Origin of the sequence: Shinella sp. G-2, from assembly GCF_050172695.1 — a bacterium.
GTDB lineage: Bacteria > Pseudomonadota > Alphaproteobacteria > Rhizobiales > Rhizobiaceae > Shinella.
Genome location: NZ_JBBEYH010000016.1, coordinates 57,672 through 105,400 on the forward strand (window position 1 = coordinate 57,672; position 47,729 = coordinate 105,400).

45 protein-coding genes and 1 pseudogene (1 of these 46 only partly in view) are annotated in these 47,729 nt (G+C 64.5%); 25 read left to right on the top strand and 21 right to left on the bottom strand.

Features of this window, described 5'->3' with window-relative positions:
• Positions 1-808 carry the 5' portion of a GGDEF domain-containing protein gene (locus tag V8U06_RS20355; RefSeq protein WP_427142245.1) on the bottom strand. It extends 137 nt beyond the left edge of the window, so the window shows 808 of its 945 coding nt (coding positions 1-808); its start codon is at positions 806-808; its stop codon lies beyond the left edge, outside the window.
• A gap of 185 nt (positions 809-993) precedes the next feature.
• Here V8U06_RS20355 and V8U06_RS20360 point away from each other — a divergent pair, with 185 nt between their 5' ends.
• The 7 genes from V8U06_RS20360 to V8U06_RS20390 are packed head-to-tail and all read left to right on the top strand — an operon-like array spanning position 994 to position 9,615.
• On the top strand, positions 994-3,153 hold the full coding sequence (locus tag V8U06_RS20360; RefSeq protein ID WP_427142246.1) for a 4Fe-4S binding protein: 2,160 nt from the start codon (positions 994-996) through the stop codon (positions 3,151-3,153).
• A 17-nt stretch (positions 3,154-3,170) separates the two neighbouring features.
• Positions 3,171-5,099 (top strand): TAT-dependent nitrous-oxide reductase, encoded by a 1,929-nt coding sequence (gene nosZ / locus V8U06_RS20365; protein WP_427142247.1) that lies wholly within the window; start codon positions 3,171-3,173, stop codon positions 5,097-5,099.
• Between the two features lie 3 nt (positions 5,100-5,102).
• A complete protein-coding gene (locus tag V8U06_RS20370) occupies positions 5,103-6,431 on the top strand; it encodes a nitrous oxide reductase family maturation protein NosD (RefSeq protein WP_427142248.1) in 1,329 nt (442 codons plus the stop codon).
• The gene (locus tag V8U06_RS20375) at positions 6,397-7,296 is read left to right on the top strand and encodes an ABC transporter ATP-binding protein (RefSeq protein ID WP_427142249.1); all 900 of its coding nucleotides are present in this window, start codon (positions 6,397-6,399) and stop codon (positions 7,294-7,296) included. The genes V8U06_RS20370 and V8U06_RS20375 overlap by 35 nt, the downstream gene beginning before the upstream one ends.
• Positions 7,293-8,114 carry an ABC transporter permease gene (locus V8U06_RS20380; RefSeq protein WP_427142250.1) on the top strand — a complete coding sequence of 274 codons (822 nt, stop codon included), beginning with the start codon at positions 7,293-7,295 and terminating at the stop codon, positions 8,112-8,114. The genes V8U06_RS20375 and V8U06_RS20380 overlap by 4 nt, the downstream gene beginning before the upstream one ends.
• Positions 8,111-8,689 carry a nitrous oxide reductase accessory protein NosL gene (locus tag V8U06_RS20385; protein ID WP_427142251.1) on the top strand — a complete coding sequence of 193 codons (579 nt, stop codon included), beginning with the start codon at positions 8,111-8,113 and terminating at the stop codon, positions 8,687-8,689. Before V8U06_RS20380 ends, V8U06_RS20385 begins: the two co-directional genes overlap by 4 nt.
• Before the next feature lie 2 nt (positions 8,690-8,691).
• Positions 8,692-9,615 (top strand): FAD:protein FMN transferase, encoded by a 924-nt coding sequence (locus tag V8U06_RS20390; protein WP_427142252.1) that lies wholly within the window; start codon positions 8,692-8,694, stop codon positions 9,613-9,615.
• A 10-nt stretch (positions 9,616-9,625) separates the two neighbouring features.
• Here the strand turns inward: V8U06_RS20390 and V8U06_RS20395 are convergent, their stop codons facing one another.
• A complete protein-coding gene (locus tag V8U06_RS20395; protein ID WP_427142253.1) occupies positions 9,626-10,585 on the bottom strand; it encodes a GlxA family transcriptional regulator in 960 nt (319 codons plus the stop codon).
• 94 nt (positions 10,586-10,679) lie between these two features.
• Between V8U06_RS20395 and V8U06_RS20400 the strand changes: the two genes are divergently transcribed.
• On the top strand, positions 10,680-10,994 hold the full coding sequence (locus V8U06_RS20400) for a DUF1272 domain-containing protein (protein WP_427142254.1): 315 nt from the start codon (positions 10,680-10,682) through the stop codon (positions 10,992-10,994).
• Positions 10,995-11,008: 14 nt separating this feature from the next.
• Here the strand turns inward: V8U06_RS20400 and V8U06_RS20405 are convergent, their stop codons facing one another.
• The 7 genes from V8U06_RS20405 to V8U06_RS20435 form a co-directional block, all read right to left on the bottom strand.
• Positions 11,009-11,170 (bottom strand): hypothetical protein, encoded by a 162-nt coding sequence (locus V8U06_RS20405; RefSeq protein WP_427142255.1) that lies wholly within the window; start codon positions 11,168-11,170, stop codon positions 11,009-11,011.
• 82 nt (positions 11,171-11,252) lie between these two features.
• A complete protein-coding gene (locus V8U06_RS20410) occupies positions 11,253-12,017 on the bottom strand; it encodes a DUF1236 domain-containing protein (protein ID WP_427142256.1) in 765 nt (254 codons plus the stop codon).
• Between the two features lie 265 nt (positions 12,018-12,282).
• The gene (locus V8U06_RS20415) at positions 12,283-12,924 is read right to left on the bottom strand and encodes a LuxR C-terminal-related transcriptional regulator (protein ID WP_427142257.1); all 642 of its coding nucleotides are present in this window, start codon (positions 12,922-12,924) and stop codon (positions 12,283-12,285) included.
• 101 nt (positions 12,925-13,025) lie between these two features.
• Complete coding sequence (locus V8U06_RS20420; protein WP_427142258.1) at positions 13,026-13,433, bottom strand: DUF1236 domain-containing protein; 408 nt, start codon at positions 13,431-13,433, stop codon at positions 13,026-13,028.
• 112 nt (positions 13,434-13,545) lie between these two features.
• Positions 13,546-14,199, bottom strand: coding sequence for an amino acid ABC transporter permease (locus V8U06_RS20425; protein WP_427142259.1), 654 nt, complete (start codon positions 14,197-14,199; stop codon positions 13,546-13,548).
• Positions 14,196-14,840, bottom strand: a complete 645-nt coding sequence (locus V8U06_RS20430) for an ABC transporter permease subunit (protein WP_427142260.1) — start codon at positions 14,838-14,840, stop codon at positions 14,196-14,198. The genes V8U06_RS20425 and V8U06_RS20430 overlap by 4 nt, the downstream gene beginning before the upstream one ends.
• Positions 14,841-14,864: 24 nt before the next feature.
• Positions 14,865-15,668 (bottom strand): substrate-binding periplasmic protein, encoded by an 804-nt coding sequence (locus V8U06_RS20435; protein WP_427142261.1) that lies wholly within the window; start codon positions 15,666-15,668, stop codon positions 14,865-14,867.
• A 393-nt stretch (positions 15,669-16,061) separates the two neighbouring features.
• Between V8U06_RS20435 and zwf the strand changes: the two genes are divergently transcribed.
• Complete coding sequence (gene zwf / locus V8U06_RS20440; RefSeq protein WP_226922639.1) at positions 16,062-17,507, top strand: glucose-6-phosphate dehydrogenase; 1,446 nt, start codon at positions 16,062-16,064, stop codon at positions 17,505-17,507.
• A 76-nt stretch (positions 17,508-17,583) separates the two neighbouring features.
• The gene (locus tag V8U06_RS20445) at positions 17,584-18,252 is read left to right on the top strand and encodes a DUF2161 domain-containing phosphodiesterase (RefSeq protein ID WP_427142262.1); all 669 of its coding nucleotides are present in this window, start codon (positions 17,584-17,586) and stop codon (positions 18,250-18,252) included.
• A 7-nt stretch (positions 18,253-18,259) separates the two neighbouring features.
• On the opposite strand, the gene V8U06_RS20450 is transcribed toward V8U06_RS20445, so the two are convergent.
• From V8U06_RS20450 to V8U06_RS20495, 10 genes are all read right to left on the bottom strand, one after another.
• Positions 18,260-19,048 carry a MurR/RpiR family transcriptional regulator gene (locus tag V8U06_RS20450; RefSeq protein ID WP_427142263.1) on the bottom strand — a complete coding sequence of 263 codons (789 nt, stop codon included), beginning with the start codon at positions 19,046-19,048 and terminating at the stop codon, positions 18,260-18,262.
• 230 nt (positions 19,049-19,278) lie between these two features.
• Positions 19,279-20,268, bottom strand: a complete 990-nt coding sequence (locus V8U06_RS20455) for a dehydrogenase (RefSeq protein ID WP_427142264.1) — start codon at positions 20,266-20,268, stop codon at positions 19,279-19,281.
• Positions 20,269-20,278: 10 nt separating this feature from the next.
• Positions 20,279-21,352: an ABC transporter ATP-binding protein gene (locus V8U06_RS20460; RefSeq protein WP_427142265.1), complete on the bottom strand. Its 1,074-nt coding sequence runs from the start codon at positions 21,350-21,352 to the stop codon at positions 20,279-20,281.
• 10 nt (positions 21,353-21,362) lie between these two features.
• Positions 21,363-22,187, bottom strand: coding sequence for a carbohydrate ABC transporter permease (locus tag V8U06_RS20465; protein ID WP_050746644.1), 825 nt, complete (start codon positions 22,185-22,187; stop codon positions 21,363-21,365).
• A gap of 4 nt (positions 22,188-22,191) precedes the next feature.
• Positions 22,192-23,082, bottom strand: coding sequence for a carbohydrate ABC transporter permease (locus V8U06_RS20470; RefSeq protein WP_427142266.1), 891 nt, complete (start codon positions 23,080-23,082; stop codon positions 22,192-22,194).
• Positions 23,083-23,147: 65 nt separating this feature from the next.
• Positions 23,148-24,557, bottom strand: a complete 1,410-nt coding sequence (locus V8U06_RS20475) for an extracellular solute-binding protein (RefSeq protein ID WP_427142267.1) — start codon at positions 24,555-24,557, stop codon at positions 23,148-23,150.
• Between the two features lie 83 nt (positions 24,558-24,640).
• Complete coding sequence (locus tag V8U06_RS20480; protein WP_226922296.1) at positions 24,641-25,156, bottom strand: VOC family protein; 516 nt, start codon at positions 25,154-25,156, stop codon at positions 24,641-24,643.
• A gap of 71 nt (positions 25,157-25,227) precedes the next feature.
• On the bottom strand, positions 25,228-26,859 hold the full coding sequence (locus V8U06_RS20485; protein WP_427142268.1) for a GMC family oxidoreductase: 1,632 nt from the start codon (positions 26,857-26,859) through the stop codon (positions 25,228-25,230).
• Positions 26,860-26,953: 94 nt separating this feature from the next.
• Positions 26,954-27,961, bottom strand: coding sequence for a LacI family DNA-binding transcriptional regulator (locus V8U06_RS20490; protein WP_427142269.1), 1,008 nt, complete (start codon positions 27,959-27,961; stop codon positions 26,954-26,956).
• A 24-nt stretch (positions 27,962-27,985) separates the two neighbouring features.
• The gene (locus V8U06_RS20495) at positions 27,986-28,639 is read right to left on the bottom strand and encodes a TetR family transcriptional regulator (RefSeq protein WP_050746649.1); all 654 of its coding nucleotides are present in this window, start codon (positions 28,637-28,639) and stop codon (positions 27,986-27,988) included.
• Between the two features lie 274 nt (positions 28,640-28,913).
• Here V8U06_RS20495 and V8U06_RS20500 point away from each other — a divergent pair, with 274 nt between their 5' ends.
• The 7 genes from V8U06_RS20500 (at position 28,914) to V8U06_RS20530 (ending at position 37,690) form a co-directional block, all read left to right on the top strand.
• Positions 28,914-30,029: a sugar ABC transporter substrate-binding protein gene (locus tag V8U06_RS20500; RefSeq protein WP_427142270.1), complete on the top strand. Its 1,116-nt coding sequence runs from the start codon at positions 28,914-28,916 to the stop codon at positions 30,027-30,029.
• 70 nt (positions 30,030-30,099) lie between these two features.
• Positions 30,100-31,065: an ABC transporter permease gene (locus tag V8U06_RS20505; protein WP_226922292.1), complete on the top strand. Its 966-nt coding sequence runs from the start codon at positions 30,100-30,102 to the stop codon at positions 31,063-31,065.
• An 8-nt stretch (positions 31,066-31,073) separates the two neighbouring features.
• Positions 31,074-32,579, top strand: a complete 1,506-nt coding sequence (locus V8U06_RS20510) for a sugar ABC transporter ATP-binding protein (RefSeq protein ID WP_427142271.1) — start codon at positions 31,074-31,076, stop codon at positions 32,577-32,579.
• Positions 32,580-32,588: 9 nt separating this feature from the next.
• On the top strand, positions 32,589-33,530 hold the full coding sequence (locus tag V8U06_RS20515; RefSeq protein WP_427142272.1) for an ABC transporter permease: 942 nt from the start codon (positions 32,589-32,591) through the stop codon (positions 33,528-33,530).
• Positions 33,531-33,539: 9 nt separating this feature from the next.
• Positions 33,540-34,574 (top strand): zinc-dependent alcohol dehydrogenase, encoded by a 1,035-nt coding sequence (locus V8U06_RS20520; protein ID WP_427142273.1) that lies wholly within the window; start codon positions 33,540-33,542, stop codon positions 34,572-34,574.
• Between the two features lie 24 nt (positions 34,575-34,598).
• Positions 34,599-36,095 carry an aldehyde dehydrogenase family protein gene (locus V8U06_RS20525; RefSeq protein ID WP_427142274.1) on the top strand — a complete coding sequence of 499 codons (1,497 nt, stop codon included), beginning with the start codon at positions 34,599-34,601 and terminating at the stop codon, positions 36,093-36,095.
• Entirely contained in the window at positions 36,095-37,690 is a 1,596-nt protein-coding gene (locus V8U06_RS20530; RefSeq protein WP_427142275.1) for a GMC family oxidoreductase, read from the top strand. The genes V8U06_RS20525 and V8U06_RS20530 overlap by 1 nt, the downstream gene beginning before the upstream one ends.
• A gap of 52 nt (positions 37,691-37,742) precedes the next feature.
• Here the strand turns inward: V8U06_RS20530 and V8U06_RS20535 are convergent, their stop codons facing one another.
• On the bottom strand, positions 37,743-38,561 hold the full coding sequence (locus tag V8U06_RS20535) for an aldo/keto reductase (protein ID WP_427142276.1): 819 nt from the start codon (positions 38,559-38,561) through the stop codon (positions 37,743-37,745).
• 138 nt (positions 38,562-38,699) lie between these two features.
• On the opposite strand from V8U06_RS20535, the gene V8U06_RS20540 reads away from it, so the two are divergent.
• Genes V8U06_RS20540 through V8U06_RS20550 form a run of 3 tightly spaced genes read left to right on the top strand, consistent with a single transcriptional unit; the run spans position 38,700 to position 42,339 of the window.
• Positions 38,700-40,271: an acyl CoA:acetate/3-ketoacid CoA transferase gene (locus V8U06_RS20540; protein WP_427142277.1), complete on the top strand. Its 1,572-nt coding sequence runs from the start codon at positions 38,700-38,702 to the stop codon at positions 40,269-40,271.
• Positions 40,268-41,041 carry an enoyl-CoA hydratase/isomerase family protein gene (locus V8U06_RS20545; protein ID WP_427142278.1) on the top strand — a complete coding sequence of 258 codons (774 nt, stop codon included), beginning with the start codon at positions 40,268-40,270 and terminating at the stop codon, positions 41,039-41,041. The genes V8U06_RS20540 and V8U06_RS20545 overlap by 4 nt, the downstream gene beginning before the upstream one ends.
• A gap of 38 nt (positions 41,042-41,079) precedes the next feature.
• Positions 41,080-42,339 carry a glycerate kinase type-2 family protein gene (locus V8U06_RS20550; protein WP_427142279.1) on the top strand — a complete coding sequence of 420 codons (1,260 nt, stop codon included), beginning with the start codon at positions 41,080-41,082 and terminating at the stop codon, positions 42,337-42,339.
• Positions 42,340-42,478: 139 nt separating this feature from the next.
• On the opposite strand, the gene V8U06_RS20555 is transcribed toward V8U06_RS20550, so the two are convergent.
• On the bottom strand, positions 42,479-43,495 hold the full coding sequence (locus V8U06_RS20555) for an aldo/keto reductase (protein ID WP_427142280.1): 1,017 nt from the start codon (positions 43,493-43,495) through the stop codon (positions 42,479-42,481).
• A gap of 156 nt (positions 43,496-43,651) precedes the next feature.
• On the opposite strand from V8U06_RS20555, the gene V8U06_RS20560 reads away from it, so the two are divergent.
• The 5 genes and pseudogenes from V8U06_RS20560 to V8U06_RS20580 all read left to right on the top strand — a co-directional run.
• Positions 43,652-44,794, top strand: a complete 1,143-nt coding sequence (locus tag V8U06_RS20560) for an acyl-CoA dehydrogenase family protein (RefSeq protein WP_226922282.1) — start codon at positions 43,652-43,654, stop codon at positions 44,792-44,794.
• Entirely contained in the window at positions 44,791-45,570 is a 780-nt protein-coding gene (locus V8U06_RS20565; protein WP_427142281.1) for a 3-ketoacyl-ACP reductase, read from the top strand. The genes V8U06_RS20560 and V8U06_RS20565 overlap by 4 nt, the downstream gene beginning before the upstream one ends.
• Positions 45,571-45,581: 11 nt before the next feature.
• Positions 45,582-46,730: a dihydrodipicolinate synthase family protein gene (locus V8U06_RS20570; protein WP_427142282.1), complete on the top strand. Its 1,149-nt coding sequence runs from the start codon at positions 45,582-45,584 to the stop codon at positions 46,728-46,730.
• A gap of 2 nt (positions 46,731-46,732) precedes the next feature.
• Complete coding sequence (locus V8U06_RS20575; protein WP_427142283.1) at positions 46,733-47,590, top strand: sugar phosphate isomerase/epimerase family protein; 858 nt, start codon at positions 46,733-46,735, stop codon at positions 47,588-47,590.
• Positions 47,591-47,609: 19 nt separating this feature from the next.
• Positions 47,610-47,729 (top strand): annotated as a pseudogene (locus V8U06_RS20580) (electron transfer flavoprotein subunit beta/FixA family protein); the annotation flags it as partial.

The following is a 47,729-nucleotide window of genomic DNA, read 5'->3' on the forward strand; positions in this document are numbered from 1 at the left end:
CGGCGGAGAAGGTATAGTGGAAACCGGTCTGGTCGGGCAGGGGGCTGGACTGGCGCACCGCAAGCAGCATGCGCTGCACGATGCTTTCCGCCCCCTCCATGGGGGTGTTCGGCAGGATGAGCAGGAACTCCTCGCCGCCGACGCGGCCGAAAATATCCGTCTTGCGCACATGGCGCTGCAGCGTGATGGCGAAGTCCTTCAGGATGGCGTCGCCGACACCGTGGCCGAAGCGGTCGTTGATGTATTTGAAATTGTCGATGTCGAGGACGGCGAGACATCCGGCGTGCTGATCCGTCGCGCCCGCGCCGCAGACGAGTTCGGCGAGCTTGCCCATGACGTATCGGCGGCTGGGAAGACCGGTCAGCTCATCGGTCTGCGAGGCCTTGATCGCTAAGTCGCGGTCCTGCCGGAGCGCGCGTTCGTCGGTGCGGATGGAACTGATGTCGCTTGCCACGCAGAGCATCCAGCCGTCCGCCTGCATCGTCTCCGTCATCCAGAGCCAGCGGCCGTCGTGAAGGTCCGTCTCGAAGGCACGAAAACCGGTCTTGCCGCGCCGGGCCTGCGTCGAGCGCAGCCAGGTCTCGAAATCCGCGGTCTCGATGACGGTGCCGCGCCGGGCGTGATAGTTGCGTCGCATGAGATCGGACCAGAGCGGCTCTTCATCCCCGCCGATGAACCAGGCGGCGCGAAACGCTCCATTGGCGAAACGCAGGCGATCCTCCGGGTCGTAGACCGCAATCAGGTTGCCGGCATTTTCCATAAGCTGCGCCAGTTGCAGCATCGTTTCCGTGGCGGCCAAGGGCTTCATGTCCTCAGGTGATTCTCACGGAAACCTTAGGGAGCACTGATAAACAAAGCGTTAGACCGGTTGTGCCGGGAAGGAGAAGCTGTGTTGCGCGCGGCCGCGTTAATCGCGGCTGTTTGATCGAGCTCAAAGACCGCCTGACGTGAACGTTCCAAAGCTGCGGCAATGATTTGCCGGAACGTTCTGGAATGAAACTTCTTCGCCTCGTCCTTTTCCTCTGTGCCAGCCTGTGTTTTGCGGCTTCCGCCAGCGCGCGCTCGGTGCTGCAGGAATACCTGCCGGCCATGACCGCGTCGGATATCGTGCCGGGGGCGGACGGTTTCGGGCCGGTGCGCGCGGATATCGCGGTGGCGCCGGTGCTGAAGGGCGGGGAGACGGTGGCCTTCGCCTTCATGACCTCGGACTTCGTGGGAACGACCGGCTATTCCGGCAAGCCGATCCACACGGTCGTGGCCGTCGGGACGGATGGCAAGATCATCGGCGTGAAGCTGGTGAAACATTCGGAGCCCATCGTGCTCATCGGCATTCCCGAGGCGAAGGTGAAGGCTCTGGTGGCCGGCTATGCCGGGCTCGATCTCGTTGCCGAGGCCAAATCCGGCGGCACGGCGCATGAGGTGGACATCATCTCCGGTGCGACCGTGACGGTGATGGTGATCGACGATTCCATCGTCCGCTCGGGGCTGAAGGTCGCGCGTGCGCTCGGCCTTGGCGGACTGGCCCCGGAAGCGGAAAGCGCGGGTCCCCGTTTCGAGATCGACCCTGCCGCCGCCGCGCCGGCCGACTGGGTCGAGGCCGAAGGGGACGGAACCCTGCGCCGGCTGTCGCTGGACGTCGGACAGGTCAACGCCGCGTTCGCCGCGCATCCCGATGTCCGCGCCCGCGACCGTGCGATTGCCGAGGCGCCGCAGACCACGTTCATCGACATGCAGGCGGCGCTGGTATCCGTGCCCGCCATCGGCAAGGCGCTGCTCGGCCCGGCCGAAGAGGTCAACCTCAAGGGCTGGCTGAAGGAGGGCGAGAACGCCATCGCCGTGGTGGGGCGCGGCCTCTATTCCTTCAAGGGCTCGGGCTATGTGCGCGGCGGTATCTTCGACCGGATCGTGCTGATCCAGGACGACGTCTCCGTGCGCTTCCGTGACCGCGACCATCGTCGCCTCGGCGGCATCGCGCTCGCCGGCGCGCCGGAATTTTCCGAGATGGACCTGTTCCGCATTCCCGCCAATCTCGGTTTCGATCCGGCAAAGCCGTTCCGCATCCAGCTCCTGGCGCAGCGCGAGGTCGGGCCGATCGAAAAGGTCTTCCACACCTTCGATCTCGGCTACCAGCTGCCGCAGAAATATCTCCGGGCCATTGCCCCGCCCGCAAAGGACGTCGCCGTCGTCTCGCCGCAGGAAGAAGGCTCGGCGCAGGCCGATCTGTGGAAGCGCATCTGGCGCGACTCCAAGCTCAAGATCGCGGTGCTCGGTGCCATGCTGGTGGTGCTGACGGGCGTGTTCTTCTTCCAGACCTATGCGGTGCGGAATGCGAAGGGCTTCTACATCTTCCGCATCGCCTTCCTGACGGTGACGCTGGTCTTCCTCGGCTGGTATGCCAATGCGCAGCTTTCCGTCGTCAATCTGATGGCGCTGTTCGGCAGCCTCGTCGGCGGGTTCAGCTGGCAGGCCTTCCTGCTCGACCCGTTGACCTTCATTCTCTGGTTCGCCGTCGCCGCCGCGCTGCTGTTCTGGGGACGGGGCGCCTATTGCGGCTGGCTCTGCCCCTTCGGTGCCCTGCAGGAACTGACCAACCAGATCGCGCGCAAGCTGCGCATTCCGCAATGGACCTTGCCCTGGGGTCTGCACGAGCGGCTCTGGCCGGTGAAATACATGATTTTCCTCGGTCTCTTCGGCGTGTCGCTGATGAGCGTCGAGCAGGCCGAACATCTGGCCGAGATCGAGCCGTTCAAGACCGCCATCATCCTGAAGTTCATCCGCGCCTGGCCCTTCGTCGCCTATGCCGTCGCGCTGCTCGTCGCCGGGCTTTTCGTCGAGCGGTTCTACTGCCGCTATCTCTGCCCGCTCGGTGCGGCGTTGGCGATCCCCGCGCGCATGCGCATGTTCGACTGGCTGAAGCGCTACCACGAATGCGGAAACCCCTGCCAGACCTGCGCCAACCAGTGTCCGGTACAGGCGATCCACAAGACGGGCGAGATCAACCCGAACGAGTGCATCAACTGCCTGCACTGCCAGGTGCTCTACCAGTCCGAAACCGTCTGCCCCGTGGTGATCAAGAAGATGAAGTCGCGCGCCAAGCTCGCGGCGAGCCCCGGGGGCGCACCGATCCACCAGCAACCCACAGCAAAAGCCTAGGCAAAGAGGAGCCGATCATGGAATCGAAGGAAAACAAGGGGCTGAGCCGCCGCGCGCTCTTCAGCGCCACCGCGGGCAGCGCGGTTCTCGCCGGCGCGATGGGGCCGGCGGCGCTGGGTCTCGGGGCCGCCGGCCTTGCCACCCCCGCCCGCGCCGCCGCCGGAGCCGACGGCTCCGTCGCCCCCGGCAAGCTCGACGACTATTACGGCTTCTGGTCTTCCGGCCAGAGCGGCGAGATGCGCATTCTCGGCATCCCCTCGATGCGCGAACTGATGCGCGTGCCGGTGTTCAACCGCTGCTCGGCCACGGGCTGGGGCCAGACGAATGAATCGATCCGCATCCACCAGCGCACGATGACGGAGAAGACAAAGAAGCAGCTCGCCGCCAACGGCAAGCATATCCACGACAATGGCGACCTGCACCACGTCCATATGTCCTTCACCGAGGGCAAGTATGACGGCCGCTATCTCTTCATGAACGACAAGGCCAATACGCGCGTCGCGCGCGTGCGCTGCGACGTGATGAAGCCCGACGCCATCCTGGAGATCCCGAACGCCAAGGGTATCCATGGCCTGCGTCCGCAGAAGTGGCCGCGCTCCAACTACGTCTTCTGCAACGGCGAGGACGAAGCGCCGCTGGTCAATGACGGCTCGACCATGAAGGACGTCTCGACCTATGTGAACGTCTTCACGGCCGTCGATGCCGACAAGTGGGAAGTCGCCTGGCAGGTCAAGGTCTCGGGCAATCTCGACAACTGCGATGCCGACTACGAGGGCAAGTGGGCGTTTTCGACTTGCTACAATTCCGAAATGGGCATGGTGCTGGAGGAGATGACGAAGTCCGAGATGGACCATGTCGTCGTCTTCAACATCGCCGAGATCGAGAAGGCCATCGCGGCGGGCAAGTACGAAGAGGTCAACGGCGTCAAGGTCGTGGACGGCCGCAAGGAGGCCAAGTCCCTCTTCACCCGCTACATCCCCATCGCCAACAACCCGCACGGCTGCAACATGGCGCCGGATAAGAAGCACCTTTGCGTCGCCGGCAAGCTCTCGCCGACCGTCACCGTGCTCGACGTCACCAAGTTCGACGCGATCTTCTATGACAATGCAGAGCCGCGCAGCGCCGTGGTGGCGGAGCCGGAACTCGGCCTCGGGCCGCTGCACACCGCCTTCGACGGCCGCGGTAATGCCTATACCTCGCTCTTCCTCGACAGCCAGGTGGTGAAGTGGAACATCGACGAGGCCATCCGCGCCTATGCCGGCGAGAAGATCAATCCGATCAAGGACAAGCTCGACGTGCAGTACCAGCCCGGCCACCTCAAGACGGTGATGGGCGAGACGCTGGATGCCTCCAACGACTGGCTGGTGTGCCTGTGCAAGTTCTCCAAGGACCGCTTCCTCAATGTCGGCCCGCTGAAGCCGGAGAACGACCAGCTCATCGACATCTCCGGCGACAAGATGGTGCTGGTGCATGACGGCCCGAACTTCGCCGAGCCGCATGACGCCATCGCCGTCGCGCCATCAATCCTGCCGAACATCAGGTCGGTCTGGGACCGCAAGGATCCGCTCTGGGCCGAAACGCGCAAGCAGGCCGAGGCCGACGGCGTCGATATCGACGAATGGACCGACGCCGTCATCCGCGACGGCAACAAGGTGCGCGTCTACATGACCTCAGTCGCGCCGAGCTTCAGCCAGACGGACTTCACGGTCAAGGAAGGCGACGAAGTCACTGTTATCGTCACCAATCTCGACGAGATCGACGACCTGACGCACGGCTTCACCATGGGCAACCATGGCGTTGCCATGGAGATCGGGCCGCAGCAGACGAGTTCCGTCACCTTCGTCGCGGCGAATGCGGGTGTCTACTGGTACTATTGCCAGTGGTTCTGCCATGCCCTGCACATGGAAATGCGCGGCCGCATGTTCGTGGAACCGAAGGGCGCCTGAGGAATGCGCCTGCCCGTCCTCCTGATCGGCCTCCTTCTCGCGTCGCCGCTTGCCGCGGCGGAGCGTGCGGTCGTGCCGGGCGCGGGCAGCCTCGAATCGGCCATCGCCGGGGCAGCACCCGGCGATGTGCTTGTCCTGAGCGACGGGGCCTATGCCGGCCCCGTCACCGTCGACCGGCCTCTCACCATCAGGGGGCCGCGCGGCGCCGTGATCGACGGGCAGGGGCACGGCAGCGTCATGACGATCGCAGCGCCCGACGTGACCCTTGCCGGCTTCACCGTCACCGGCTCGGGCCGGGTGAACCAGGACCTCGACGCCGGCGTAAAGATTCTGGAGGGGGCCGACCGCGCCCGCATCGAAAAGCTGCTCGTCACCGGCAACATGCATGGCATCGACGTGCATGGCGGCCGCAACGCTGCCGTCATCGGCAACGAGATCGTCGGCACCGACGGCCTGCGCATGAACGAGCGCGGCAACGGCATCTATGTCTGGAACAGCCCCGGCACGCTGCTGGAGAACAACCTCATCCGCTACGGCCGCGACGGCATCTTCTCCAATGCCAGCGCCGACAGCATCTATCGCGGCAACGTGATGCGCGACCTGCGTTTCGCCGTGCACTTCATGTACACGCGCAACACCGAGGTCTCCGGCAACATCTCCATCGGCAATCACCTCGGCTTCGCCATCATGTTCTCCAACAAGGCGAAGATCCTGAACAATCTCAGCCTCGGAGACCGCGAGCACGGGCTAATGCTGAACTATGCCAACAATGCCGACGTCACGGGCAATCTGGTGCGCGGGGGCACGCGGAAATGCCTCTTCATCTACAATGCCCACAAGAACCTCATCTGGGACAACCGTTTCGAGGGGTGCGGCATCGGCATCCATTTCACCGCCGGCTCGGAGAAGAACGTGCTTACCGGCAACGCCTTCATCGCCAACCGCGAGCAGGTGAAATATGTCGGCACCCGCAACATGGAATGGAGCCATGAAGGCAGGGGCAATTTCTGGTCCGACCATCCGGCCTTCGATCTCAACGGCGACGGCGTCGCCGACAGTTTCTACCGCCCCAACGACCTGATGGATCAGATCCTCTGGTCGCAGCCGGCCGCGAGCCTCCTCATCGGCTCGCCCGCCGTGCAGCTCGTGCGCTGGAGCCAGCGGGACTTTCCCGCAACGCTCCCCGGCGGCGTGCGCGACAGCGCGCCGCTGATGCGCCCTCTCACCATATCCGTCCCGCCCGACATCCTTGGCTACGAAGCCGAGGCCGCCGGCCGCTGGGCCGAGGGAAATGACGATGACACCGACCCTGACAATTTCGCGGCTCACTAAGCGCTTCGGCGACGTCGAGGCGCTGAAGGCCGTCTGCCTGACGCTGGAGGCGGGAAAGCGCGCGGCCCTGCTCGGCCATAACGGCGCGGGCAAGTCGACGCTGATGAAGATCGTGCTCGGTCTCATCCCTTTCGATGGCGGCGCGGTCTCGGTCTGCGGCGCGGCGCCGGGCTCGTCCGCGGCCCGGGCGCAGGTGGCCTATCTTCCCGAGAACGTCGCCTTCCATCCGGCCCTGACGGGAGAAGAGCAGCTTCGCCACTACCTTGCCCTGCGCGGCGAAAATCCCCGCGAGGCTCCGGCGCTTCTGGCCCGCGTCGGCCTTGCCCATGCCGGGCGGCGGCGGATCGGCACCTATTCCAAGGGCATGCGTCAGCGCGTCGGCCTTGCCCAGACGCTGATCGGCCGCCCGCGCCTGCTCGTGCTGGACGAACCGACCTCCGGTCTCGATCCGGTGTCGCGGCGCGATTTCTACGATCTGCTCGACGGTCTTTCCGCCGAGGGCACGGCGATCCTGCTCTCTTCCCACGTGCTCACCGAGGTGGAGGCCCGCACCGACAGCATCCTCATCCTGTCGGGCGGCGATCTCGTGGCGGAAGGCACGCTCGCCGATCTGCGCGCCCGCGCGGCGCTCCCCGTCGCCCTGCTGGTCCGCCCCGCACCCGGCCATGCGCCGTCGCTGTCGGCGGCCTTTCCCGAGGCGCTCCCCGGGCCGGACGGGCTCTTCCGCCTTTCCTGCGCGCAGGCGCAGAAGCTGCCATTGCTCGCCCGCCTGTCGGCGCTCGGGCATGCGGTCGCCGATCTCGACGTGATCCCGCCGAGCCTCGAGGACATCTACAGCCATTTCAGCCGGAGGGACGGGCAATGAGCCGCATCCTCGCCACGGCGCTCTGCGAATTCCGCATCGCCTTCCGCAATCGCTGGGTCTCGATCGCCACCGGCATGATGGTGCTGTTCGCCCTGGTCCTTGCCGCCGCCGGCGCGGCCCCGACGGGCGATGTCGGCGTCGACCGGCTCTCGATCACGGTCGCCTCGCTGACCTCGCTCGCCGTCTATCTGGTGCCGCTGCTGGCGCTGCTGATGAGCTTCGATGCCGTCGCGGGCGAGGTGGAGCGCGGCACGCTGCCGCTGCTGCTGACCTATCCCGTCTCGCGTCTCGAGATCCTGCTCGGCAAGCTTGCGGCCCAGCTTGCCATCCTCGCTCTCGCGGTCACGCTCGGCTATGGCGCGGCGGCGCTGGTGGCCGTCTGGTCCGATCCGGCGGCGATTGCTGGGCTCGGTGCGCTCTGGCGGCTGATCTGGTCCTCGGTGCTGCTGGGGGCGACCTTCCTCGGAGCGGGGTATGCCCTTTCCGCGCTGGCGCGACGTCCTTCCGGGGCGGCGGGCCTTGCCATCGCCCTCTGGCTGGTGGCGGTGGTGCTCTACGATCTCGCGCTCCTTGCGCTGATCGTTACCGATGGGGGCGGCGCCTTCACCACCCAGGCCCTGCCGGTGGCCTTGCTCGCCAATCCTGCCGACGCCTTCCGCGTCTTCAACCTCTCCGCCGCCGAGGCCGTCGCGGCCGCCGGCGGCATCGGCGGGGCTGCGGGCGCAATCCCGCTCTGGCAATCGGCTGCCTCGCTTCTTTTCTGGCCGCTCGTCGCCATTGCTCTTGCTGCCGGCGCTTTCCGGAAGGTGACGCCATGAGGAACCGCCTTCGTCCCGTTCTGTTCGTCGCAATGCTCACGCTGCTTGCCGCCTGCAAGGAAGAGGTGGCGCAAGACACGGCGCCGCAGGACATGACGCCGGAAACCCTCGGCCACTATTGCCAGATGAACCTTCTGGAACACCCCGGCCCCAAGGCGCAGGTCTTCCTCGAGGGCAATCCCGCGCCGCTGTTCTTCAGCCAGGTGCGCGATGCCATCGCCTATATGCGCGGCCCCGAGCAGGTCGCGCCGATCCTCGCCGTCTATGTCAATGACATGGGGCAGACGGGCGCCACCTGGGACAAGCCCGGCGACGGCAACTGGATTCCCGCCGATGCAGCCTTCTACGTCGTCGGCTCCGCCCGCGCGGGCGGTATGGGGGCGCCGGAAACCGTACCGTTCTCCAGCCGCGAGCGCGCCGAGGCCTTCACGCGGACCGAAGGCGGCCGTGTGCTGGCGCTCGCCGACGTGACGGATGACATGGTTCTGACGCCGGTGGATGCCGGCGCGGAACAAGGGGACGACACGGATTTCGATGGCCGCCTGCGCGCCCTTCCCAACAAAGCCGGAGGTTGACAATGTCCATAACCCGCCGCCGCCTGATCACCATATCCGCCGCTCTGGCCGTGCTGCCCGCCATGGCGCGTGCCACGACGGGGACCAGCCGCCAATGGACGGGACAGGCGCTCGGCGCACGCGCCTCGATCCGGCTCGATCATCCCGATGGCGAGGCCATCGCGGCCCGTGTCATGGCGGAGATCAACCGGTTGGAAGACATCCTGAGCCTCTATCGGCCGCAGAGCGCGCTGTCGCGACTGAACCGCGAGGGTCGTCTTGCCGCCCCGCCCTTCGAACTTCTGGACTGCCTGTCGCTCGCCGGCGCTGTGCATCATGCGAGTGCCGGGCGGTTCGACCCGACCATACAGCCGCTCTGGGCGCTCTGGGCCGAGGCCGCCGCCGGCGGTAGACGGCCCGATGCGGCGGCCATCGAAGCGGTGCGGCGGAAGGTCGGCTGGCGCGGGGTCGAGCTCGACGCCGCGGCGATCACGCTGCGGCCCGGCATGGCGCTGACGCTGAACGGGATCGGTCAAGGCTATGTCGCCGATCGGGTCGCCGCGCTGCTGGAGGCCGAGGGACTGACGGATATCCTCATCGATACCGGCGAACTGCGCGCCCTCGGCGGCAAACCGGGAGGCGGCGAATGGCCGGTGCGGCTGGAGACGGGCCAACGCCTCGCCCTGCGCCAGCGCGCGCTCGCCACTTCCGCGCTTCTTGGGACGACCTTCGACCGGACCGGAAAGGACGGCCATATCCTCGATCCGGCAACCGGAAGGCCCGGCCGGTCGAACTGGCGGGCGATCTCGATCTCGGCGCCCTCCGCCGCCATCGCCGACGCGCTGGCGACGGCTGCCTGCCTGATGCCGGAGAGGCAAGCGATCCTTGCCATGACGGAGCGCTTCGAGGGGGCCCGTCTCGAAGCCGGTACGGCTCCGGCGCCCTGAACAGGGAGCTCTACCAGGCGCCGAAACGGGCGGCATACTCGGACGGCGCTATGCCTTTCCGGCGCTGGAAGGCCCGGCGCATGCGCTCGGCATTGCCGAAGCCGAAGAGGACGGGCGCTTCGGCGATGGAGGCCTCCGCCCGCTCGATGGCGTCGCAGGCCGCGTCGACGCGCATGTCCTCGACGAACTGCGCCGGGCTTGCCCCCAGCACCTGCGTGAAGAGACGCGAGAAATTGCGTTCGCTCATGTGCGCCATGGCGGCGAGACGGGGGACGGAGAGGTCCGTCGCAAGGTTGGCGCGAATTTCCGTCACCAGAGCATCGAACCGGCCGCCCGCGGATTTCACCTGCTGGCGGAGTGCGGCGCTGAACTGGCGCTGCCCGCCGGTCCGCTTGACATAGAGCACCAGTGAGCGAGCAAGGCGCAGAGCCTCCGTTCGACCGAGATCCTGCTCGACCATGGCTAGCGCCATGTCGATGCCGGCGGTGACGCCGGCGGAGGTCCAGACGCCGCGATCCTCCTCGAAGATTGAATCCGCCCGCACATCGATTGCCGGAAACGCGTCCTGAAGCCGGGCGCAATCCTCCCAATGCGTCGTTGCCCGCCGGCCGGCGAGGTGTCCGCCGCGGGCGAGGATGAAGGCGCCGAGGCAGATCGAGCCGAGGCGCCGGCATCGTCCGGCCTGGTTCGCGATGAAATCCAGCAACCCGTCCGAATTCGCGGGCTCCAGCGCGCTCTGTCCGCCGGAAACGAGCAGCGTGTCCGGCGCTTCCGTCGCGCAACGCTCTGTCGGAAGGGTTTCGAGCGCAACGCCCGTGTCGGTGATGACAGGGCCGCCCTTTTCGGAAAGGAGCAGGATCGAATAGGCCGGCGCGCCGGATGGCAGGCGCGCATCGTTGAAGACCTGCAAAGGTCCCGTGACGTCGAGCAGCTTGGTTCGGTCGAACAGGATGAGGGCGATGGTTCGCATGACATCGGTCTTGGCATAAAACGAGGGCATATTGTCATTTATGCCATTCCGTTTGCATGGCAACAGGGGAGCATCCTCTAACCCGGAGCCGAGAATGCTGGACCTACGCCCGAACTGCGAACTGTGCGACCGCGACCTGCCGCCGGAAACGACGGAGGCGCGCATCTGCAGCTATGAATGCACCTATTGCGCAAGCTGCGTGGAAACGATCCTGGAAAACGTCTGCCCCACCTGCGGCGGCGGATTTGCGCCTCGCCCGATCCGCCCGAAGAAGGCCTGGCGTTCCGGAAAGCAACTCGGGCTCGGCTTCGATCCCGCAAGCGAGGTGCGTCGCCATTCGTCCTTTACCACGGAGGATATCCGGGCGCATGTCGCAAGGATCAGGCATCTTGCGCCCGAGGAGCGCTAGGACCGATCCCGCCATCATTCGGACGGGAAATAGACGGCCGGTTGCGGCGGCGGGATCTGCGTGTTGAGGGCAACGAGATAGGCGGTCATGGCGACCATGAGGACCGCGATGACGCCGAGGGGGAAACCGACGCTGAAGCCGGGGTCCTCCTGCTGGGAAAAGCGATGTTTTGACACGTTTCTCTCCATTGTGGCTGAAAGCGACGGGGTGGCGGCAGCCGGACCGGAAAGCCGGCCCTGCTGCCTCCGATGGGAAACGTCATGCCGTGATCACGTAGACGATCTTCAGGCTTGCCGGTTCGATGATCAGGATCCGGCCATCCGCCAGCAGGATGTACTTGTAGGCGCGATAGGCCGGCACGATCTCGATGATGCGCGGCGGCAGCGGGCGCAGCTCGACGGTCCGCGGCACGATGGTGCCGATGTTCACGTCGATATCGATATCGACCGGTTTGGCATCGCCCTCCACGATGACATTGTGGATCTCCGTACGCTGCTCGGTGGTGATGTCGATGCTCGCGGTCGTTTCGGTCGAAGGCGCGGATGCGGTGTTTTCATCCGTCTCGCCCGATGTCGAGGCACCGGCGGTCGACTGGCCGTCTGCCTGATCTTCGGTGTTCGACTGAGCGCTGCCCCTGGTTCCGCCATTCTCGTCCGTCTGGCCTGCGCCGCCTTCCGCCGTCGTCTGGTTCGACGTGTCGGTGGTCGTGCCCTCGGTCGACTGAGCGGCATCCTTGTTGGTGGTGTCGGTTGTGGGCGTCTGAGTGGTTTGGGTTCCCGTCTCGCCGGTTACGGAGCCGCTGCCCGACTGAGCGGTGCTTCCGCCGGCCGCGCCGCCGTCCGGGGTCTGCGCCGCGCCGGCATCGGTGTCCGCGCCGCCTTCGGTCTGGGCCGAACCCTCGCTTTGGCCCTGGCCCTGCGGAAGAAGCAGCGGGTCGGCCTGCTGGGCGAGGACAGGACCGGCAAGGGCCGTCGTGCCGCTGAGGAAGAGGGTGGCGAGGGTTCTTCTGATAGAGGTCTTCATGGGGGTTCTCCATTGTTGCATTTCGGTCGGGCGCTTGCGTTAGCCGGGGCTTCTGCAATGCCGCGCCGAACCCACAACGACGCCCTGGAGACGCTGTTCCTGGCCGCCGGTCTTCTGGCTCTCCACGGGCGACCAAGGTCTTCTTCTGCGCTGGACCAAGGTCTGAAAGGCAAGCCTGACGTCATTGCCGCGGGCATGGAGCCCGGCGCAACCCGGCACGTCTTGGCGTTCTGGAGGAGGATGAGACTCGTGGACCGTGCGCGGTCTAGAGAAGGTGACTGGCATCCCGCAGGACCATGGCGGCTTCCGTGCGGTTGCTGACTTTCAGCTTCGCGAAGATACGCGTCATGTGATGCTTGACTGTCTTTTCATGGAGGTCCAGCTCCCGGCCGACAAGCTTGTTGCTGAGGCCGGCGGCGACGAGGCGCAAGACCTCCCGCTCGCGTCCGGTAAGATCACCAAGCCGAGGCCTTGCATCGTCGGTGCCATGCAGAAGGCTGGTGACCATACGGGCCGAAAGCACCGGGGAAAGATACATTTCCCCGGCATGGATGAGCCGCAGCACATCGGCAAGCGTGCGCGCGCCCACGCCCTTGAGGACGTAACCTTTCGCGCCGCATTTGAGGGCTGTCGCGACATCCGTGTTGGATTCGGAAACGGTGAGCATGACGATTTTCTGGGCCGGACGCCGTTTCATGATACTCGCCACGGCATCGAGCCCGCCGCCGGGCATCGAAATGTCGAGCAACATGACATCCGGCTCCGCACGTTCGGCGAGCAGCACGGCGTCGTCCCGGCAATTGCCTTCGCCAACGAGGGAGAAGCCGCCGATCTCGCCAAGACAGCTGGCAACGCCCTCCCGAAAGATCGGGTGGTCGTCCACGATGGCGATGCGAATGCCGGTCATGCCATTTTCTCCCTGCAGGCGTTTCGGCTGGAAACGGAAAACGGCAGGGTTGGTTCCGGAATGGCCGCCTGCCTTCCGGGATGGAAGGCAGGCGGCTCGCGTCAGTTCAGAACCTGCACCACCGTGTAGGTGCCCGGGTCGACGATGACCCGCTGCTGATTGACGACGGCATAGGCATAGGCAGGGTCTTCGGGCACCGGCGTCAGCACGACCGTCTTCGGCAGGGGCTTGCCGACTTCCACGACGCCCTGGATGATCACGGGATTGGCCGGGATCGGCTGCTGCTGCACATAGGTCACGACCTTGCGCGGCGGCGGATCCACAGCGGCGCCGGCGATGACACCGACGGCACCGCCGACGACTGCGCCGACAGGGCCCCCGACGATGGCGCCCGTCACGGCGCCGCCCGCGCCACCCACGACCGCGCCGTCATTGTCGTCATCGGCGAAGGCGGGGCCGGAAAAGAGAGCCGTTGCAAGGGCTGCGGACACGATGATTTTCGTAATCATGTTTTCACTCCTTTGTTCAGACAGGAGTGGAAGGCCGGATCCCAAGGGAAGTTCCTGCGCCGGACTTTTGCTTGTCCGGCGCCAGACTTAAGTCGGCGCGTGGCGCATCCGTTCAGCGCCGGCGAAGGTTTTGCCGCGACTCGTAGAGATATTGCGCGCCGATGATGACGGCGGCGATCACGAGATAGAAGACGGAGACGAGCAGCAGCACCTCGATGGCCTTGTAGGTCTCCGAGATGATGACGGTCGAGGCGGCCGTCAGTTCATCGATGGCGACGAGGCTGGCGAGCGAGCTGCCCTTGACCATCTGGATGGCATTGGAAAAGAGCGCCGGTGCCGCGAGGCGGTAGGCCTGCGGGATCATCACCTTCCAGTAGATCGCAAAGGGCTTCAGCCCCAGAGCCTTGGCGGCATCAGACTGTCCCGTCGGAATGCTTTCGAAGCCCGAGCGCAGGAATTCCAGATTGTAGGCGGTCGACGCGAAGATGAGGCCGATGAGGGCGGACGGCACCGGCTCGAGATAGATGCCGAGCTTCGGCAGGCCGTAGTAGAGCGCGAAGAGAAGGGCGAGCACCGGCGCGGCGCGGGCAAAGAAGCTGTAGCCGACGATGACGCGGCGAAACGCGCCGCCGGGACGCTGTATGTAGATGGCGAGCGGCAGCGCCAGCAGGTTCGATACGAGGATGACGACGACCGAGATGAACAGCGTCATCCACAGCCCGTCGAACAGCATGCGCTGATAGGTGGGGTCGAGCAGGATCGTCATCGCGCCACCGCCTGTTTCGGCTTGCGCTCGTTGAAGACGAGCAGTGGCGTGACGATGAGAATGTAGAGGCCGACGGCGATGGACAGGAAGGTGAAGGGCGCGTTGGTCGCCGCGATACCCTGCTTGGTGACGTAGAGGATTTCGCTCACCGAGACGGCCGAGGCGATGGACATGCGCTTGACCGTGCCGATGGCATAGGTGATCCAGCCCTTGCGGGCGAGCGGCAGGACCTGCGGCACCAGCACCCGCAGGAACACGATGCGCCGCGGCAGGCCGAGCGCGATGCCGGCCTCGTACTGGCCGAAGGGAATGACCTTCAATGCGCCCTTGAACACCTGATAATCGAAGGCGATACCGACAAGAGTGAAGGCGAGAATGGTGGAGCCGACCGGGCCTAAGTCGACGCCGAGCTGGGGGCCGCCGAAGAAAAAGAGGAAGAGGACCACGAGTTCCGGCACGGAGCGGAAGAAGGCGCTGAAAGCCTCGATGGCCTGGCGCGGGAAGGATTTCTCGCGCCCGTAATGGACGAAGGACAACAGCAGGCCGAAGGCCGCCGACAGGGTGAAGACGACGGCCGAGAGCCCGATGGTCAGCGCCGCCGCGGTGAACAGCCGCGGCAGCCATGCAAGTGCGATGTCCATTGTCCCTTGCCCCGTGCGGAGCCCTTATTCGGCCTTCGACCAGTCGATGGACGCGCCGAACCACTTGTCGGCGAGGCCCTGCAGGGTGCCGTCCTTGCGCCAGGCGGCGAACTTGGCGTCGATGGCGTCGGCCAGCGGCTTGTTCTTGCCGTTGACGGCAACGCTCTGCGTGATGGTCGACAGCAGGTCGTCGAGGGTGACGGCGCCGGTCAGCTTGCCCGACTTTGCGAGATATTTCGGACCGAGGAAGTCGTGTGCCGCGAAATCGATGCGGCGGTTTTCAAGGTCGAGGAAGAGTTCGGTCGCGCCGGGATATTCGCGCGCCTCGGTGACGCAGTCGGCCGGCAGCTTCTCCTTGGCGACCTTCTGGAATGCGCCGCCGCGGACCGCGCCCATGGTCTTGCCGCAGACGTCCTTCCAGCTGGCGATGTCCGTATCGGTTTCGCGGCGGGTGATGGCCGCGCCGTTGACGATGTAGGGCGACAGCACGAAGAAGTCCGTGGAGGCGAGGCGCTCGGGCGTGCGGGTCACGCCGGACGCGATGAGGTCGAAGCGGCCTGCGGTCAGGCCGGGCAGAAGGCCGGCGAAATCGAGCTTCTCGAACTGGGCGGTGAGACCGAGTTCCTTGGCGACGAGGTTGACCACGTCGATGTCGAAGCCTTCAAGTTCACCCGCTGCATTGGTCATGCTGAAGGGCGGCGCCGAACCGGATGTGCCGACGGTGAGGGTATCGGCGGTCACGAGGGCGGACTTGTACTCCTGCGCATTGGCCACGCTCACGGCGAAAAACGCGGCGACGGCCAGCAGGGCTCTCAGCACAATAGCCATGGTTTCTCCTTTAGGGGATGCTTGAAGACGGACGGCTGGTTTATATCGCAAACCGCCGGGGCCACCAAGGACGGCAGCCGACGCGGCTAGGATATGTTCTGGAGAATCTGTTTTCTCAAGAACAGCCATTTTCAATGTCAGCGGTTTTTTGGAATGGAACCGCGCTTTTGGCATGGCCGCCCTCGAGGCGCTGACGGACATGGTCCCGCCCCTTGATCCCCCACGCAATCCATGCCCTATTTACCGCGTGAATCGGGCTGAGGATTTGCCGCGATGGCTTCGGATACGAAGACGACTGTCTCGCGACGGCGCAAGGCCGTCGCGGCCGGGGGCTCCTCCCAGGCGCAAGGTGCAACGGAAGATTTCGGGACGGGTGTTTTGCGCAAGAATTCCATGCGGGTCGGTCCCGGCTATCCACAGGTCGTCGTGCTCGTCGGTGCCACGGGCGATCTTTCCCGGCGCAAGCTGCTGCCGGGCCTCTTCCATCTCATCAAGGCCGGGTTCATCCCGGGCTGCCGCATCATCGGCGTCTCGCTCGACGAGCTCGACGCGGACGGTTTCCGCGCGATCGCCCGCGAATCCCTCGACACGTTCCTGACCCGCAAGTTCACCGAGGCCGAGTGGGAAGCGTTCTCCGCATCGCTCGACTATGTCTCGCTGTCCGCCGGTGCGGGCATGTTGAAGGCGGCGGTCGACCGGGCCGAGACGGCTTTGGGGCCGGAAACGCGGCGCGTGCATTATCTCTCCGTGCCGCCCAAGGCCGCATTGCCGGCCGTGCAGCTCCTCGCCGAAGCCGGGCTGGTGGAGCGGTGCCGCATCATTATGGAAAAGCCGTTCGGCACCGACCTTGCCAGCGCCGTGGAACTGAACCGCAAGCTGCACGAGGTGTTCGACGAGAAGCAGATTTTCCGCATCGACCACTTCCTCGGCAAGGAGCCGGCGCAGAACATTCTCGCCTTCCGCTTCGCCAACGGCCTGTTCGAGCCGATCTGGAACCGGAATTTCATCGACCATGTGCAGATCGACGTGCCGGAGACGCTGGGCCTTTCCACCCGCGCCGCCTTCTACGAGACGACCGGCGCCTATCGCGACATGGTGGTGACCCATCTCTTCCAGATTCTCGCCTTCATGGCGATGGAGCCGCCCACGGCGCTGGAGCCGGCGCCGATCTCGGAGGAGAAGAACAAGGTGTTCCGCTCCATGCTGCCGATCGAGCCGCGCGACGTGGTGCGCGGCCAGTATATCGGCTACCGCAAGGAGCCGGGGGTCGATCCGGAGAGCGACACCGATACGTTCATCGCCCTCAAATGCGCCATCGACAATTGGCGCTGGGCCGGCGTGCCCTTCTTCCTGCGCACGGGCAAGCGCCTCGCCGAAGGACAGCGCATCATCTCCATCGCCTTCCGCGAGCCACCGAAATCGATGTTCCCGCCCGGCTCGGGCGTCGGCGCGCAGGGGCCGGACCATCTCACCTTCGACCTTGCCGATGCGTCCAAGGTCTCGCTGTCCTTCTATGGCAAGCGTCCCGGTCCTGGTTTCCGGCTCGACAAGCTCTCGCTGCAGTTCGCCATGAGCGAAACCGGGCTGATCGGCGAGGTGCTGGAGGCCTATGAACGCCTGATCCTCGACGCGATGCGCGGCGACCATACGCTGTTCACCACGGCCGAGGGCATCGAGCGGCTCTGGGAAATCTCCCAGCCCCTTCTCGACAACCCGCCGCCCGTGCGCCTCTACGACCAGGGGGGCTGGGGGCCGAAGTCGATCCATCAACTCATCGCCCCGCATGCCTGGCGCCTGCCGTTCGAACGGGCCTGGCGGGATTCGGCAAAGGGCGAGTGACGGCATCCGCCTGCGGTGTTCCGCGGGGACGGATCGGGTTAGGGTGCGGAACGATTCGCCGCTTCCCCCGGAGACCATGGAAACCTCGCTCTACCTGCCCGTCAAAGGCTTCCTCGAAAAGGCCGGCTACGCCGTCAAGGGCGAGGTCGGCGGCTGCGATCTCGTCGGGCTCAGCGAAGACGATCCGCCGGTCGTCGTGATCTGCGAGCTGAAGCTGAGCTTCAATCTGGAACTCATCCTCCAGGCCGTCGACCGGGCCGCGGTTTCGGACGAGGTCTGGATCGCCGCGCGCGTCTCGGCCAAGGGCAGGGGACGGGAATCCGACAAGCGCTACCGCGATCTCTGCCGCAGGCTCGGCATCGGCATGCTCGGCGTTTCCGACGCGGGCGATGTGAGCGTCATCGTCGCTTCCGTCACGCCCATGCCGCGCACCAACCCGAAACGGCGCTCGCGGCTGGTGCGCGAGCACCGTAGGCGCGTCGGCGATCCTTCCCTTGGCGGCAGCACGCGTGCCCCGCTGATGACGGCCTATCGCCAGCAGGCGCTCGGCTGTGCGGCGGCGCTGGCGGAGGGGCCGTTGCGGGTGCGCGAGATACGCGCCGGCGTTCCGGAGGCCGGGAACATCCTGCTTTCCAATGTCTATGGCTGGTTCGAGCGGCTCGACCGCGGCGTCTACGGCCTCACGGATGCCGGCCGCGAAGCGTTGCAGCGGTGGCCGCAGCCGGAGCGGCAGGCCGCCGAATAAACCGCCGTCAGGCGGTGCTTTCCTCGCCTCGCCGCGCAAGCAGGGCGAAGAGCACGTCGAGCATCACATACATCGGCGCGCGGCCGGTCGGCACGATGAGCGGCTGGCTGGAGGCGCGGTAGGCGTTGAGGTTGATGTTCTCGTCGGCGAGCGAGGCGACGACGGAACCGCCGGGGGCGATGGAGAGAATGCGCGCCCCGGCCTTCTTGGCGATTTCCATGTTGGAGATGAGATAGCTCGTGCGGCCCGAAAAGGAGAGCACGAAGAGAACGTCCTCGCGCGTGAGGCGCGGGGCGGAGACCATCTGCAGGGTCGGATCGGCATAGGCCACGCTTGCCATGCCGAGCGAGGCGAGGCGATGCTGCGCCTCGCTGGCCAGGAAACCCGAACCGCCATAGCCGTAGACATCGATGCGGCGGGCGGTCGCGAGCATGTCGACGGCGCGGCGCAGACCCTCGAGATCGAGGTCGTGCCGGGCTTCGCGCAGGGATTCGACGGCGCGGTTGAAAATGTCGTCGACGAGGCCGGTGAACGGGTCGCCGCCATTTTCCGCCGGGCTTGCCGGCGCCTGGCGCACGGCCAGTTGCTGGGCGAGCTTCAGGCGGAAATCCGGAAAGCCGTCGCAATCGAGCCGCCGGCAGAAGCGGATGATGGAGGGCTCGCTGACCTTGGCGATCCGCGCCGCATCCGTGATCGACCAGGTGATGGCCGTACTCGGCGTGTCGAGGATCGCTTCGGCGATCCTGCGTTCGGCAGGCGTGAATTGCGACAGGGATTGCCTGATCAGATCGAGCATGGACCCCTTCGTTCCGGCATTTGCGGTTCTCGTATGAAGACTACACCATCCCGTCGGCCATCTGCTTCGGCGGGCAGGACGATTGATAGTCAAAACCGGCCGGCGCCACAACGAGCCTTTTGATCGAACCCACCATATCCTCGCGCGGTTCGACGGTGCGACTCTCGATGTCCCGGGCGTGGACGATCGAGCCGTCGTCGTCGAGGCCACGTCAAGAGTCGGCCTTCTCGTTACGTCCATTCCAAGACGATGAACGGTTCAGGAATGTCGCGTTGCATGATGGCGGCATAGAGCATTTCGGGCGCTTCGGGCCGCGTGCGACGGAGCAGGCCATCGAGCGGTATTCTGTCTTGGGCGAGCCAGGTCAAAGCGCGGGAGAAGCCGCTGAAAATCGAATGCGACGCATTGTTGTAGCCTTCCAGCAGTTCCTCCCACAGGAAACTCCTGCCGTGCATGGGCAATTCCCATTCCCAGCCCGAACGAAGCGTGACGTGCTTGAAGAACACGGCGTTGGTAATGTCATGCGCCGTGAGGTCGGTGTGCTTCCGCCATGGTACGCCGACAAGGACGACCTCCCCCATGCGGCGGACCATGTTGCAGCCTTCCAGCACCGCGCCCTCATGACCTGAACAATCGACGACAAGCGCCACCCGACCCTGGATATCCGGATCGCCGAGGGGCATCTGTGCACGGGTGTCGGCGATGCCGCTCTGTTCGAGTTGCCTGCGCCGCAGCGCGTCGGGATCCACGACCGTAACGAGGTAACCGCCGATCCGGAACAGGTGAGCGGCGAGGAAGCCGACAGGACCTGCGCCCGTGATGACGACGCGATCGCCCGGTCGAGCCCTGGTTGTCATCAAGGTCGTCATGGAAACGCCCATCAGGCGCGCGATGACCGCGGTGTCGGGCGCCATGCCCTCCGGCAGGAGAAGCGTGTTCTCGGCGGCATGGGTCTGCGTCGATCGATGATAGCCCATGGCAAAGCGCCGCTCGCCCGGCTTCACGCCCGTGACGCCCTCGCCGATCTCCTCGACTTCGAAGACAGCGGCATAACCGGGTCGGACGGGGAACGTATCGCCATTGGCCCAGCCGATCTCCGTGCCCTGGCTGATCAGCGTGCAGAGCGTTCGCCCCCGGATCTCGCCGGGCTGCAGCGGGAGATCGTCATAGGATTGCATTTTGAAGGTCTGGCGGCCGGGAATGATGATTTCTGATGGCATATCGAGACTTTCAGGAAAGGAGCGTAGCGCCGGTCGCCGCATCGAAGAGATGCAGGCCGGCCGTGTTGAAGGCGATGTGAACCGACGCGTCATTTGCCGGGCGGTTCGCCGCGGGGACCTGCGCGATCAGTTCGTGAGGACCGACCCGCAGGTCGAGGAGCGCGTCGTCGCCGAGATATTCGGTCACCTCGACGGTGGCGCGCAGGGCGCCGGGTGCATCCGCAGACACCAAAGTGACATCCGATGGGCGGATGCCGATCAGCACGGCCTGACCCTCCGTCGTGCGGCAGGTGAAACGGTCTGGCAGGGGGAGGGTGAAGGCCTCGGCTTGCAGCTTTCCGCCCATCTGGCGCGCCGGCACGAGATTCATGGCCGGGCTGCCGATGAAGGTCGCGACGAAGGTGTTGGCGGGCCGGGTGTAAACGTCTTCCGGACTGCCGACCTGTTCGACATGGCCATCCCGCATGATGACGATCTTGTCGGCCAGCGTCATGGCTTCAACCTGGTCGTGGGTAACGTAGAGCACGGTGGTGCCAAGCCGCTTGTGCAGCTTGCCGATCTCCCATCGCACCTGGGTGCGCAGCTTTGCGTCGAGGTTGGACAGGGGTTCGTCGAACAGGAAGACGTCGGGGGTCCGGACCATGGCGCGGCCCATCGCGACGCGCTGACGCTGGCCGCCCGACAGCGCCGAGGGTTTGCGCGCCAGCAGCGCGTCGAGGCCGAGGATGGCGGCGGTCTCGCGAACGCGGCGGTCGACTTCGCCAGGCGCAAGCTTCAATGGACGCAGGGCGAATTCCATGTTCTGCCGAACGGTCATGTGCGGGTAGAGCGCGTAGTTCTGAAAGACCATGGCGATGCCGCGATCTTTCGGAGCCACGTCGTTGACGACGCGGCCGCCGATCGAGAGCTTTCCGCCGGAGACGTCTTCCAGCCCGGCCACCATGCGCAGGGTCGTGGTTTTCCCGCAGCCGGAGGGGCCGAGAAGCACGACGAACTCTCCATTTTCGATCGTCAGGTCGATGCCGTGCACGACCTCGAACGCGCCGTAGCGCTTGACCACTTTTTCCAGTGCGATGGACGACATGCGTCTCTCCTTACTTGACTGAGCCCATCGTCAGGCCGCGCACCAGCCAACGCTGGCAGGTCAGCACGAAGACGACGCCGGGGATGAGGATGATGAAGGAACCGGCCATGATGCGGCCCCACTGGACCGCGTCGGACGACCAGAAGGACATGACGGCAACGGTCGCGGTCTGCGCCTTCGAGCCTGTCAGCATCAGGGCGAACAGGAACTCGTTCCAGGAGAAGATGAAGCAGAACACCGCCGAGACCGCGAGACCGGGCGCCGCGAGCGGCAGCGTGACCCGCCAGAAGGTTTCGAGGATGCCGTAGCCGTCGACCATGGCCGCTTCCTCCAGGGCCGAGGGGACCTCGTCGAAGAAGCCCTTCATCAGCCAGACGACCAGCGGGATGTTGGCGGTGGAATAGACGATGATCAGGGCGAGCGGCGTATCGAGCAGGCCGGCGGTCTTGAAGATGATGTAGTAGGGGACGACCACCGTGATCGGCGGGAACATGCGCAGCGACAGGATCCAGAAGGCGACGTCGTTCATGCGTCTATGCCGGATGCGGCTGATCGCGTAGGCGGCGAGCGATCCGAAGACGAGGCTGATGGCCGTCGAACCGAGGGCGACGATCAGGCTGTTGCCGATGAACTTCAGGAAGGGCCGCGCCGTGAAGAGCACGTGATAGTGCTCCCAGGTCGGGGTGAAGAAGAATGCCGGCGGTTTCTGGAACATGATCGGTGCGGGTTTCACCGATGAGGACGCAACGAGATAGATCGGCGTCAGAAAGACGATCAGCACCACGGCGAGAAGCAGATAGACGAGAATGGCCTGACGGGTAGAGGGCTTGTTCATGGGACTACTCCGTCGCCGCGCGGTCGCGGTTCAGCGACTTGAAGAAGAAGGTGACGAGGATGGTGATGATGGCGAGCGACACGAAGGAGGCGGCCGCGCCCATGCCCATGCGCCAGAAGGTGAAGGACTCGCGGTAGATGAACATGGAGAGCACTTCGGTGGAATCGCCCGGGCCCCCCTTCGTGAGCACGAAGATGACGTCGTAGATCTTGAAGGCGTCGATCGCGCGCAGGAACATCAGGCTGACCAGCACCGGCTTCAACTGCGGCAGCGTCACCCGCCAGAAGACGTCCCAGCGCGAATTGCCGTCGATCAGAGCAGCCTCGTAGGGCTCCGGCGACAGCGAATGCAATGCAGCCGCCGTCCCCATCATGATGAAGGGCGTCCATTGCCAGATATCGGCGATCGCGATCGCCCAGAGCGCCCAGTTGGTGGTGGTGATCCAGCCGACGCCGGACAGGCCAACGAGGCCGAGGAAATAATTGAGGTAGCCGAGTTCGGGGAAGTAGAGGAACAGCCAGACAAGCCCCACGATGACGGGCGAGATCATCATCGGGATCAGAAGGAGGGTCCGCGCAAGACCCATTCCGGGCAGCCGCTGGGTGACGAGAAGCGCAATGCCGACGCCGAGCACAAGCTGGATGGAGAGCGTCATCAGCATCAGTTTCAGGGTCGTGGCGAGCGCATGCAGGAACGGGCCGGAGGACAGAATCTCGGCATAGTTCGCCCAACCGACGAAGATGCGCGGAATGAAGGGCTTGGCGAGGTCGTAGTTACGGAACGACAGCCACCCCGCATAGAGCATCGGATAGATCGTCGTGAGGAAAAGGACGGCGACGACGGGCAGCAGGAAAAGAAGGAAGATGCGCCTGTTGCGCGTTGCTTGATAGGCCATGTCGGAACTCCGGCGGTGAGGGGCGCCGCCCCAGGGAGGCAGGGGCGGCGCGGCGAACGTGCGCGTCAGTCGGCAAGGACTTTCGCGGGCACGTCGTCGATCCAGCGCAGAAGCGTTTCCTTCGGGAACATCTTCAGACGGGAGTTGACCGCGTTGCAGGCCGTGGTCAGGGCTTCCTCGGCGGTCGCGGTTTCGCCCGCCATGAACTTGTTCAGTTCGACACCGAAGGTTTCTTCGACATCCTGGTAGAACGGATGGAAGATCCGGCGCTTGGCGTTGACCTGGCTGTCGAGCAGAACCTTGTAGTAGGGGTACTTCTGCTGCAGTTCGGGGTCGGAGAGGATTGCCTTGCGGAACTGGCTGACGCCGTTGCCTTCATTGGCGAAACGCCGCATGAGCTCTTCACTCGTCGACCACTTGATGAAGGCCCAGGCGGCTTCCTTTTCCTTGTCCGAAACCTTGGCGTTGATCGCGAAGGAGAGCGCACCGGTATAGGTCGGTTCGGCCTTGCCGCCATCGGTCGGGTTGGCCGCGAAGCCGGCCTTGCCGATTTCCGCCAGCTTGGCTTCGGCGGGATTGGTCAAACGCACCGAGCGGACCGACCAGTAGGCGGCCTGTGCCGCCTCGCCGCGCTCCATGTAACCGGACTGGATATCCCACATTAGGCCGAGATAGTCCGGCGGATTGAAGGGGATCAGCGATTTCATATATTCGGCCGCCTTGATGTGCGGTTCACCCGTCATGGCGCAGAGGCCGGTCGCGGGATCCCAGTAGTCGCCGCCGAACGAACGCATGAACGGAAAGTAGTCATGCGTGATGGCGCCCTGCACGCGGCTGTAGGACTGGCTGACGCCATAGAGGTCGTTTTCCAGCGGCTTGCCACCGGCAGTCGCGCCCTTCTTGCGGGTGAAGAATTCGGCGATGTCCCGGTACTGGTCCCAGGTCGTCGGGGCTGCGAGGTCGTAGCCGTATTTTGCCTTGAACGCCGCCTGCTCCTCGGCGTTTTCGAAGAGGTCGGCCCGGTACTGGTTGAGCCAGGTCATGCCGGAGGCCGGGAAGGCGAGAAGCTGGCCCTGCCAGGTATTTTCCTGCAACTGGATGGGGATGATGTCGTCGAGCTTTATTTCAGCGGCGTCGCGCTTGGCGAAATCCGTCAGGTCGACAAGCGCGCCGGCCTCGCCGAGCATGCCGACCCAGGGGCTGTCGACCCACAGGAGCTGATAGGAGGGCGAGTCGGAACTCGACTCGATGATGATCTTGTCGACAAGACCCGGATAGGGGAGCATGTCGATCTGTACCTTCGCGCCGGTGAGCGCTTCGAATTCCCCGACGATCGGGGCGAGGCGCGTGACGGACGTGTCGCCGATACCCAGCATCTTGAGTTCGACGCCTTCGAACGGCTTTTCGGCCATGGCCGAGCCGGCGGCCCCTATGCAAAGGGCCGTGGCGTAGGCGAGAGTTCGTATGGTTCTCATTCTTTCCTCCTCCGGAATCCCGCTGTTGAAACGTTTCACCAAATTGTAAAACGGCATGCGGTGCGGGGCCGCACGCGGCTGGATCAGTTGATTGCGGGCGACCACTGTGCCGGGCCGCCGGCGCGCTCGGCGCCCAGCGGTCCGTCCATGCTGACGATTTCGAGGAACTGCCCCCAGGGTGCCTTCAGGTAGCACCAGGTCAGTCCCTCCATCGGGCCGCCATCGACATAGGTCGGCCCATCCAGCACCTCGACATTTTCAGCGCGAAGCCGATCGGCGGCGGCGATGCAGTCGTCGACCTGGAAGGCGAGATGGTAGCCGCCGGGCTGGCTGTTGCGCTTCAGCGGCGCATCGGGTTCGGCATCGCCGGAATAACGGAAGATTTCCAGATTGGTGCCATTGCCGACGCGCAGTACCCGGATATCCTCGATGCGTGTATTGCCCGCCACGCCGAGGCGTCGCTGCATATACGCGTCATCGACGTCGACGAGGCCGGTCGACAGGCATTCCACCGCACCGAACAGCTTCGTGAAGAATGCCACGGCTTCATCGAGATCGGGCACCGTGAAGCCCACATGCTGCATTCCGTAGACTTTCATGAATTCCTCCCATTCCTTTAAAAAATTGGCCGTCGAAAAATCAGGCCGTCGAAAAGTCGGCCATTGAAAAGTCAGGCCATTGTCCGTTGCGGCATTGCCTCTTCCTTCAGGTTGGCCGCGGGCAAGGGTGGTCGGCCGCGAATGAGGTCGCTGGCCTTTTCACCGATCATGATCGTCGGCGCATTGGTGTTGGATGAATTGATGCGCGGCATGATCGATGCGTCGCAGACCCTGAGCCCGCTTATGCCGTGCACGCGCAATTGCGGATCGACCACCGCCATGTCATCCGTTCCCATGCGGCAGGTGCCGACGGGGTGATGGTCGGTCTTGGCCATGCGGCACGCGTAGTCGAAGAGCGCTTCCCTGTCCTTCACCCCTTCTCCCGGCAGGACCTCATGGCGCAGATACGGGCGCAATGCGGGCTGGCGCAGAATGTCGCGTGCCATCTCCAGGCCACGCAGCGACATCTCCCGGTCGTATGGATCCGACCAGTAGTTCGGATCGATCAGAGGTGCGGCGGCAGGATCGGCCGAAGCAAGCCGCACGGTCCCGCGCGAGCGGGGACGCATGAGGGCGGAGTTGAGGGTTATCCCCCAGCCGTTGATGGTGGCGATGCCCTTTTCGATGCCCGAGCCTTGGCCGAGGTGAAACTGCATGTCCGGCCATGCGGCATTCTCATCGGCGTACCAGAAGCCGCCGGTCTCGAAGAGCGAGGAGGCGACCGGCCCGGACTTCAGGGCGAGATATTGCAGGCCGGCGGCGATCATCCGGTCAGGCCGCAGGACGCCGTCGTAGGAGTGTGGCCCGGTGCATTCGGCGAGTACGCAGATGTCGATGTGGTCCTGCAGATTTTCGCCGACGCCCGGCAGATGGTGCCCTACCTCGACGCCGACATTTCGCAGATGATCGGCCGGCCCGATGCCCGAAAGCATCAGGAGACGCGGCGAACCGATGGCCCCTGCCGTGAGGATCACTTCCCGGCGCGCGTGACGAACCGTCCCGTCCATCATCTCGACGCCGATCGCCCGGCCTCCGGCAAGGATGATCCGGCGCACCTGGGCGTCCGTCTCGACCGCGAGATTTCGGCGCGGCTCGGCGTCACGAAGATAGGTTCCTGCCACGGAAGACCGGCGGACGTCCCGTTGCGTCAATTGATAGAAGCCGACCCCGGCCTGATCGCGCCCGTTGAAATCGGGGTTGTAGGGCATGCCCCATTGCTGCCCGGCACGCACGAAGGCCTCGCAGACCGGCAGCGTGGCGCGCGGCATCGACACGCCGAGCGGACCTTCCGTGCCGTGAAAGGCGTCGGCAAACCGCTCGTTCCCTTCGGCGCGCTTGAAATAGGGAAGGACCTCGCGATAGCCCCAGCCGGCGCAGCCGTGTTCCTCGGCCCAGCCGTCATAGTCCCGACGGTTCCCGCGGGTGTAGATCTGGGCATTGATGCTTGAACCGCCGCCGATCACCTTTGCCTGGGTGAACCAGAGCACGCGATCCTGCAGATGCTTCTGCGGCACGGTGGACCAGCCCCAGCTGGCAATGCCTTTCGTCATCTTGGCAAAGCCCGCCGGCCAGTGGAACAGAACCGACCGGTCGCGCCCGCCAGCCTCCAGCAGGAGAGCCGTCGTGTCCGCATCTTCCGTCAGCCGGGCGGCAATGACGCAGCCCGCCGATCCGCCGCCGACGATAATGTAATCTGTCTCCATCGTTCGCTTCCTAGTATGTAACTAGTCCGTTACTTGAAACGATTAACCAAACGCGGCGCGCAGTCAAGGGGCTTCATGCAGGCGAACTGCAGATTCAGGGCGAGATGACGGAGTTGCGACGGACGAGCGACGGGTCGAGCCTGTGCCGCGGCTCGGCTTCGCCGTGCCTCGGGGCCTTGCGAAGCGCGATTTCGGCGGAGGTGCGGCCGATGAGTGCCGGCCGGATGTCGACTGTCGTCAGTTCGGGTTCCAGGATGCGGCCTTGCGGGATGTTGTCGAAGCCGACGATGGAGATGTCGCGCCCGACGGTCATGCCCAGCTTGCGCGCCGCACGGTAGGCCCCGGACGCCTGGGCGTCGTTGAAGCAGATCACCGCGTTCGGCAAAATGCCCTGTGACGCAAGCGCAAGCATCTTTTCCTCGGCGAAATCCGGGTGCAGGAGGCCCGGCAGCATCCGGCAAGCCGCTTCGGGCATGTCCCTGTCGGCAAGCGCCCGGCGAATACCGGCGCAACGGCCATCCCATGTCGTGGTGTGCGGGTAGCCCCCGATGAAGACCATCGATCGGTGCCCCGCCGACAGCAGGCAATCGGCCGCGAGATAGCCGGACTTCTCGTCGTCGACGCCGACGAAGGCGGCCTTGCTGCCGACGACGTCGCGAACGCAGATAACCAGCCGCAAGCCGTGCGCGAGAACGGGCGTCAGATCTTCGGCGGTGCTGCCGTGAACCGGAGAAAGGATGACGCTGCCGACGCCTTGCGCCACCATGGACGCGAGGAGCCTTTCCTGCCGCACGAGGTCGTTCTGGGCTGTCGCGAGGAGTGTCAGTCCGCCGGCTTCGTAGACCGTTGCTTCAAGGGAGGCGACGAGTTCACTGAAGAACGGGTTGACGATGTTGTTGAGAATGACGCCGACGAGATTGGATTTTCCGGTGCGCAGGCGCGCTGCGGAAGCGTCGCGGATGAACCCGAGCGCATCGGCCACTTCGAGCACGCGCTTGCGTGTCGCTTCGGAGGGCCGGCCGGTTCCCGACAGCACATGGGAGGCCGTTGCGACCGATACCCCGGCCGCGGCCGCGACTTCCTTGATCCCCGAGCGCTTCATGGCATGGTCTGCCGACAGGTCATGTCAAACCGTGACGAGCCGCATGATCGTCTCGATGTTGAACTGGATGCGCTGTTCCAGCGCGTCCTTCGCCATGAGATCGCGCTCATAGATGATCGTCCCGGTAAAGCGGTTCGTCAGGTAATAATAGCCGACGGCGGCAATGGTGATGTTGAGCTGCACGGGATCGACGCCGTCCCGGAATACGCCCGCTTTCACCCCGCGCTCCAGGATGGTCGAAACCATGTTGACGAGCTTGCGGCTCGAAACCTTGATGATCTCCGATTTCTTGAGATGCTTGGCGCGATGGAGGTTCTCGCTGTTGACCAGGGTCAGGAATTCCGGGTTCTTCAGGTAATATTCCCAGGTGAAGCGCACCAGTTTCTCGAGCGCCGCCTTGGGCTCTAGATCTTCCAGATGCAGTTTCTGCTCGGCGCTGCGGATGTCGAGATAGGCGTCTTCGAGAACCGTCTGGAACAGACCCTCCTTGCTCTCGAAATAGTGGTAGATCATGCGCTTGTTGGCTTTCGCCTTGTCGGCGATGTCATCGACGCGCGCCCCGCCTAAGCCGTTCTTCGCAAACTCTTTTTTGGCCGCGTCGAGGATACGCGCCTTGGTGGCCTCGGCGTCGCGAATGCGGGGCTTGCGCCCCGGTTTTTCTGTCTGTTCGCCGGTCATGTTTTCAGCCTGTCCTTTGGCGCAGTCGGGATGTCTTTCCTGCAACTCATACACGCACGCATTGCCATCCGTCAAAGCCGGCCGGCGCGATTGCCTGTTGCCATCCTACTGAAAACCACTTGACTTGCGCGAAACTAAAGAAGTAACTAGTTAGTGCGTTAATTGCGGTGGGAGGCGCGCTGGAGCGTCTCGCCCGAGGGGAAGGTTCTCCTTGCTGGCAGCCAGGCCGGCGGTAACGCGGGAAGCGTTTCAATCGGGGATTTGGGAGGAAAGAATGTCGACCTTTATCAAGGATTTCATCGAGCGCGAGACGGTTAGCCGCCGCAATTTTCTGTTTGCCGCGGCCGCCGGCATGGGCGCTGCTGCGGTGCCCGGGCTGTTTGGCGGTGGAACCGCGCGCGCCGCGCTGACGGATCCGGCGATTGCCTGGAGCTACCGTGACCGCGCATCGGCCTACTGGAACTCGGTCGTTTCGGGCGGCGAGGCCTTCGTGGAATCGCTCGGCAAGCCGAAGAGCGCGCTGGTCAGCCTGATCAACGAGGGCTCCACGGAAAAGTCGCTGGCCGATATCAAGGCCTTCCTTGCCAAGAACAACGGCAATTGCGCTATTGCCTGCGATGCCAATGACAGCCCGAACGCCCGCCCCGTCGTCGAGGCCGTTCAGGCCGCCGGCGCCTATATCTCGACGATCTGGAACAAGACCGACGACCTGCATCCCTGGGATTTCGGCGACAATTATGTTTCGCACATGACCTGGTCGGACGAGAAGCCGGCGGAACAGACCGCGCGCATCCTCTTCGAAGCCATGGGCGGCGAGGGCGGCGTGGTTCACCTCGGTGGCATCGCGGCCAACAATCCCGCCGTCGAGCGTCTTGCCGGCCTCAAGAATGCGCTGAAGGATTTCCCGAAGATCGAACTGCTCGACGCGCAGCCGGCCGACTGGGATACCCAGAAGGGCGCAGCTCTCATGGCTTCGTTCCTCACGCGTTACGGCGACAAGATCAAGGGCGTCCATTGCGCCAACGACAACATCGCCTATGGCGTCATCGAGGCGCTGCGTGCCGAAGGCATCGAGAACATGCCGATCGTCGCCTATGACGGCAATCCGGAAGCCGTGCAGATGGTCATGGACGGGCAGCTTCTCGCCACCGTCTTCACCAATCCGCATTGGGGCGGCGGCATCAGCGCGGCCCTTGCCTATCATGCCGCCATCGGCACGTTCAAACCGTCGGAAGAGCCGAAGGAACACCGCGAATTCTATGGCCCGACGATCCTCGTGACGGCCAAGGACGCGGCGGAATTCAAGGCGAAGTACCTCGATTCCGTACCGGCCTACGACTGGAAGGACTTCTGGGGGCCGTCGAACGGCCAGATCCAGTACAAGGCCTGATTGGCCACGGCGGCGGCCATATGTGCTGCCGCCACATCTCCTGCGAACTTTCATGAGAGGGGTGTCTGACGTGACACGTCGCCTATCGCGCGAAACCATGATCAAATGGGCGCCGCTCCTGGTGCTGATCGCGCTTGTGATCTTTTTCACCGCGCTCAACCCGACCTTCTTTTCGCTGCGCAACTTCGCCCGCATCGCGATTGCCGCGGCTCCGGCGCTCATGGTCGCCGTCGGCGTCACCTTCATCATCGTCATGGGGTCGATCGACCTTTCCATGGAGGGAACGGTTTCGCTGACGGCCGTCTCCTTCGCCTTCATCTTCGCCCAGCTTGGTGGCTCGCTTGCGGGTCTCGGCTGGATCGCCATTCCGCTGGTGCTCGTTCTCGGCGGCCTGATCGGGCTCTTGAACGGGCTGGTGCATGTGAAGTTGAAAATCCCTTCCTTCATGGCCAGCCTCGCGATGGGCTTCGTCGGCACGGGGGCGGCGATCCTGCTCACCGGCGGTGACATCGTGAAGGTCAGCGACGCGACGTTCCGCGGTCTGCTCACGGTCCGCTGGCTCGGCTTCCCGCTGATGGTCTATGTCGCGGCGTTCTTCCTCTTCCTCGGCTGGTTCATCCAGACGCATACGGCGCTGGGCCGCAACTTCTACGCCGTCGGCGGCGGTGAAGATCTCGCGCATGCCTCCGGTCTCAACGTAACCCGCGTCCGCGTGACCGGTTTCGCCCTGGCCGGCGTCTTCTATGCCATCGCCGCGATGCTCGTCGTCGCCCGCATCGGGCAGGCGGAATCCGTGACCGGCGCGAACTTCATGTTCGTCTCCATCACTTCGGTGGTCGTTGGCGGCGTGGCGCTCTGGGGCGGCATCGGCGGCGTGTGGAACGCGCTTGTCGGCGTGTTGATCGTCAACGTCATCGACAACGGCATGGTCGTCATCGGCCTTCCCGATTTCCTCCAGGACGGCGTGCTCGGTCTTCTCGTCATTCTTGCGGTGGTGCTGTCGACCGACCGCAAGATGGTTTCCTTCGTGAAGTGAGGCGCACCATGTACGAACTCAAGGCTGTCGATAAGAAATTCCCCGGTGTGCACGCACTGAAGTCGATCAACTTCCACATCAAGCGCGGCGAGATCGTCGGGCTTGTGGGAGAGAACGGCGCCGGCAAGTCCACCCTGATGAAGGTCATCTATGGCGCCTACCAGCCGGACGGCGGCCAGATCCTCATCAATGGTGCCGGTGTGCGCTTTTCCAATCCGCGGCAGGCGATGGAAAAGGGCATCGGGATGGTGTTCCAGGAGCAGTCCCTGATCCCGAACCTCACCGTCATGGAAAACATCTTTCTCGGCTACGAGCGCCAGTTCGTCCGCTTCGGGGTTGTCGACTGGAAGGCGATGGCGATTGCCGCCAGGGCGCAGCTCGCCAAGGTGAAGCTCGATATCGACCCGGCGACCGTGACGTCGAAACTGTCCTTCGTGCAGCGCCAGCTCGTCGAACTTGCCAAGGTTCTGACGCTGGAGGAACGGGTGACGGGCGATCTTGTCATCCTGCTCGACGAACCGACGTCCGTGCTTTCCAAGGACGAGGTGCAACTGCTCTTCAAGCTCGTCCGCGAGCTGACGACCCGCGCCTCCTTCATCTTCGTGTCGCACCGGATGGATGAGGTCATGGAGCTGTCCGACCGCATCTATGTCATGAAGGACGGCGAGGTGGTCGATGTGGTGGAGCGCGGCGGCGCGACGGCGGAAGCCATCCAGCACAAGATGGTCGGTCGCAACGTCGACAAGCAATATTACCGCGAACATCTGCAGGCGCCGTTCGATCGTTCGAAAGTGCTGGTCGAGATGGCGGGTGTCGGCCTGCCGGGCCGCATCCAGGATATTTCCTTCAAGCTGCATGCCGGCGAAGTCCTGTGCCTCGTCGGTACGGAAGGCTCCGGCCGCGAGGCGATCCTGCGCACGATCTACGGCATGCTGACGCCGGTAACCGGCCGCCTCACGATCAAGGGCGCGGACGCCAATGGCTATTCGCCGCGCCAGTCGGTTGCCAGCGGCGTCGGTTACGTGCCGCGCGAGCGCAAGATCGAAGGCATCGTCGCTGGCATGAACGTCTATGAGAACATGACGCTCTCGCAGATGAAGAACCATTCCAGCAGCGGCGTGCTGCGTGTCGCCGAAGAGCGGGCGCTGGCGCGCGACTGGATCCGGAAGCTTTCGATCAAGGCGCATTCGGAATTTGCCGATTGCGGCAACCTGTCGGGCGGCAACCAGCAGAAGGTCGTGCTCGCCAAGTGGCGTTCGGGCGGATCCGACATCATGCTGCTCGACCACCCGACGCGCGGCCTCGACATCGGTGCCAAGGAAGACGTCTACGACATGGTCCGCGCGATGAGTGCGGCCGGTGTCGGCATCGTTCTGGTCGCCGATACGCTGGAAGAGGCGATCGGCCTGTCGCACACCATCATCGTCGTCAAGGACGGCCGCATGCAGAAGGAATTCGCTTGCGAGCCGGGCGCCAAGCCCACGCCCTTCGACCTGCTGCACTATATGATCTGAGGGACAAAGATGGATATTCAGCGCCTCAAACCGCACCTGCCCTGGATCACGCTGGTCGTGCTGGTCGCAATTGTCGGCATCAACGATCCGGGTTTCCTGCGCCCGTCGAACCTGCTTGGCATTGCCGGCGATATCGTGCCGCTGTTCATCATGGCGCTCGGGCTGACCTTCGCCATCTATATCGGCGGCATCGATCTGTCGGCCCAGTCCATGGCGAACATGGTGACGGTCGTGGCCTCGGTCTATCTCGCGTCCATGGGGGCGTGGGTTGCCGTGCTTTGCGTCGTTTCCGGCTTCCTGCTCGGCATGCTGTCCGGCTATGTCACGACGCGCCTTTTCGTGCCGTCCTTCATCTCGACGCTAGCCGTCGGCGGCGTCGCCTTCTCGATTGCACAATGGCTTTCCGGCCAGCGGGCGCTGAACATGGATGCAACGCAGCGCAACGAAACCTTCGGCTGGATGATCGGCCATACCTGGGGCGTGCCGCACGAGCTGCTGATCGCCGCCGTGCTCGTCGGGATCTGCCTTTTCATCGAGCGCCGCACGACGCTCGGCCGCGCCTTGAAAGCCGTCGGCGCCGGCGAGCTCGCTGCTGCCGCTTCAGGCCTCAATGTCGCGCGTTACAAGATCCTCGCCTTTGCCATTTCGGGTGCGCTGGCAGCCATTGCCGGCCTGCTCTTTGCGGTGAAACTTTCGGGCGGCGCGCCGACCATCGCCAACGGCTTCCTGCTGCCGGCCATCGTTGCCGTTCTCGTCGGCGGTACGCCGTTGACGGGTGGTGTCGGCGGCGTGGTCAATACGGTGATCGGCACGCTTATCGTCGCCGTCATCCGCGCCTCGATGCTCTATTTCGAGATCGATGCGACGCGCCAGCAGATGGTGTTCGGCGTCGTGCTGATCGTCGCCATTGCCTTGACCATCGACCGCGCCAAGTTGCGCACGGTCAAGTGAGGGATGGCGATGAGCACGATGCGCGCTGCCGTCCTGACCGCACCGAAGCGTTTTGAACTCCGCGACGTTCCCATGCCGGCCATCGGGCCGGAGGATGTCCTCGTGCGGGTGGCGCGCACCGGCATCTGCGGCACGGATATTCATATCTTCAACGGTCACTACGCCGCCGACAAGCTGCCGCTGATCCCCGGTCACGAGTTCTGCGGAACGATCGCCGAGCGTGGCAGCAATGTTCGGCATCTGGCGGTCGGCACGCGCGTCGTCGTCGACATCAATATCGGTTGCGGCACCTGCTTCTGGTGCCGCCGGAACGAGGTGCTGAACTGCACCGAAGTCACGCAGGTCGGCATCGGCCGGGATGGCGCTTTCGCCGAATTCGTCGCCGTGCCTGCGCGCCTCGCAATTGCGGTCGACGCAGCCATCCCCGACGCGGTTCTGGCCCTGACGGAGCCTGTTGCCTGCGTCGTTCGGGCCGCGCGCAAGGCGAGGGTGGAATTCGGCCAGTCCGTGGTCATCTTCGGCGCCGGGCCGATCGGCAACCTGCATGTGCAGATGATGCGCCTCGTCGGTGCCGCCCCCATCATCGTTGCAGATCTTTCGGCCGAACGATGCCGCATGGCGCTTGAAGCGGGCGCGGATGCCGCCGTCTCCGATCCGGCACAGCTGAAGGCCACCGTGCTTGGGATGACCGGCGGACGCGGCGCGGATGTCGTCATCGAAAGCGTCGGCAATAGAAAGCTCTATGAGCAGGCTTTCGATTTGACGCGCCGGGGCGGCCATGTCGCCTTCTTCGGCATCACGCCGCCGGGCGAGACGGTCCCCGTCGATATCCTGCGCACGGTTCTGGAGGAAGGAAGCCTCAAGGGGTCCGTCGCCGGTATGGGGGAAGACATGCACGATGCGCTGACCCTTCTGTCGCACGGTCGTTTCCGTACGAATGACTTTACCAAGGCGCACTATTCCCTGGACACCATCCAGGAGGCGTTCGAAACCCTCGGCGCCCGGCCGCAGGACTTGAAGACACAGATCGCCATTGCGGCGTAAGACCCATCGAAGTGGAGCTATCTCATGGACCAGAAAAACCCGTTCCTTTCTGCCCCGACCGCAGCGCGCACCTTCGGCTTTTTTGTCGATGGGGCGTGGAAGGATGGCACGGAACACTTCGAGCGCGCGTCGCCGGGCCACGGCACGCCCGTTACGCGCACGGTGCGCTGCACGGTCGATGACCTGAATTCTGCAGTCGACGCCGCACGTCGGGCCTTCGAGGATCGTCGCTGGGCCGGCCTTTCAGGGGCCGCCCGTGGCAGCGTCCTGCTGCGCGTTGCCGAAATCCTGCGCCGTCGCCGCGACGAGATCGCCTATTGGGAGGCGCTGGAAAACGGCAAGCCGATTTCCCAGGCGCGCGGCGAAATCGACCACTGCATTGCCTGCTTCGAAGTGGGTGCGGGCGCTGCCCGCATGCTGCATGGCGACAGCTTCAATTCGCTTGGCGACGATCTCTTCGGCATGGTGCTGCGCGAACCCATCGGCGTCGTCGGCCTGATCACGCCCTGGAATTTCCCGTTCCTGATCCTCTGCGAGCGTGTGCCCTTCATTCTGGCATCGGGCTGCACGATGGTCGTGAAACCTTCGGAGGTTACTGCCGCAACGACGCTGCTGCTTGCCGAAGTGCTGGCCGAGGCGGGCCTGCCGGCCGGTGTCTACAACGTTATCACCGGCTCCGGTCGCACGATCGGCCAGGCGCTGTCCGAGCATCCCGACGTCGACATGCTCTCCTTCACCGGCTCGACGGCCGTCGGGCGCTCCTGTGTCCATGCGGCCGCCGATAGCAACTTCAAGAAGCTCGGCCTGGAGCTTGGCGGCAAGAACCCGATCATCGTCTTTGCCGATTCCGATCTTGAAGACGCCGCCGATGGCGCGGCCTTCGGCATCAGCTTCAACACCGGGCAGTGCTGTGTCTCCTCTTCGCGCCTGATCGTCGAGCGTTCGGTTGCGGCAAGGTTCGAGGAGCTGCTTGTCGAGAAGATGAAAAAGATCCGCGTCGGTGATCCGCTCGACGAGCGCACGCAAGTCGGTGCCATCACCACGGAAGCGCAGAATGCGACGATCCTTGACTATATCGAAAAGGGCAAGGCTGGCGGCGCCAAGCTGCTGACCGGCGGCGAGGCGATCGATCTCGGCCGCGGCCAATATATCGCCCCGACGCTTTTCTCCGGCGTCTCTCGCGACATGGCGATCGCCCGCGACGAGATTTTCGGCCCCGTTCTGTGCTCCATGCATTTCGATACGGTGGAAGAAGCCATCCAGCTTGCCAACGATACCGTCTATGGGCTTGCGGCGAGCGTCTGGACGAAGAATATCGACAAGGCGCTGACGGTAAGCCGTCGGGTGCGTGCCGGGCGCTTCTGGGTCAACACGATCATGGCCGGCGGTCCCGAAATGCCGCTCGGTGGGTTCAAGCAGTCCGGCTGGGGCCGTGAAGCCGGCATCTATGGGGTTGAGGAGTATACGCAGGTGAAGTCCGTTCACGTCGAGATCGGCAAGCGCACGCATTGGATCGCATGATGGCCACGGGGTATGATTATGTGATCGTCGGCGGCGGCAGCGCGGGCTGCGTGCTGGCGGCGCGGCTTTCGGAAAATCCGTCCGCCCGGGTCTGCCTTGTCGAGGCAGGCGGGCGTGACACCAATCCGCTGATCCACATGCCCGTCGGCTTTGCCAAGATGACGACGGGGCCGCTCACCTGGGGCCTGAAGACCGCGCCGCAGAAGCACGCGAACAATCGTGAAATCCTGTACGCGCAGGCAAAGGTCCTGGGTGGTGGCTCGTCGATCAATGCCGAGGTCTTCACCCGCGGCGTTCCCGGCGACTACGACCGCTGGGTGGAGGAAGGCGCGGAAGGTTGGGGCTTCAAGGATATCCAGAAGTATTTCCTGCGTTCGGAAGGCAACTCGATCCTCTCCGGCGCCTGGCATGGCACGGATGGCCCGCTCGGCGTCTCGAATATTCCCGAACCGCAGCGCATGACGCGCGCTTTCGTGCAGAGCTGCCAGGAGGCCGGGATTCCCTACAATCCGGACTTTAACGGTCCGGTGCAGGAAGGGGCGGGCGTCTATCAGACGACCACACGCGACAATCGGCGCTGCTCGGCGGCTGTCGGCTATCTGCGGCCGGCCTTGAAGCGCCCGAACCTGACGGTTGTCACCGGTGCGCTCGTCCTGCGCATTGTCTTCGAAGGGCGCCGCGCCGTCGGCGTCGAATATGAAGCCGGCGGCAGCCGCACGGTGGCGCGGGCGGAGAGCGAAGTGCTTCTCACCTCCGGCGCCATCGGCACGCCGAAGCTCATGATGCTCTCGGGCGTCGGGCCGGCGGATCACCTGCGCAGCCAAGGCATCGATGTCGTGCAGGATATGGCCGGCGTCGGGCAGAACCTGCAGGATCACTTCGGCGTCGATATCGTCGCGGAGCTGAAAAACCACGACAGTCTGGACAAGTACAACAGGCTGCACTGGTCGATCTGGGCGGGCATTCAATACACCCTTTTCAATTCCGGTCCCATCACCTCGAACGTCGTGGAGGGCGGAGCCTTCTGGTATGGCGACAAGGCAAATCCGACGCCCGATCTGCAGTTCCATTTCCTTGCAGGCGCAGGCGCCGAGGCGGGCGTTCCCGGCGTGCCTAAGGGGTCTTCCGGCATCACGCTGAATTCCTACACGCTGCGGCCGAAATCACGCGGGACCGTGAGCCTGCGCTCGGCCGATCCGCGCGCGCTGCCGGTCGTCGATCCGAACTTCCTTGCCGACCCCGATGACGTGAGGATCTCGGTCGAGGGCGTGAAGATCAGCCAGGAGATTTTTGCGCAGCGGTCGCTGCAAAAATATATCAAGACGCTGCATTTCCCCGACCGCAATGTACGAACGGAGGCGGATTACGTGGCCTATGCGCGCCAGTACGGCCGTACCTCCTACCACCCGACCTGCACCTGCAAGATGGGCCGCGACGAGATGTCGGTGGTCGATCCGCAATTGCGCGTGCACGGCCTCGATGGCATCCGCATTTGCGACAGCTCCACCATGCCGAGCCTTGTCGGCTCCAACACCAATGCGGCGACGATCATGATCGGGGAAAAGGCATCGGACATGATCCGCGGCAACGCCTGATCGTCCGGTAGCCTGCAAGTGAAAAGGGCGGCCTTGCGGCCGCCCTTTCGCGTCAGTCCCATTCGGGAACCCAGGGCAGCTGCCCTGGCTTGATGATGCGGTAGCCGGTGGTGTTGAGAGCGTCGATCCTGTGCATGTCGATGGACGACAGCGTGAAATCCATGATGTCGAAGTTTGCCCTGATGTTTTCCGGTTTCGTCGACATCGTGTTCAGCGGCACGCCCTTCTGCAGGATCCAGCGCAGCACGATCTGCGCGGCCGACTTGCCATAGGCTTTGCCGATCTCGGCAAAAAGGCCGTGCTTGAAGACTTCGCCGCGGGCAATCGACGCATAGGACGAGAGCGGAATGCCCGTCTCCGACGCGGCGACGAGGAGCTTGCGCTGGTCGACCAGGGGGTGGAACTCGACCTGATTGGTGACGAGCGGCGCATCGACCACGCTGCGTGCCACATGCATCATGCGCGCCGTATAGTTCGAGACGCCTATGGTGTCCGCGAGGCCAAGATCCCTTGCAGACTGCAGCAGGCGCAGGGATGGCGTCACGTCGCCTCCGACGGGCGGCCAATGCAGCAGAAGCGCGTCGACACGGTCGACCTGCAGTGCCTTCAGGCTGGCTTCGACCGACGGCAGGAATTTCTCTTCCGAATAGTTGTCCGGGTGCACCTTCGTGGTGATGCAAAGGTCTTGTCGCGCCACGCCGCAGGCGGCAAGGGCCGCGCCGGTGTCGGCCTCGTTGCCATACATCTGTGCCGTGTCGAATGCCCGATATCCCGCGTCGACGGCGGCATCGACGGCGCTCCGCAGGTCGGCTCCCTTCAGCGGATACGTGCCGAAGCCTCGCTGGAAACCTTTCTGGAAATAGATGTTCATGCCTCCTCCTTTGCGGGGCGATATGGCCCCATCACGATTGTCGCCCGGCACGAAAATCTCGCTTGCCGGATTGCCTTGGCCGTGATTAATCTATAACTAGTTAGTTACTTAATGCAATCGGGAACGGAGGTTTCGGCGATGAAGAAGGTGAAGACTGCGCAGGAAGCCGTCCGGCTCGTCAGGGATGGGGCGGTCGTTGCCGTGAACTCTTCCTCCGGCCTTTGCTGCCCCGATGCCGTGCTGAAGGCATTGGGCGAACGTTTTGACAGCGAGGGCCATCCGCGGGGCCTCACGTCCATCCATCCGATTGCCGCCGGCGACTTTTTCGGCACGCGGGGTGTCGATCACATCGCCAAGCCCGGCATGCTTGCGAAGATCATCGGCGGCTCCTATCCCTCCGGCCCGAGCAATGCCGAGCCGCCGCTCATCTGGCAGATGATCCTCAAGGAAGAGCTGGCCGCCTGGAACGTACCGTCCGGCATCGTCTTCGACATGCTGCGCGAGGGCGCTGCCAAGCGCCCCGGCGTGCTGACGAAGGTCGGCATGGAAACCTTCGTGGACCCCGATCAGGACGGTTGCGCGATGAATGCCAGCGCGCGCGCGGCACCGCTCGTCAAGCGCGTTGCCTTCGAGGGCGAGGACTGGCTGCATTTCCCGGCGATCCGTCCCGATGTCGCGATCATCCGCGCAACGACCGCGGACGAAAAGGGCAACCTCACCTTCGAACAGGAGGGGGCGACCCTCGGCGCGATGGAAATGGCGCTCGCGGCGCGCAATTCGGGCGGCATCGTGATCGCGCAGGTCAGGCGCGTGGCAGCGAGCGGAACGCTGCGGCCGCACGACGTGCGCGTGCCCGGCATTCTCGTCGATGTGATCGTCGAGGCGCCCGATCAGTTGCAGACGACGGCGACACCCTACGACCCGGCGATCTCGGGCGAGCTCTTCCGCCCGCTCGAAACCTTCCGCCTGCCCGAACTCGATGTCGGCAAGGTCATCGCGCGCCGGGTGGCGCAGGAGCTGAAGGATGGCTGGGCCGTCAATATCGGCTTCGGCATTTCCGCCAATGTCCCGCGCATCCTCATCGAGGAGGGCCTGCACGGCAAGGTCACCTGGGTGATCGAGCAGGGGGCCGTGGGTGGTGTGCCGCTGCTCGATTTCAAGTTCGGCTGCGCGTCCAATGCCGAAGCCTTCGTCGCCTCGCCGCACCAGTTCTGCTATTTCCAGGCGGGTGGCTTCGACTGCTCGCTCCTGTCCTTCCTGGAGATCGACGCCGAAGGCTCGGTCAATGTCAGCCGCCTCGCGGCAACGCCGCACCGCACGGCGGGCGCTGGCGGCTTCGTCGATATTACCTCCCGTGCGAAAAAGATCGTCTTCTCGGGCAATTTCAACGCCGGCGCGAAGATGCATGTGGAGGATGGCCGGCTGGTGATCGACAAGGAGGGCCGCATCGCCAAGTTCGTGCAAAAGGTCGATCAGGTCAGCTTCTCCGGCAAGCGCGCGCGGGCGCAGGGACAGGAGGTCACCTATGTGACCGAGCGTTGCGTGATCGCGCTCGATGCAGAGGGGCTTGTCGTTACCGAAATCGCCCCCGGCCTTGATCTCCAGCGCGATGTTCTCGATCAGGCCGCGACATCGCTGCGGGTCTCCAGGACACTCAAGGTGATGGACGATGCGCTGTTTCGCGCGGGAAGCATGGGGCTGGCGCTGTGAGCGATCCGCGCATTGGCCTTTCCATCGAAAGCCAGGTCGCGCGGATCACCCTGCGCCGTCCGGAAAAGCTGAACGCGATCGATGAGGATATGATCGACGCTTTGTTAAAGGCATGCCGGGCCATCGAACGCTCGGATGCTCGGGTCGCCATCCTCGCGGGAGAGGGCGGAAAGTCCTTCTGTGCGGGCGGCGATATCGACGCCTGGAGCAGTCTCGATGCGGACACGTTCTCGCGCCGCTGGCTGCGCGACGGACATGACGCGTTCGGTGCAATGGCGCGCCTGACGGTGCCCCTGATCGCGGTGCTGAACGGTCACGCGCTCGGTGGCGGGCTGGAGCTTGCCGCCTGTGCGGACCTGCGCATCGCCGAAGCGCATGTGAAGATCGGCCAGCCGGAGCCGGGCCTCGGCATCATTCCCGGCTGGTCCGGCACGCAGCGCGCCGCGCGCCGCTTCGGGACAGGGCTCGTTCGCCGCATGGCGCTTTTCGGTGAGGTCTATGCGGCGCAGGAAGCGCTTGCGGCCGGTCTTGTCGATCAGGTCGTGGCGACCGGCGAGGGGAGCGCGGCGGCCGAAATGGCCGCGGCGCGCGTGCTGAAACGTTCTCCGCGGGCGACCGAACTGACGAAGATGCTGATCAACGCTGCCGAAGGCGAGGAAAGCGAACGCGTCGTGGAGGCCCTTGCCGGCGCCGTGGCGGCGGCATCCGGCGATCTGGCGGAAGGACTTGCCGCCTACCGCCAGAAGCGGACGCCCCGTTTTGACAGGTAGTGCCCGGCGATCCCACACCCGAAATCATGGCAGTCCCAATGAAGTCCGAAGACAAAGACTTTCTCTCCGAGCTCTTTCGCGCCGCCGTCGAGGCGGCGGATCCGGAAAAAGCCGTGCGCGCCCATCTGCCGGCCCGCCCCAAGGGCCGGACGGTCGTGATCGGCGCCGGCAAGGGTGCCGCGCAGCTTGCCGCGGCGTTCGAACGCCTGTGGGATGGTCCGCTCGAAGGCGTTGTCGTGACACGGTACGGCTACGCCACACCCTGTCGGCATATCCGCGTGCTCGAGGCGGCACATCCGGTGCCCGACGCTGCGGGGATCGCGGCCTCGCAAGCGCTGTTCGACGCCGTCGAGGGGCTTGGGAAGGACGATCTCGTCGTCGCGCTGATATGTGGTGGCGGTTCCGCCTTGCTGCCGGCCCCGCCAGGCGATCTGACGCTGGAGGATGAGGCCGCGTTGAACGGCGCGCTCCTTGCAAGCGGGGCGCCGATTTCCGTCATGAATGCCATTCGCAAACAGGTTTCCGCCATCAAGGGCGGCCGGCTTGCCGCCGCCTGCCATCCCGCGAAGGTCGTAACGCTGGTTGTCTCCGATGTGCCGGGCGACGACCCGGCACAGGTCGCCAGCGGGCCGACGGTGCCGGATGCGAGCGATCGTGAGGAGGCGCATGCGCTGGTCAAGACCTGGGGCATCAAGCTGCCGCAGCGGATTGAGGCCTGGCTCGCCGGGCGGGAGGGAGAGCCGCCGTCGCCGGACGATCCCGTCTTCGCCGGTCATGAAGTTCATGTCATCGCTTCTGCCCGTCTCTCCCTGGAGACGGCGGCGCAACGTGCGGAAATCCTCGGCGTGCCTGCCGTTATCCTGTCGGACAGCATCGAGGGCGAGGCGCGCGATGTCGCACGCGTCCACGCAGCCATTACCCGTGAAGTCGCCAGCCGTGGCCGCCCGTTCCCGCGCCCGGTCGTCATCCTCTCGGGTGGCGAAACGACGGTGACGATCAAGGGGCGCGGCAAGGGCGGGCGCAATACGGAATTTCTGCTGTCGCTGGCGCTGGCGGGCGAGGACGTTTCCTTCGCGGCGCTCGCTGCCGATACGGATGGTATCGACGGTTCGCAGGACAATGCCGGCGCCTTTGCCGACGGTGCCAGCATGAAACGTCTGCGCGCATCGGGAGCGGATCCCGCCGCGCTGCTTGCCGGCAACGACGCCTGGACGGCGTTCCATCGTCTGGATGATCTGTTCGTACCCGGGCCCACGGGCACCAATGTCAACGACTTCAGGGCAATCCTCATCCGCTAGGGCATGTCAGGTTCAGATTGAACCAGGCATGCTCTAAGTTCTTTTGTTTGCGTTTGTCTTTTCGGGAAAACCGGTTCCCACTTTTCCCTGACAAACTCCAGAAGCCCGCGCTGCCATCGCAACGCGGGCTGGCGCGCGTTCACGCCGGAACGGGCGCATCCTCGCGCAAGAGCCCCTTCTTCTTCAGGTCCGCCCAGAAATCGCCCGGGATCGCATGGGAGAACCAGGCCAGATTCTGCTCCAGCTGTTCGATCGTGCGCGTGCCCGCCATGAAGGACGGGACGGCGGGATGGGCGACGACGAATTGCAGGGCTGCGGCGGCCAGCGGCACGCCATGTTCCGCGCATACGGCCTCGATCTTCGCGACCTTTTCCATGATCTCGCGCGGCGCCGGCGCGTAATTGTATTTCGCGCCATCCTTCGCGCCGGTGGCAAGGATCCCCGAATTGAAGCCGCCGCCGACGACGACCGCCGCACCGCGCGCTTCGCACAGCGGCAGGAAGGCATCCAGCGCCTCCTGTTCGAGCAGGGTATAGCGACCGGCCAGCAGGAAGCAGTCGAAATCGTGGCGCAGAAGCGCTTCGTGGCAGACCTGCCATTCGTTGACGCCGACACCGATCGCTTTCACGACCTTTTCCGAGCGCAGCCGTTCCAGCGCCCGCCAGGCGCCGTCCATCGCCTGCTCGAAGACCTCCGGCTGCTCGCTCCCGCGCGTGAAGACGTCGATATCGTGGATGAAGCACATGTCCATCCGTTCCAGTCCCAGCCGTTGCAGGCTGTCCTCGAAGGCGCGCATCGTGCCGTCGTAGCTGTAGTCGAAATGCATGGTGAAGGGCGCGGCATTCGTCCAGGGCGCGAAGTTGATCGTGTCGCGCCGGGCCGGGCGAAGAAGACGTCCGACCTTCGAGGCGAGCACGAAATCGTCCGGGTTCTTCCAGCGCAGCGCGTGCCCCGTCCGCAGTTCGGCAAGGCCATGGCCATACATCGGGGCGGTGTCGAAGAAGCGCACGCCGGCTTCCCAGGCGCGCACGAACATTTCCTGAGACGTCTCCTCGTCGATCTCGCGGAAAATGTTGCCGAGCGGCGCGGTGCCGAAGCCGAAGGCGGTGACGTCGAGGTCCGTTCGGCCAAATTTTCGCTTTTCTCCCGGGTGCATGTTTTCCTCCTCAAGTAACTGAATAGTGAATAATATGCACGCGGCCAAGCGGCTGTGCAAGCAGCTACATTCAGGCCTCGTGCATTTTTCCGTCTTGACGTCCACAGGCAGGCGAATGTATGTAACCAGATAGTTACTAGTTGCGAGACGAGGCAGATGTATCTCACCGAAACGCAGGAGCAGGTGCGCGAGATGACGCGCGCCTTTGCAGACGAAACGATCCGCCCCCTGGCCGAGGAACTCGACCGGGAGGAGCGCTTCCCCGCGGACCTCTACGAAGAGATGGCCAAGCTCGGGCTTTTCGGTATCGGCGTGCCGGAAGCTCTCGGCGGCCCGGGCTTCGATACACTCACCTATGCACTCGTCATGGAGGAGCTGAGCCGCGGCTATGCATCGGTCGCCGACCAATGCGGCCTCGTCGAACTCATCTCGACGCTTCTGGTGCGCCACGGCACGGAAAGCCAGCAGGCGCTGCTGCCGGAGATTCTCGGCATGCGGGCCAAGGTCGCCTATTGCATTACCGAGCCGGAAGCGGGCACCGATGTTTCCGGCATTCGCACCACGGCGGAGCGTGACGGGAACGGCTGGCGGCTGAACGGCGGCAAGATCTGGATCCACAATGCGCCAGTGGCCGACTACGGCTTCGTCCTTGCCCGTACGGACAAGGAGGCCGGCAACCGCGGCATGTCGATCTTCATCGTCGACCTGCATGCCGACGGTGTCGAAAGAGGGCCGAAGGAACACAAGATGGGGCAGCGCGCCAGCCAGGTCGGTGCGCTGAATTTCTCGGATGTGCGCCTGCCGGTCGACGCCCTGCTCGGCACGGAAGGCCGCGGCTTCCACATGATGATGTCCGTGCTCGACAAGGGGCGCGTCGGTATCGCCTCGCTCGCCGTCGGCATCGCACAGGCCGGCCTTGAGGCCGCGCTCGACTATGCCGGGACGCGCAAGCAATTCGGCAAGGCGATTTCCGATTTCCAGGGTGTGCAGTGGCTGCTCGCCGACATGGCGAAGGATATCGAGGCCGCGCGCCTGCTCGTCCATTCCGCGGCATCGAAGATCGACACCGGCGCGGATGCAACGAAAGCCTGCTCCATCGCAAAATGCTTTGCCGGCGACATGGCCGTGCAGCGCACCGCCGATGCCGTGCAGGTCTTCGGCGGCTCGGGATATATCCGCGGCTTCGAGGTGGAGCGCCTCTACCGCGATGCGAAGATCACGCAGATCTATGAAGGCACCAACCAGATCCAGCGCATGATCATTGCGCGCGAACTCCTGAAGAAGGGAGCAAGGGCATGAGTGCGGCGGTTGCTCGGCCGGTCGCGCTTGTCACCGGCTCTTCCCGTGGCATCGGCCTTGCCGTTGCCGAAGCCCTGGCGCGCGAAGGTTTTGCCATTGCCGTCAACGGACCGGCCGAAGACGCCGAGCTTGCCGCCGCCGCCGCGCGCATCGCCGCCCATGGCGTTCCGGTCGCCGCTGCCGCATTCGACGTTGCCGCGATCGGTGGCCATGATGCGGCGCTCGATGCCGTCGAGCGGGAACTCGGACCGCTCACCACGCTGGTCAACAATGCCGGCGTCGGCGTGCTCAGCCGTGGTGACATGCTGGAGGTCTCCGAGGAGAGCTGGGACCGCTGCTTTTCCGTCAACACGAAAGCCCTGTTCTTCCTGAGCCAGGCCTTCGCGCGTCGCGCGCTTGCGCGCCTTCGCTCCTCCCACTTCCATTCGATCGTCAATGTCACCTCGTCGAACGCCGTTGCGGTGGCAGAACAGCGCTCGGAATATTGCGCCTCGAAGGCCGCCGCCTCGATGGTGTCAAAGACGCTTGCGGTTCGGCTCGGACGGGAAAACATCGCCGTCTATGATGTCCAGCCCGGCCTGATCGCCACCGAGATGACGGCTCCCGTCATCGAGGCCTATCGCGAGCGGGCCGCCCAGGGGCTCACGCTCTTCCCGCGCGTCGGGGAACCCGCCGAAGTCGGCACGCTGATCGCATCGCTTGCGACCGGGCGACTTCCCTACACGACCGGCCTGTCGATCCCGGCCGATGCCGGCATGCTCGTTCCGCGCTTCTGAGGTCCTTCACCATGAAAATCGCTCTTCCCGATACTGCCGGCCGCCGCACCGACTATGTCCTGACCGGAACGCCGATCGCGGCCGCGACGCTCGGCAAAGACCCGGCGCGTGTCGTCTACTCCGCCGCCCATGTCGTCGCCGATCCCTTCACCGCAAACGACCCATCCGGCCGGGCGACGGTGGACTGGGCGAAGACGATGGAGTTTCGTCGCTATCTCGCCGGTCTTGGCCTCGGCATTGCCGAGGCGATGGATACCGCCCAGCGCGGCATGGGGCTCGACTCGCCCGGTGCGCTGGAGTTGATCCGCCGCACGCGCGAGGAGCTTCCGGATGCCCTCGTCGCCAATGGCTGCGGCACGGATCATCTCGACCCGGCGACTGTGAAAAGCCTCGATGATGTGCGCCGCGCCTATCTGGAACAGGCCGAGGCCATCCAGAAGCTCGGTGGCCGCCTCATCCTCATGGCCTCGCGCGCGCTGGTGCGCGTTGCGAAGGGGCCGGAAGACTATCTCAAGGTCTATTCCGATGTGCTTGCCGCCTGTGACGAACCGGTGATCCTGCACTGGCTTGGCGACATGTTCGACCCGCAGCTCGCCAATTACTGGGGCGACGCGGCTTTTGAGCCCGCGATGCAGACGGCGCTTGCCGTCATCGACGCGAACGCGGCCAAGGTCGATGGCATCAAGATTTCCCTGCTCGACAAGGAGAAGGAGGTCGTCATGCGTCGCCGCCTTCCGGCCGGCGTGAAAATGTATACCGGCGACGACTTCAACTATCCCGAACTCATCGAAGGCGATGATGCGGGATTCTCGCATGCCCTGCTCGGTATCTTCGATCCGCTCGCCCCTGCCGCGGCCTATGCGGTCGAGCGGCTGGGGGAAGGCGACAAGGCGGCCTTCCGCGCAACGCTCGATCCAACCGTGCCGCTTGCCCGCCTGATCTTCCGAGCGCCCACGCAGTATTACAAGACGGGCGTCGTCTTCCTTGCCTGGCTGAATGGCTTCCAGGATCATTTCGTCATGCTGAACGGCGCGCAGGCCATGCGGCCGCTGCCCTACTTCGTCGAGGTCTTCCGCCTTGCCGATCAATGCGGGCTGTTGCGCGACCCCGAAGTTGCCGTCACGCGCATGAAGACGCTGCTCGCCGTCCATGGCGCATGACGATGCGCGATTTTTCCAGGGACCATTCGGCGCTGGCGCTCAACACCGCCAGCCTCGGCCATAATATCGAGGGCCGTGGCGCGGGTTGGGAGCCGGAGCGTGTCATCGATGCCTGCGCGGCACGCGGCTTCGGCTCGATCGTCTTCTGGCGCCGGGAGATCGGCCTTCGGGCGGTGGAGATTGGCGACCGTGCCCGCGCGGCCGGTCTTGCCGCCGCCGGGCTTTGCCGGACGCCGTTTCTCGTTGGCGCGGATGCCCTCGATCGGACCGCGGTTCTCGACGAGGCGAAGGCCTCCATCGACATGGCGGCCGGTCTTGGCGCCGCCGTTCTGACGATCGTCGTGGGCGGCGTGCATCCCGGCACCAGGGGGACGGTCGAGAGCCTTAGGATTCTGGCCGACCGCGTCGCCGACCTTGTACCCTATGCGACCGAGCGCCGTGTCAAGCTGGCGCTCGAGCCCCTCAATCCCGTCTATGCCGGCAATCGCTCCTGTCTCACCACGGTGCGGGATGCCGTCGATATCTGCGAGATGGTCGACATGCCGAACCTCGGCCTTGCCGTGGATGTCTATCATGTCTGGTGGGACAGCGATTTGGACGCCCAGTTGCAGCGTGCCGGCAAAAACCGGATTTTCGGCTATCACCTCTGCGATTGGCTTGCCGACACGCAGGACGTGCTGCTGGATCGCGGCATGATGGGCGACGGGGTTGCCGATCTCAAGGCGATCCGCGCGAGCGTGGAAGGCGCGGGTTATGCCGGTCCCTGCGAGGTCGAGATCTTTTCCGCGAACAATTGGTGGAAGCGTGATCCCGGCGACGTGCTCGATGTCATGGTCGAGCGTTTCCGGACCCTTTGCTGACGTATTCTGGAGTTTTCCGATGAAGATCCTGGTCCCAGTCAAGCGTGTCGTCGACTACAACGTGAAGATCCGTGTGAAGGCGGATGGCTCGGGTGTCGAGCTTGCGAACGTGAAGATGTCGATGAACCCGTTCGACGAA

Excerpts from the sequence above, each read along its gene's own strand:
- V8U06_RS20360 (WP_427142246.1), top strand. The coding sequence starts at position 994 with ATGAAACTTCTTCGCCTCGTCCTTTTCCTCTGTGCCAGCCTGTGTTTT.
- V8U06_RS20575 (WP_427142283.1), top strand. The coding sequence starts at position 46,733 with ATGCGCGATTTTTCCAGGGACCATTCGGCGCTGGCGCTCAACACCGCC.
- V8U06_RS20550 (WP_427142279.1), top strand. The coding sequence starts at position 41,080 with ATGAAGTCCGAAGACAAAGACTTTCTCTCCGAGCTCTTTCGCGCCGCC.
- V8U06_RS20445 (WP_427142262.1), top strand. The coding sequence starts at position 17,584 with ATGGAAACCTCGCTCTACCTGCCCGTCAAAGGCTTCCTCGAAAAGGCC.
- V8U06_RS20400 (WP_427142254.1), top strand. The coding sequence starts at position 10,680 with ATGCTGGACCTACGCCCGAACTGCGAACTGTGCGACCGCGACCTGCCG.
- V8U06_RS20435 (WP_427142261.1), bottom strand. The coding sequence starts at position 15,668 with ATGGCTATTGTGCTGAGAGCCCTGCTGGCCGTCGCCGCGTTTTTCGCC.
- V8U06_RS20475 (WP_427142267.1), bottom strand. The coding sequence starts at position 24,557 with ATGAGAACCATACGAACTCTCGCCTACGCCACGGCCCTTTGCATAGGG.
- V8U06_RS20410 (WP_427142256.1), bottom strand. The coding sequence starts at position 12,017 with ATGAAGACCTCTATCAGAAGAACCCTCGCCACCCTCTTCCTCAGCGGC.
- V8U06_RS20415 (WP_427142257.1), bottom strand. The coding sequence starts at position 12,924 with ATGACCGGCATTCGCATCGCCATCGTGGACGACCACCCGATCTTTCGG.
- nosZ (WP_427142247.1), top strand. The coding sequence starts at position 3,171 with ATGGAATCGAAGGAAAACAAGGGGCTGAGCCGCCGCGCGCTCTTCAGC.
- V8U06_RS20470 (WP_427142266.1), bottom strand. The coding sequence starts at position 23,082 with ATGGCCTATCAAGCAACGCGCAACAGGCGCATCTTCCTTCTTTTCCTG.
- V8U06_RS20375 (WP_427142249.1), top strand. The coding sequence starts at position 6,397 with ATGACACCGACCCTGACAATTTCGCGGCTCACTAAGCGCTTCGGCGAC.
- V8U06_RS20560 (WP_226922282.1), top strand. The coding sequence starts at position 43,652 with ATGTATCTCACCGAAACGCAGGAGCAGGTGCGCGAGATGACGCGCGCC.
- V8U06_RS20385 (WP_427142251.1), top strand. The coding sequence starts at position 8,111 with ATGAGGAACCGCCTTCGTCCCGTTCTGTTCGTCGCAATGCTCACGCTG.
- V8U06_RS20525 (WP_427142274.1), top strand. The coding sequence starts at position 34,599 with ATGGACCAGAAAAACCCGTTCCTTTCTGCCCCGACCGCAGCGCGCACC.
- zwf (WP_226922639.1), top strand. The coding sequence starts at position 16,062 with ATGCGGGTCGGTCCCGGCTATCCACAGGTCGTCGTGCTCGTCGGTGCC.
- V8U06_RS20430 (WP_427142260.1), bottom strand. The coding sequence starts at position 14,840 with ATGGACATCGCACTTGCATGGCTGCCGCGGCTGTTCACCGCGGCGGCG.
- V8U06_RS20425 (WP_427142259.1), bottom strand. The coding sequence starts at position 14,199 with ATGACGATCCTGCTCGACCCCACCTATCAGCGCATGCTGTTCGACGGG.
- V8U06_RS20520 (WP_427142273.1), top strand. The coding sequence starts at position 33,540 with ATGAGCACGATGCGCGCTGCCGTCCTGACCGCACCGAAGCGTTTTGAA.
- V8U06_RS20450 (WP_427142263.1), bottom strand. The coding sequence starts at position 19,048 with ATGCTCGATCTGATCAGGCAATCCCTGTCGCAATTCACGCCTGCCGAA.
- V8U06_RS20420 (WP_427142258.1), bottom strand. The coding sequence starts at position 13,433 with ATGATTACGAAAATCATCGTGTCCGCAGCCCTTGCAACGGCTCTCTTT.
- V8U06_RS20530 (WP_427142275.1), top strand. The coding sequence starts at position 36,095 with ATGGCCACGGGGTATGATTATGTGATCGTCGGCGGCGGCAGCGCGGGC.
- V8U06_RS20390 (WP_427142252.1), top strand. The coding sequence starts at position 8,692 with ATGTCCATAACCCGCCGCCGCCTGATCACCATATCCGCCGCTCTGGCC.
- V8U06_RS20555 (WP_427142280.1), bottom strand. The coding sequence starts at position 43,495 with ATGCACCCGGGAGAAAAGCGAAAATTTGGCCGAACGGACCTCGACGTC.
- V8U06_RS20495 (WP_050746649.1), bottom strand. The coding sequence starts at position 28,639 with ATGACCGGCGAACAGACAGAAAAACCGGGGCGCAAGCCCCGCATTCGC.
- V8U06_RS20370 (WP_427142248.1), top strand. The coding sequence starts at position 5,103 with ATGCGCCTGCCCGTCCTCCTGATCGGCCTCCTTCTCGCGTCGCCGCTT.
- V8U06_RS20540 (WP_427142277.1), top strand. The coding sequence starts at position 38,700 with ATGAAGAAGGTGAAGACTGCGCAGGAAGCCGTCCGGCTCGTCAGGGAT.
- V8U06_RS20485 (WP_427142268.1), bottom strand. The coding sequence starts at position 26,859 with ATGGAGACAGATTACATTATCGTCGGCGGCGGATCGGCGGGCTGCGTC.
- V8U06_RS20455 (WP_427142264.1), bottom strand. The coding sequence starts at position 20,268 with ATGCCATCAGAAATCATCATTCCCGGCCGCCAGACCTTCAAAATGCAA.
- V8U06_RS20535 (WP_427142276.1), bottom strand. The coding sequence starts at position 38,561 with ATGAACATCTATTTCCAGAAAGGTTTCCAGCGAGGCTTCGGCACGTAT.
- V8U06_RS20565 (WP_427142281.1), top strand. The coding sequence starts at position 44,791 with ATGAGTGCGGCGGTTGCTCGGCCGGTCGCGCTTGTCACCGGCTCTTCC.
- V8U06_RS20395 (WP_427142253.1), bottom strand. The coding sequence starts at position 10,585 with ATGCGAACCATCGCCCTCATCCTGTTCGACCGAACCAAGCTGCTCGAC.
- V8U06_RS20515 (WP_427142272.1), top strand. The coding sequence starts at position 32,589 with ATGGATATTCAGCGCCTCAAACCGCACCTGCCCTGGATCACGCTGGTC.
- V8U06_RS20480 (WP_226922296.1), bottom strand. The coding sequence starts at position 25,156 with ATGAAAGTCTACGGAATGCAGCATGTGGGCTTCACGGTGCCCGATCTC.
- V8U06_RS20510 (WP_427142271.1), top strand. The coding sequence starts at position 31,074 with ATGTACGAACTCAAGGCTGTCGATAAGAAATTCCCCGGTGTGCACGCA.
- V8U06_RS20500 (WP_427142270.1), top strand. The coding sequence starts at position 28,914 with ATGTCGACCTTTATCAAGGATTTCATCGAGCGCGAGACGGTTAGCCGC.
- V8U06_RS20490 (WP_427142269.1), bottom strand. The coding sequence starts at position 27,961 with ATGAAGCGCTCGGGGATCAAGGAAGTCGCGGCCGCGGCCGGGGTATCG.
- V8U06_RS20570 (WP_427142282.1), top strand. The coding sequence starts at position 45,582 with ATGAAAATCGCTCTTCCCGATACTGCCGGCCGCCGCACCGACTATGTC.
- V8U06_RS20465 (WP_050746644.1), bottom strand. The coding sequence starts at position 22,187 with ATGAACAAGCCCTCTACCCGTCAGGCCATTCTCGTCTATCTGCTTCTC.
- V8U06_RS20380 (WP_427142250.1), top strand. The coding sequence starts at position 7,293 with ATGAGCCGCATCCTCGCCACGGCGCTCTGCGAATTCCGCATCGCCTTC.
- V8U06_RS20460 (WP_427142265.1), bottom strand. The coding sequence starts at position 21,352 with ATGTCGTCCATCGCACTGGAAAAAGTGGTCAAGCGCTACGGCGCGTTC.